Below are 44996 nucleotides of genomic sequence, written 5' to 3' on the forward strand. Positions count from 1 at the left end.
GTAGACCAAGATCCAAAATGAAAAAATCAAATGCAGCCAAATCGCCTGACTTTAGCAGCGCCTCTGCCGCGCCGAAACCCTTTGCCTCAAGGCCACGGGCATTTAGGAACTGACCAAGAAACTCAACGAAATCACCGTCGTCATCAACGATACAGATGTTTTTCGGCGCGTTCTCTATCATGAATTCCCCAATCCGTTTAGGAGAAAGCTTGGAGCGGGCGAAGGGATTCGAACCCTCGACCCCAACCTTGGCAAGGTTGTGCTCTACCCCTGAGCTACGCCCGCTCTGGCGGTCAGGCATCTAATTCCTGACAGGTGAGGCGCGCAGTTAGCATGGGGTATACCCCCCCGCAAGCCCCAATTGCCGCCTTTTTACCAAAAAGGGGGTAAAGCCTGTCTTGTGAAAGTCATCGTTTTACCCACATAGGGTATGAAACGAATCCTAAAGATTGGAGAATGACCTTGGCGACGATGGGCCTGACCACCGACGAACAAAAAGCCGTTGAGCAATTCCGGACCGACGTTGTTGCGCCGTCGATGGAGCAGTTGGTGATTCTCGATTTCTGGGCCGAATGGTGCGGCCCGTGCAAGCAACTGACGCCGATACTGGAAAAGGTTGCGGCCGAATATGCGGATCGCGGCGTCGTGCTGGCCAAGGTCAATGTTGACGAGAACAAGTTTATCGCGTCGCAATTTCAGGTGCGGTCCATTCCAACGGTTTACGCCATATTTCAAGGGCAGCCCGTTGCGGACCTGACGCCGGCGCGCACAGAGCCACAATTGCGGCAGATGCTGGACCAATTGTTGGAGAAGCTGCCGATCACGGCGGGAGACGCCGTTACCGACCCAGCCGTGCAATTGGCACCGCTCGTGGACGAGGCGGAAGCGCTTTTGGCGCAAGATGGCGCGGAGCAAGCTTATGCCCTGTTTGCCGAAGTGCTTTCGGTATTGCCCGAACATCCTGCCGCTTTGTCGGGGCTGATCCGTGCATTGACCGCATTGGGACGTCCGGAGGAGGCGCAGGCTATTTTTGACAGCCTTAGCGAGGAACTGCGCACCGACCCAGCGTTGGAAAAGGCGGGGTCGGTGTTAAGCATTGCAGCCGCGGCCGTTCCGCCGGAAGAATTGGCGCGCTTAAAAGCCGCCGTTGCAGCGTCGCCTAATGACCATGCTCTGCGCTTGGAACTGGCCAATGCCCTGATGGCCGCAGGCGACCGTGACGGGTCAGCCGAAGCGTTGTTACATAGCATCGCGGCGGACCGCGAATGGAATGACGGCGCCGCCAAGGCGCGGCTCCTCGAAATATTTGCTTTAATTGGATTGGAAGACCCATGGGTAGCAGCAACACGCCGAAAATTATCAGCGATCCTGTTCGGATGACCGCGCAGCGCATTTCCATTTTCCCGCTTACCGGCGCGATTATTTTCCCGAGCATGCAATTGCCGCTGCATATTTTTGAGCCGCGCTATCGCGATCTGGTGAGCGATTCGCTGGCCCGTGACCGCAAGATCGGCATGATCCAACCAATGGGGCAAGGCAATCAGCCGCCCTTGTTCAATGTTGGCTGCTTGGCGCGGATCCACGATGTGGAGGCGCTGGACGATGGTCGGTACAATATCATCCTTGAAGGCGTGCAACGCTTTTCTGTGATCAGCGAACTGGATGTGACCACCAGCTTTCGTCAGGTTGAGGCTGAATTATGGGACGAGGATGAAATGGGCGAAGCCCTCTCGCTTGCCGAACGCGCGTCGATTGAAATCGAATCACGCCGCTTTGCCGAAGCGCAAGGGTATAGCGTCGATTGGGCGGCCGTTTCGCAACTGGACGATTATTCTCTGGTCAACGCCATCGCCCAAATTGCCCCGTTTGATTTTGCCGCAAAGCAAGCCTTGTTGGAAGCGCGCGGGCTATCCGACCGTGCCGACACTATCGTGCAATTGATGCAGTTTTTTGGACGGCATGACGGGTCCGACGATCGCGTCACGCTTCAATAATCAGCCCAGAAAGCTCGCCCGCAGGCCGTCGATAACGAATTGCGCGGCCAATGCGGCGAGCAGCACACCCAACAGCCGTGTGATCACGGCTTCGGCATTGGCACCCAGAACGCGCATAATGGGGCCAGCCGCAAGAAGCGCCAGCAGCGTCAGCACAAGCACTGTTCCCAGTGCCGCCAAAATGATGCCGGCGCGGTCAATCCCGCTATTTTGCGACATAAGCAGCATGACCGAGGCGATGGACCCTGGCCCTGCGATCATCGGCATGGCCATGGGGAAGACCGAAACATCCTCAATCTCGGGCGTATCGATGATTTTCTGCGCGCGCTCCTCACGGCGTGACGTGCGCTTTTCAAAAACCATGTCGATAGCGATTAGAAACAGCATGATGCCGCCTGCAATGCGGAAACTGTTCAATTCAATATGCAACGCGCCCAACAATTGTTCGCCGAACAACGCAAAGACGAGCAATATGCCCGACGCGACCATGACGGCACGCAAAGCCATATTGCGGCGTTGGGCGGCATTGGCGCCCTTGGTCAGGCTGGCGTAAATCGGCGCACAGCCCGGCGGGTCAATTACGACGAAAAAGGTGATGAAGGCGGAAAGAAACAGTTCAATCATCATTGCGGCGCAACCTGATCCATGATGGCGGTCTCGGTTGTTGCACCGTTCCAATATGTAACCTCTATACTGCGCGCACCATTGGGTTGGACGATATAGTTGTAACGCAAGGATTGATCACCCGAATAGCCGGTTTTTATTGTTGCGCCTTGAGGCCGGGTGGCGAACGTCGCGGACGCTCGGCCTTTGCAACTGGCGACCTTTGTTTCAATCATCTCTTTCGGCGCACGCGGCACAGTCAGTGTGTCCGCATGGTGGAGCGCCCATTTCCATTCCCCGTCACCGCGCGCATTTTTCTCGACAAACTGCCAGACGGTGGTGAAATAGCCGACCGCACCATCGGCCCTCTCCCACGCGCCCGTCGTCACGCCGGTTTTGCCATCGCAGGACATGACCGCCTTATGCGGTTGCCATTTGAGCAGCACGGCGGGGTCGGCCTTGCCCTTCAGCCATTCGAGCGCAAGCGTGGGTTGCGGCACGAACATTATCGCATCCTTGGCAGCGGTTTCACGAAAGGCGGTCCATTGTCCCTTTTGTTGGGCAAGCTGATTAAAACCGATGTCAGCCGCAATAATCGCGCTTGGGTTCGCGATTTTGGGCTGAAATTCATAATATTCCCGGCTTGGCGACGACGCACAAGCCGAAAGCGCTGCTGCGGCAAGAAGGACAGGAAATGCTTTCATCGCGTCATATTCCTTCTGGTGCGGCCACTCCTGCACGGCGGTGTGCGGCAACCAGTGTATTGCGCAACAGACACGCAATGGTCATCGGGCCGACCCCGCCCGGCACGGGGGTTATGGCACCAGCATGGCGTAAGGCATCGTCAAAGGCAACGTCGCCGACCAAACGGCCTTTGCTTTGGCCCGCCTCGGGTTCCAAGCGGTTAATGCCAACATCAATCACCACGGCGCCGGGTTTCAAATAATCGCCGGTCACCATCTCTGCGCGGCCCACGGCGGCAACGACAATGTCTGCGCGGCGCACAACATCTGGCAAATCCTGCGTGCGGCTATGTGCGATTGTCACCGTGCAATTTTCTGCCAACAACAATTGCGCCATCGGCTTACCGACAATGTTCGACCGCCCGATGACCACGGCGTTTTTACCGGACAGATCGCCCATATGGTCCTTAAGCAGCATTAAGCAGCCAAGCGGCGTGCATGGCACAAACGCCTCTTCACCTACCGCGAGACGCCCCGCATTAACGACATGAAAGCCGTCAACATCTTTGCCCGGATCAATCGCGGCGATCACAGCCTTATCATCAATATGCGACGGCAAGGGCAATTGCACCAATATGCCATCGACGGCGGCATCCGCGTTGAGCGTTTCGACAAGCGCAATGAGGGCGTCTTGTGTAACCGAGGCAGGCAAGCGATGTTCGAAGCTGTTCATGCCCGCCTCGACCGTCGCTTTCTTCTTGGACCCCACATAGACTTGGCTGGCGGGGTCTTCACCCACCAAGACAACGGCAAGGCCGGGCTTATGGGCAGTTAACGCGATAAAGCTTTCAACGGCAACGGCCACGCGCTGACGCAATTGGGCGGCAAATGCCTTGCCATCAATGATAACGGCGTTGCTCACATGCCCGCTGCAGAAATATCATTGGCCACACCCACCAACAGCATCTGCAATATGCGCAGACCGATCAATAACACCATGGGCGAAAAATCGATCATGCCCGTATCAGGCATGATCTTGCGGATAGGCTTGAGAAACGGATCCAAAATGACCGAAAGTGCCTGCCAGATAGAGGCAACGATGTTGTTCGACAGGCTGACGACGTTAAACGAAATCAGCAAGCTCAGGATGAATTGAACGATGACGACGGTGGACAATATCGTCATCAAATATCCGATTATAGAAATAAGCGCGAGAAGCATGAAATTCTCCGGAAAAGATGTGCTGAAGCGATTAGCCGAGGCAGCGCGCTGTTTCAACTGGTTAAGGTCAGGGCGCAGGTTACTTGTGAATCAGTGTTCCTGCGCCTTTTACAGTGAACATTTCGATTAGCATGGCATGGCTGGTGCGACCGTCCAATATGACCGCCGCATCCACGCCCGATTCCACGGCATCGACACATGTCTGAATTTTCGGGATCATACCGCCGCTGATCGTGCCGTCCTTTTGCAGCTCAGCAATCGCGGCAGGATCGAGATCTGTCAGCAGCTCACCCGATTTGCTTAAGACGCCGGCAACATCCGTCAAAAGGAAAAGCCGCGAGGCCCCCAGTGCACTTGCGACCGCGCCAGCCATGGTATCGGCATTGATGTTATAGGTATGCCCATCTGCGCCAACACCGATTGGGGCGATCACAGGAATCATGCCTGCCGCGCTAATCGTGTCAATGATGCTGCGGTCAACATTGGTTGGTTCGCCGACAAAGCCAAGGTCGATATTGCGTTCAATATGGCTGTCGGGGTCCTTTTGCGTGCGCTGAACCTTAGTGGCGGTAACGAACCCGCCATCCTTGCCCGATATGCCAAGCGCCTTACCACCAGCGGCATTGATCCAGCCGACCAGTTCCTTGTTAATCGAACCCGATAGCACCATTTCCGCAATCTTCGCGGTTTCAGCATCGGTGACGCGTAGGCCGTCGACAAATTCGCTCTCGACACCTAATTTTTTGAGCATTGCGCCAATCTGGGGGCCGCCGCCATGCACGACAACGGGATTGATACCGACAGCCTTTAACAACACCACATCGTCGGCAAAGTCGCGCGCCAGGCTAGCATCGCCCATCGCATGCCCGCCATATTTCACGACAAAGGTTTTGCCCGCATAACGCTGCAGATAAGGGAGCGCTTCGGTTAGCGTTTCGGCCTTCGCCAGATTGGCTGGATCAATCGTCATGCGACAGGGTCTGCTTTTGGGTCTGTGCCATCCAGCTTATGCCCGTAGCTCACAAAAAAAGTGATGAGCAACGGCACCATGATGATGCTCAACACCACCTTGGCTAGCATTTGGCCGAACAGCAACTCCGTGATGGGGAACACGCCGTAAAACGCAACGCTTACGAACAATAAAGTGTCGATAATCTGTGACAGCACCGCAGCGATGGCCCCCCGCAATGCGACATATTTACCAACTGTTTTTTTCAGGCGATCAAACAGATAGACGTTCAGCATTTGGGACACGCCATAAGCGATGATGCCAGCAAGCCATATGCGCGGCGTCTGCCCCATCATGGTGTTGAACGCATCCAGATATTTGTCGTCCATTTTCGGGGACGGCGGCAAGGAAAGCACCAGCAACGCGAGCAATATCGAGGCAATAAGCGGAATGAAGCCATATTTAACCAATCGGTCCGCAATAATCTTACCATGCAAGGCTGCTACCGCGCTGGAAAGGATGACCAGCAAAAGAAACGGAAAAATCCCCGCCTCCACAGCCAGCGGCCCTAAAGACACCTGTTTATTTCCAAGCACACCGGCAATGCACACCATGCCGCCATAAATGATTGAGAACATGAAAAGCGATTTCGGGATGCCTCCACCGGTCGCGTGCAATGTGGTCTGATTAGTCATCCAAAACTGACTAGCGTCTTATTTAATTGGCGCAAGACTAACGATGGCGCTAGGTCAGACCGGGAAACATAAAATGCCGTCGCGCGGGTCTTTTCCAGCGTCTTAATTCTTACAGTTGTAGGGGTCAGACCGGGAAACAAAATCTAGGATGACGGTTTTCGGGGAAGCTATACATGCAGTTTTTATTGAGCATCGCGGGGATGATCCTCATTTTGGCGATTGCGGTTGTATTGTCGTCCAACCGCCGCGCGATCAAATTCCGTGTCGTCGGTGCGGCTTTTGCCCTGCAGGCAAGTTTGGCGGCTTTGGTATTGTACACCTCATGGGGCAAGGTTGCGTTGAATGCTGCGTCGACTGGCGTGTCCAATTTGCTTGGCTATTCGGCCAAAGGCACGCAGTTCATCTTTGGTCCGCTGGCCTCTCCGGAAATCGGCGGTAACAGCTTTGCGATTGCGGCCTTACCCGTCATCATCTTTTTCGCGTCGTTAATCTCCATCCTCTATTATTTGGGCATCATGCAATATGTGATCCGCTGGATTGGTGGTGGTTTGCAGAAAATCACTGGCATCTCCAAAGTCGAGAGCCTGTGCGCCGCAGCCAATATTTTCGTTGGCCAATCGGAATCGCCATTGGTCATTCGACCTTATCTCGCTGGGTTGAAGCCTGAACAATTATTCTGCGTCATGACCGTTGGCATGGCGGGCGTTGCTGGCACCATTCTTGCCGCTTATGCATCAATGGGCATTCGCATTGATTATCTGCTCGCCGCGGCTTTCATGTCAGCGCCCGGCGGCATATTGATGGCGAAGATCATGATGCCCGACGTCCCACCCGTATTGGTGGCAGAAGGTGACCCTGCATTGGCCAACCCGCATCCTGATGATGAACCGGAAATGGCACATGAAGATGAGGAAGAGAAACCAGCCAACATCATCATGGCCGCAGCGCAAGGTGCGCAAACCGGCGTGAAGCTGGCGGTTGCCGTCGGTGCGATGGTGCTGGCATTTGTCGCCTTGGTTGCCTTGGCAAATGGTATTTTGGGCGGCATTGGCGGCTGGTTCGGTCTGCCCGGTTTGAGTTTTCAGCAGATTGTCGGCTATGTCTTTGCGCCCATCATGTTCCTGCTCGGCGTGCCTTGGAATGAGGCTATTCAGGCAGGCGGCTTGTTTGGTACAAAGGTCGTCCTCAACGAATTTGTGGCATTCATCGACTTGGGCGCGCTGAAAGACTTGTCCGCGCCAACCGTCGGTATCGTGACGTTCGCTTTGTGCGGCTTCGCCAATTTCAGTTCGATTGCGATCCAGATGGCGGTGACGGGCAGCCTTGCCCCCAATCAGCGGCCAATGATTGCTAAGCTGGGTATCAAAGCCCTTGCCGCGGGGTCGCTGTCGAACCTGATGAGTGCGGCGCTGGCGGGACTGTTTCTGTCGCTGACCTAGGATGGGTACCTAATCAGTTTTCGCCAGCCGCGCGCTTGAGTTCATACAATAAATCAAGCGCGGCGCGGGGGCTGAGTGCGTCAATGTCGAGATCGGTCAATTTGTCACGCAAGGCGTCAACCTTCGCCTCGGCGGCGTCGATAGCGGCGCTGAACAATGGCAAGTCACCAAGCCCTGCCGCAAGGCCGCCGGTTTCTGCGCGGCCTTTTTCCAGCTTGGCAAGCACGGAACTGGCGCGCGCCACAACCTGCGGCGGAAGACCGGCAAGCTTTGCCACCGCTATTCCATAGCTTCTGTCGGCAGGTCCATCAGCAAGCTCATGCAACAGGACCAGATCGCCCTTATATTCTTTCGCGCGCACATGGTGCAGCGACAGCGCGTCAAGGCTATCTGCCAACCGCGTCAGTTCGTGATAATGCGTTGCGAACAGGCAGCGACAACGATTGGTTTCGTGAACGCCCTCCACCACGGCCCAGGCAATGGCAAGGCCGTCATAAGTCGAGGTGCCGCGCCCAACCTCATCCAATATAACAAAGCTGCGCTCGGTCGCTTGGGCAAGAATCGCGGCGGTTTCGACCATTTCGACCATGAAGGTTGACCGCCCACGCGCCAAATTGTCCGACGCGCCAACGCGGCTGAACAATCGGTCGACAAGGCCAAGCCGCGCCGAGGTTGCAGGCACATAGCTGCCCGCCTGCGCCAGCAAAACGATCAACGCATTCTGCCGCAAAAAGGTGGATTTTCCGCCCATGTTGGGACCGCTGACGAGCCATAACCGCTTTTCAGGCGACAGCTTGCAGTCATTGGCGATAAAACGGTCGCCCGACTTTGCCAGTGCGCTTTCGACAACGGGGTGACGCCCAGCTTCGATCTCAAGGCACGGATGCGCCACAAAAGTTGGGCGGCACCAATTGCTCTGCGCAGCGCGCTCGGCGAGTGCGGCGGACACGTCAATGCGCGCCAAGGCATCAGCGCTTATGGCGATGGCATCGCGGCGGGACAGTATCAGCGTGATCAGCTCTTCCAGATGCGCCGCTTCGGCGGCCAAAGCATGGCCGCCGGCTTGCGTGATGCGGACTGCTTCTTCATGCAATTCCGGCGAATTGAATCGCACCGCCCCTGCCATCGTTTGCCGATGGGTGAAGCCTGTTCCAGGAGCCATCAGCGCATCGCCATGCTTGGCAGGCACTTCGACAAAATAGCCAAGAACGGCATTGTGCCGGATTTTGAGCGCAGATATGCCCGTGGCATCACGATAACGCGCTTCCAACTGCGCGATCGCTTGTCGTCCATCGCGCCCCGCCACCCGCAGATTGTCCAAAGCGGCATCATAGCCTTCGGCGATATAGCCGCCTTGCGTCGCGTCGGTGGGCGGTGAAGCCACCAAAGCGCGCGCCAGCAGATCCACCATATGGCCATGGCCATCCAATGCGGGCAGAAGGTGATCCAACAGCTCCGGCCGATCTGCCATTGCGCCCAGACGTTCACGCAAGGCCCGCGCCGCATCCAAGCCGTCCCGAATCTGGCCCAAGTCCCTTGGGCTGCCCCGACCCGCCACAACACGGCCAAGCGCGCGTGCAATATCGGGCAGTTGCCGCAACGCCCCGCGCACGGCATCGCGGGTTAACGGCGCGTCATGGAACCATTGCACCAATGACAGGCGCGCTTCAATCTTCGCTTGGTCCATCAGGGGCGCAGCCAGATCAGCGGCCAGTTGCCGCGCACCTGCGCCCGTGATTGTGCGGTCAACCTCGGCCAACAAAGACCCTGTGCGCCCGCCTTTGCTTGCGCTGTTGATCTCCAGACTATCGCGCGTTGCCTGATCAATCAAAAGATGTTCATGCACCTCGCGGCGGACGGGCAGTTTTAGGAAGGGCATTTTGCCCTGCCCGGCATGCGCGAGATAAGAAATCAGGCCGCCAGCCGCCGCCTGCTCTGCACGCGTAACAGGGCCAATGCTATCGAGCGTGTTCAGCGCAAAATGCTGCCGCAACACATCGCTGCCAACGATGCTGTCAAAATCTGCCCGTGGCCGCATGCTGGCGCCCGGTAGTTCTGCAAAGCCGTCGGGCACAACCAACTCGCTGGCAGATAGCCGAGCCAACTCCGCCTCAAGCGCGCCAGCCGTCACCGTGACCAGTTCAAAATAGCCCGTCGAAATGTCGGCAGCGGCTATCCCAAAAAGCTCTCCGACCGGCGCAACTGCCACGAGCATGTTGGACGCCCAGCTATCCAGCAGACTATCTTCAGTCAGCGTCCCTGCGGTCACAAAGCGCACAATGTCGCGCGTGACCAACGTTTTTCCACCACGCGCTTTGGCTTGGTCAGGGCTTTCCGTCTGCTCTGCAATCGCGACGCGATGCCCCGCCTTAATCAACCGCGCCAGATACCCTTCGGCGGCATGGACTGGCACACCGCACATGGGGATGGGCTTGCCATCATGTTCGCCGCGCGAGGTCAGGGCAATATCCAGCGTCGCGGCCGCCGCGCGGGCATCATCAAAGAATAATTCGAAAAAATCACCCATGCGGTAAAACAGCAAGCAATCGCCCGCCTTGGCCTTTAAACCAAAATATTGCACCATCATGGGTGTCGGTGTGTTGTCCCCCGCCATAAACAACGCGTTAGCGAAGCCTGTCGGGCGGGGCAATGCTTGCCCTTGCGTCAGCAGCGCGTTAGGGCTTATAAATTGATGATAAATGGTCAGGGCCCAAAATGAACGATAGCGACGTCCAAATCACCCCGCAGGAAGCGCTGGATTTTCATGCGCAAGGACGCCCCGGCAAAATCGAGATCGTGGCGACTAAGCCGATGGCGACTCAGCGTGACCTGAGCCTTGCATATTCGCCCGGCGTCGCTGTGCCGGTGCAGGCCATTTATGATGATCCGGCAACAGCTTATGACTACACCGCCAAAGGCAATCTTGTGGCGGTCATCTCCAATGGCACCGCGATTCTCGGCATGGGCAATTTAGGCGCCTTGGCATCAAAGCCAGTCATGGAAGGCAAGGCCGTCTTGTTCAAACGCTTCGCCGATGTCGACTCCATCGACATCGAAGTGAATACCGAAGATGCGCAGCGCTTCATTGACGCGGTTGAATTGTTGGAACCGACCTTTGGCGGCATCAATTTGGAAGATATTGCCGCGCCCGATTGCTTCATCATTGAACAAACATTGAAAGAGCGGATGAATATCCCTGTGTTTCATGATGATCAACATGGTACAGCGATCATAGCCGCTGCTGGATTGATCAACGCGTGCGAGCTCACCGGAAAGTCGTTTCAAGACATTAAGATCGTTTGCAACGGCGCTGGCGCTGCGGCGATTGCCTGCACGGAGCTGATCAAGGGCATGGGTGTGCCGCACAATAATGTCATAATGTGCGACCGGAAAGGCGTCATCTATCAGGGCCGGACCGAAGGCATGGATCAATGGAAATCCGCGCATGCCGCAAAGACCAGCGCACGCACCCTTGCTGAAGCGATTGTTGGCGCGGATGTGTTTCTGGGGCTTTCGGCGGCCAATGCCTTGAGCGCCGATATGGTGAAATCCATGGCGTATCAGCCAATCATTTTTGCCATGGCAAACCCCGATCCCGAAATTTCTCCGCCGGTGGCGCGTGCGGCGCGGCCGGATGCGATTATCGCGACGGGCCGGTCAGATTTCCCCAATCAGGTCAACAATGTGCTGTGCTTCCCGTTTTTGTTCCGCGGTGCATTGGATGTGCGGGCGACGACCATCAACGAGCCGATGAAGATTGCTGCGTCACACGCGCTGGCGCAACTGGCGCGCGAAACCGTGCCCGAAGAAGTGGCCGCAGCTTATGGCGGCCTCAGGCACAAATTTGGCCGAGATTACATCATTCCGTCGCCATTCGACCCGCGTCTGATAGAAATCGTGGCTTCCGCCGTTGCGAAGGCCGCGATGGATTCGGGTGTAGCACAAAAGCCGATTGCAGACATGAACGCCTATCGCGCCAGCCTGCGCGCACGGCAGAACCCGACGACATCGGCGCTCACCCAAGTTTATGAGGCAGCCCGCGCGAAACCCAAGCGCGTGATTTTTGCCGAGGCCGAAGAAGATGTCGTCCTGCGCGCTGCCGTCCAGTTTAAACAGGATGGCTATGGCATTCCGGTCCTGATTGGCCGTGATGCCCGCGTGACGGAGAAGCTGATTGGGCTGGGTGCGAACCCCGATGATTATGAAATCCACAATAGCGCCACAAGCCCACTGGTCGATAAAATGGTCGACCGGCTGTATAGCCGCTTGCAACGCCGCGGTTATCTGCGCCGCGATATTCAGCGGATGGTCAACCGTGACCGCAATATCTTTGGCGCGTTGCTGCTGCAAATGGATCAGGCCGATGCCTTGATCACGGGCGTCACCCGCACCTTTGGCCAGACGCTGCGCGAATTGCGCCGCGTGCTTGACGCAAAAAAAGACGCGGTGCCCTTTGGTATTCACGTCATGGTCGGCAAAACGCACACAGTGTTTATTGCCGATACCACCGTGAACGAACGGCCAAGCGCCGAGGAACTCGCGCACATCGCCGAGAAGACCGCCGCCGTCGCCCGCCGTATGGGTCATGTGCCGCGCGTTGCATTTTTGTCCTTTTCAACATTTGGTAATCCCGCGGGAAATTGGCTTGACAACATCCGCGATGCGGTTGCGATACTGGACGCACGTCGGCCCGATTTCGAATATGAAGGCGACATGCCACCCGATGTTGCGTTGAACCCGGCGCTCATGAAAAACTACCCATTCTGCCGCCTATCTGGCCCGGCGAATGTTCTGGTCATGCCCGGGCTTCAGTCCGCGAACCTTTCGGCCAAGTTGCTGCGCGAATTGGGGGGGGATCAGGTCATTGGCCCCATGTTGCTGGGCTTTGAACGGCAAGTGCAGGTCGCAACGATGGCATCAAGCACCAGCGACCTTGTGACGCTTGCCGTGTTGGCTGCTGCGGGGATTGCGGATTAGCCTAAATGTCGGACCAGTTGGCATAGGGCGCTCGCCACCACTACGAGGCCAAACATTCGTCTTTGTGTCTTCGTGCGAACCAAAAAGCTGTGAAAGTTCGCACAAAGACACAAAGACCTATCTAACACCGTCATGCTGGGGCCGAAGGCGTGCAGAGCACAATTTGGTTCAGCATCCATTTCGCCCAACAAACCAAAGTTTCAACGGATAGATGGACCCTGAAACAAGTTCATGGTGACGAAGATTTTATAAGACGACGTCATTTCGGGACATCAATTGGGTGGCGACGCCCCATAACCGACATTATTTTTAATTGGGACTATTCGGCGTCGCGCCTTGACCGCCACCGGCACCGACCGCACCGATATTACCGAATATTTCTTCAAAGAAGCTTGTGTCGCGACCCAATGTCGGCGTTTTGTCGCCTATCGGGCTGATCTTTGAAATCAATTCCGTGCCCGTTTGGGAGATAGACGCGACATTGCCTGCGGGGTCAAAACGGACCTTTAACACATATTGCTTGTCAGCCTTTGGCTGCGAAAACGCCAGTTGCTTTGCGTCACGCGAATAATAATACCAGTCATTCTGGTCAAACTGGCCGACAAAGGTCGGGCGGCCCAGCGATGCCTGAACCGATTCCTTATTGTCGACGCCCGGCTGAACAGAATTCAGCAAAGTCTGATCACCAATATAACCCTGATGCGAACGCAGGCGGGTGCATCCCGTCGACAGTGTCAAAGCGGCAATCAATGTTGCAAGACCGGCAATTTGCGACGCACGCATAGACTTCTCCGCTAATCCACTAAACTTGGGGCTTTGCCATTGCATCCTTAAGGCGCAATATCAATATGCAATCCCAGATGAATGCTGCATGAGTAAGGAAGAGTACGCCGTGATGACATTATTGAAACGACTGTTCGGCAACGGGCAACCCGACCCCAAAATAAAGCTTGTCCCTTTATATAATCAAATTGTTGCCAAGGCCCGTGAGCCGCATTGGTATATCGAAGGCGCGGTCCCGGACAGCCTTGACGGCAGGTTCGACATGGTGGCGGCGATTCTATCGCTGGTGCTTTTACGGCTGGAAGAAAGCAAGGCCCACGCGCTTGATATGGCGCGGCTGACGGAGGTTTTTGTCGATGACATGGACGGTCAGCTTCGCGAAGTCGGCATTGGCGACATGATCGTCGGAAAGCATATCGGTCAGATCATGGGCGCCGTCGGCGGCAGGTTAGGCGCGTTGCGCAATGCCATGGACGATCACAGCGCCCTTGACGACGCCTTGGTCCGCAACCTCTATCGCAGCGCGGCACCATCGCCAGACGCGCTTGCACATACACGGCAGGGCTTGCTCGACGTCGAACGTGCACTGGGCGCACAATTGCCAGATATGTTAATAGAGGGCGCCGCCAAATGGTGACGGCCAACGAGTTCAGCCATGTGGTCAAGCTTTCCGAAGTGGGAAGCCATAGCCGCAATCTGCAACTGTCCGCAGACGCGGCGGCGCGTGCTGGCCTGATGGCGCGTTTTGATCTGGCTGCATTGGATTCGCTCAAGGCGGAGATTTCGCTGGCACATGATGCCGAAGGCGTGGTGGCAACTGGCCGTTTCTCCGCTGACCTTGCGCAATATTGCATTGCCTCGCACGACCCTGTTCCTGCCAAAATGGACGAAGTGGTGCATATCCGTTTCATCCCCGAACCCGTTATGAGCGGCGAAGTTGAACTTGAGTTGGAAGCCGGCGATTGCGACACGATGTTCCACGATGGCCAGACTATCGATCTGGGCGAAGCAGTGGCCCAATCGCTTGGCCTTGCGCTGAACCCATATCCACGCAGCCCGGAGGCAGAGAAAATGCTCAAGGCGGCTGGTGTAAAGAGCGAGGAAGATGTGGCCCCGACGGGCGCGCTGGCTGGCCTCAAGGACTTGTTGGCGAAAAAATGATTGCCGCACGCCATGTTTGACGTGGCGCTTCGCCGGTTCGTCGACCCTGCACTTAACCGCATAGCGGCTGGGGTCGTCGACGCCCGCATTTCGGCAAATATGTTGACGATCAGCGGCGCAGGGCTTGCGCTGGCTGCTGCGTTTTTCATCACCCAGTCAAATTTTGCAGCAGCCTTAGGCTTGATCCTGCTCAACCGGATCGTTGACGGGTTGGATGGCGCGGTGGCCCGTATCAAAGGGCCAACAGAGTTTGGCGGCTATCTCGACACCATCTGCGATTATATTTTCTATCTCTCCATTCCGGTGGCGTTTGGATTGATGGACCAGTTTAACCAAATACCCGCTTTGCTGCTGGTCGCCAGCTTCACGCTGACCGCTGTAAGCTTTCTGGCCTTTGCCGCCATTGCCGCGCGGCAGGTGTCCGACGACGGCGCGCATGGGCCAAAGGCATTTATCTATTCAACGGGGTTGATGGAGGGCGCGGAGACCATCGCGTTTTTCGCGCTATTTTGCCTGTTTCCTAGCTTTTTCCCGACATTAGCGATCATCTTCGCTGCATTATGCCTACTGACGGTCCTGCAACGTTTCATCCTCGCAGCAAAAAGTTTCGGCTAACCGCGTTGCCAGCGGAACCAGCGTTCGGCCCATTTCAACAGGCCCTCGGGTTTGCGCGCAAGGCCAAATTGCCCCGCAGCATATTTATTCGCCTCGGCCCATGTGGGATAAGGGTGAATGGTCTGAAGGATACTGCGCAGGCCCATATTGTGCTTCATGGCAAAGGTGACCTCAGCGAGAATTTCGCCTGCATTCTGACCAATGATCGTCGCGCCCAATATCCGGTCGCTACCCTTTGCCGTCAGGATTTTCACAAAACCATGCGCCTCGCTTTCGGCAATGGCGCGGTCAAGGTCGTCCAGATCATAACGCGTGATATCAAAGGAAAGACCCTGCGCTTCGGCTTCGGCTTGCGTCAGGCCAACCGTCGCCAACTCCGGTTCGGTATAGGTCACGCGCGGCAGGACGCGATAATCGGTACGGTATTTTTTGAAGGGCCGCGCCAGCGCGTTCACGCTGGCATACCAAGCCTCATGACTGCCGCCATGGGTAAGCTGCTGACGTCCCGCCACATCGCCGGCGCATAAAATATGTGGCAGGTTGGTGCGCAGAAATACGTCGTTTTCCAAACGTCCATCGACGATTAGCCCAAGCTCTTCCAAACCAAAGCCGGCAACGCGGGGCGTGCGCCCGACCGCAATGATGATGTCATCATATGCAATTTCTGCCGCGCCATTCGGTCCAGCCACAATGAGCGTCTTATTTGCCTCAAACCGCAATGCGCGATGGTGGGTAAGGACTGACACGCCTTCCGATTCCAGGCGCGCCGTTACGCATGCTGCAGCGTCGGCATCTTCCTTCAACAGCAAACGTTCCGCCATTTCGATTATGGTGACGTTTGACCCAAGCCGCTGAAAGGCCTGCGCCAGTTCACAGCCGATCGGCCCGCCACCCAAGATGACGAGCCTGTCCGGCGCGGCAGAACGCATGGCCATGGCGTCCCACAAAGTTTCGCTGGTTAGGTATCCGCTATTCTCCACACCGGGTAGCGGCGGAATCAGCGGCGTTGCGCCTGTGGCGATGATAAAGGATTTGGCCGTTAATCGCCGTGCGCCGTCAATCTCGACCGTCCACGGGTCGACGAAACGCGCATAGCCTTGCACGCAGTCGACCCCAAGGCCGGTAAAGCGTTCAACGCTATCATGTGGTTCAATAGCTGTGATGACGTCCCGGACGCGGCGCATCACGGCGGGGAAGTCAATGATAGGCGCACCCACGTCAATACCAAAGCGCGCGGCATCGGCAATCTGGTGCGCGACCTTGGCGCTTTTGATGAGCGCCTTGGATGGCACGCATCCGGTGTTCAGGCAGTCCCCGCCCATCTCATGCGCTTCAATCAACGTCACCTTGGCCTGCACCATTGCCGCGATATAGGCCGAGACCAAGCCCGCAGAACCCGCGCCAATGACGATAAGATTGCGGTCAAACCGTTTGGGTTTTTTCCAGCGTTCAGCCACGGCTGCGTTGTACCAAAGCGACAAGGCCTTTTGCCACCCAAGGGAAAAGCGCGAGCGCGACAAAAGAGGCAATTAGCATTGGCGACAACAGACCAGAGGTGCTTTCGATCAGGCTAATCTGCGTGCCCGCATTCACGAATACGATGGTCGCAGGCAGCATGCCCAATTGGCTGACCCAGAAAAATGTCCCGGTTTTGATGCGCGTAAGACCCATTAAAAGGTTGATGACGAAAAACGGGAAGACAGGAATCAGGCGCAGCGTGAAAAGATAGAAAGCGCCATCCTTTTCTAGGCCTTGGTCAATCGCGCGCAGACGTTCCCCAAATTTGCCTTGGACCCATTCGCGCAACACGAAACGGGCGCTTAAAAACGCCAAGGTCGCCCCCAAGGTGGAGGCAAAAGAAACGATGATTGTGCCAACCACCACGCCGAACAATGCGCCCGCAATCAATGTCATGATCGCGGCACCGGGAATTGAAAGCCCCGTCACCGCGACATATAGGATGAAGAACCCGGCGATATAGAGGACGGGATTGGCATCCTTCGCCGCGACGATATCTGCTTGGCTGGCCTTGAAGTTTTCGAGGCTCAGAATCTGGCCAAGATCGAAAACGACATACGCAACAATTGCGCCAAGCAGAACAAGGACCAAGATTGCTTTTTTCATCACGGCCCCGGCTATGCGCCCCTATCTAGAATCAAAACGGCACGTCGTCGTCAAGGTCATTATCAAAGTCGCCACCGCCAAAGCCGCCTGACGATCCGCCGCTGCTATTACCGCTGCCACCGGATCCACCGCCAGATGATGCGCCGCCACCCCAGCTATCGCCGCCGCCGCCTGATCCGCCTTTGGGACCGTCGAGCATCACCAGCTTGCCATCAAAACCGGCCACCGAAACTTCGGTCGTGTAACGGTCATTGCCTGATGCATCCTGCCATTTACGCGTACGCAATTGACCCTCAATATACACCTTGCTGCCTTTTTTTAAGAATCGCTCGGCCACGCCGACAAGGCCGTCCGAATTGAGCACAACGCTGTGCCATTCGGTGCGTTCCTTTTTTTCGCCCGTGGTGCGGTCTTTCCAATCTTCCGACGTTGCGATGCGCAAATTGCAGATGCGGCCGCCATTCTGGAAGGATTTGACTTCAGGATCCGCGCCCAAATTGCCAACGATGATGACTTTATTGACGCTTCCCGCCATGTTCCCGTCCTTTAAGTAAAATTTTCTGTCGGACTGCTATAAGCCGAAGGACCGCGCTGTCCAATATGTAATCCCAGCAGCCGCATACGCCAGCGCAAAAAGATAGCTGACCATGAAGATGGGCCATTTCCAGCCATTGGTTTCACGCCGTGTCACAGCAATGGTCGAGATGCATTGTGGCGCGAAAACAAACCAAGCGAGGAAAGCCAAGGCCGTCGCCAACGACCAATCCGCCGAAAGCTTTGGCCCAAGGCTGGTCGCCGCGGCATCTTCATCTGCCGCGTCAATGGCATAGACTGTTGCGAGCGCCGATACCGCAACTTCGCGCGCAGCCATTGCCGGGATGAGCGCCAAGGCAATATCATGGTTGAAGCCGATCGGGCGCACAATCGGTTCAAGCCCGTCGGCTATGCGGCCTGCAACCGAATATTCGACTTGCGAAACATTGCTGCCGTCTGGTGCCTTGGGAAAGCTTAACAGCGCCCATAAGATAATCGTAGCGGCGAAGATGATCGTCCCTGCGCGGCGCAAAAACACCCAAGCGCGCTGCCATAGGTTGATCGCAATATCACGCGGGCGCGGCCATTGGTAACGCGGCATTTCGATGAGGAAACTGCTCGTCCGGCTTTGCGTCACAAAGCGCTGAATGACCGCTGCTGCCAGCATGGCGCCCAATATACCTGCGATATACAGGCCGAAAAGGACAAGACCCTGAAGACCGATGCCGGGGCCAACGCTGGAGGCAGGAATAAAGGCGCCAATGATGACGGTATAGACCGGCAGACGCGCCGAACAGGTCATCAGCGGCGCAATCAGGATCGTCGCCAATCGCTCCTTTTGGTCCATGATCGTCCGCGTCGCCATAATGCCCGGAATCGCACAAGCGAAGGAGGACAATAAGGGTATGAAACTGTGCCCCGACAGGCCGACTGCTGCCATCATGCGATCCATCACAAAGGCCGCGCGAGTCATATAGCCCGATGCCTCAAGCACCAAGATGAAGAGGAACAGGATCAAAATTTGCGGCAAGAATACAATCACGGAACCCACGCCAGCGATCACACCATCTGTTAAAAACGAGCGTAGATATCCGTTGGGTAGGACATTTTTGATGCCATCGCTGAGCAACGCAAAGCCGCTTTCAATCCAGCCAATGGGCGCTTCGGACCAACCGTACACCGCCTGAAACATCAGGAACAAAAGGCCCAATAATATCACGACGCCGCCCACCGGATGCAGCAGAACTGCGTCCAACCTGCGTGTCCATTGGCGGCCAGCGGCTTCGCTGATGATTGCCGAGCGGGCAATGTCGCGGGCGCGCTGATTCTGGGCGCCAAAGGATGTCGCGACGGGTTCAATCGACGCGACGGGATTTTTGAGCGCGCCATCAAGCGCCGTCATTAAGGGTTCAAGCCCGCGACGGCGGACCGCAACGGTTTCAATCACCGGCACGCCCAGCGCGCGGGCCAGTGCCTGCGCATCAAGCCGAAGGCCATCGCGTTCGGCAAGATCAACCATGTTCAGCGCGACCACCGTCGGCAGGCCTTGCGCAATCAGTTCAAGCGCAAAGCGCAAATGATTGTCGAGATTGCCCGCATCGAGCACAATCAATAATGCGTCCGGGCGGCGGTGCCCGGAAAGATTGCCCAAAACAACATCGCGCGTGACGGCTTCGTCAAGGCTGTCGGGATCCAAGCTATAAGCGCCGGGCAAGTCGATCATTTCAACCGGACGCCCATCGGCAAAAGAGGCGCGGCCCGATTTGCGTTCAACCGTGACGCCGGGATAATTGGCAATTTTCTGCCGCGCGCCGGTCAATGCATTGAACAGCGCACTTTTGCCGGCATTGGGGTTACCGACCAATGCGACTAGAGGGGGTAGTTGCGTCATGCGGATAACTCGCAATCAATCGCGGCGGCCACCTTCGTGCGCAACGCGACGGTCATGCGGCCAACCCGGACGGCCAATGGATCACGCCACATCAATATGCCCTTATGCAACACCTCTATTGTCACCCCAGTTTCAAAACCCAGCGCGCGCAAACGATGCCCCTCTTGATCGGGCAAGGATTCCCAATCAATGGCCCGAATGAGGGCGATTTGGTTCAACGGAAGATGGTCAAGTTGCACGAATGCTATTTGCAACCGATTCGCAATAACATCAATAGGGATTTGCGTTAACGCGCAGGATAGCGCAGCCGACCGATGAAACGTGACAGACTTGGCGTATAGTCCTTGCGCTGCTTTGCCTGATATTTCACTTTTTCAATCTGCATCACATTGTCGATCCGGCGGTCCAGAAAGGCGCGGGTATCAGCAAAGTTTTCGCTATCATCATTGACGAAAACGCTCAAGGTGCTTCCATAAACCGCCGATAACGTCATGCGCTTGGTATAATGATTAAGGTCTGTGGCGTTATCGCCGGCCAGTCGCCAAATGCGATCCGCCGAACGCCAGCCCATTTTTGCGGCCCGCGCGAGATTCATTGGCATCGCCATGATGGCCAGCGCACGGCGCAAGGATTCCCGGTCCGGTGCCATGATGTCTAGCCGAGTCGCAACCAAGGCCGTAATCCGGTCTCGGATCTTCATCGCGTTCAGCGTTTCCACAGGCAGGCGGCGGGCGAGTTCCAGATCAACGCCTTCGACCCATGCGTCGATTATGTCGATGGCCTTGCCCTTGTACGCGAGCATGGCAACGTCGCGGTCAACGCCCATCTCATCCGCGGCGGCATGGACGGCGGCTTCGGACCATCCGTCAAAGCCGGCATGGCGGCCAATGGCGGGGGCAAGGGCGACGCGAATTTCATCAATCGTCGGGTCAGAGGGAAGAGCGTTTTCGGACATAAAGGCTATGTAGGCGTTCGCCGCGTTCAAGAAAAGGGCTATTGCTTTCGCACAAGAACCAGCGCGATCATAATAAGCGCACTGCCCATAAAATCCATTGGTGTCAGCATCTCACCAAAGGCCAACCAGCCAGCCGTCGCCGACAGAGCGGGTTGCAACAGCAAGGCAAGCCCGATCACCAATGGGCTGAAATGCGGCAAAGCATAAGTGAGGCAGCCTTGACCGAAAAATTGCGAGGTAAAGGCGAGCAGGAGGACAGGCCACCAAACCGCGGGAATGATCTGTTCATCTGCAAACACCGCGCCGGCAAAAAGGACAACAGCCGCAACGGCGCTCGCCATACCCAGCGCACCCCAGCTTTCGGTGTTTTGCCGCATCTTCATCATCAGCACCAAATAGACGGTATAGGTCAGCCCAGCGCCAAGCGACAAAAGGTCGCCGGTAAAGTGGCGCGGGGACAGCTCAAGGCTTTGGCCCATCAATAAGGCTGCGCCGACAAAAGCGAACATCACGGCCATGCTTTCCCATTTCGAAGGCATTTTGCGTGCTACAAGGACGCCATAAATCACCAGCAATAGGCTGGCACAATTGGCGAACAGCGTCGCATTGGCCATTTTTGTCTGAAAAATGCCAATATGCCACAAGATGATATCGACACCGAAAAACAGGCCCGCGATGATTGCGATCCAAAAGGTAGGTTGGCTGACCGCAGAAAAGCGAAACCCGAACCGGTAGCCCACAAACAGCAAAAATGGCACAGCCAGCGCCAGCCGCCAGAACCCAGTCGCGATCGGTCCGCTATCTGCGTAGCGCACAAGCAATGGGCCAAAAGCAATCGCAACATTGCCCGCAAGCAATGCGGCAAAGGCAAGCAAGCTTGGCGATTGTTGATGGAAAATCTTCTGCTGCATAAACCCCCGTTGCAATTTGCAACTTTCATCCGCATCTTGGCTTCAAATTCACGCTTAATGACAGGAAATCGCATGACTGCAACTTTGTTCGACCCGATTACACTTGGGGCCATCTCCGCGCCCAATCGCATATTGATGTCGCCGTTGACCCGCGGACGCAGTGAAGGCGAACATGTACCTTTGTCCGACCTGAAGGCAGAATATTACAGCCAGCGCAGCAGCGCAGGCCTGATCATCGCGGAAGCAACGGGCATTAGCCAAGAAGGCCTTGGTTGGCCATCGGCCCCCGGCATCTGGTCCGACGCACAAATCACCGCATGGAAACCCGTTACCCAAGCCGTCCATGACGCGGGCGGACGGATCATCCTGCAATTGTGGCACATGGGCCGTCTTGTGCACCCGGATTTCTTGGGCGGCGCGCCATGTGTTTCGGCTTCGGCCACCACCGCGCCCGGCTATGCACATACCGCAGAGGGCAAGAAGGATTATACCCAAGCCCGCGCGCTCGATATCTCGGAAATGCCGCGCATTGTGTCGGATTATGTCCATGCCGCGAAAAACGCGATGGCCGCAGGTTTTGACGGGGTGCAGATTCACGCCGCCAATGGCTATTTGATTGACCAGTTCCTGCGCGATAACACCAATTTACGCACCGACGAGTATGGCGGCCCGATTGAAAATCGTATCCGCTTGCTGCGCGAAGTGACCCAAGCCGTGGTTAACGCTGTGGGCGCGGATCGGACGTCGGTTCGCCTGTCCCCGAATGGGGAGACCCAAGGCGCGGACGACAGCAACCCCGTTGCATTGTTCACCGCTGCGGCCGCGGCGCTGCAGGATATCGGCATCGCCTTCCTTGAGCTGCGCGAAATCAAACCTTATGGTAATTTCGGACAAACTGAAGTGCCGCGCGTGTCGCCTGAGATCCGCCAGATATTCAAAGGCCCGCTGGTGCTGAACCAAGAATATACCAAGGAATTGGCGGATGCCGATCTGGCCTCTGGCCTTGCCGACGCGATCAGCTTTGGCCGTCCGTACATCAGCAACCCCGACCTTGTAGAGCGGTTGCGCATTGGGGCGGGCCTGACGCCGGATAATTTCAAAACTTGGTATTCGCCCGATGCGGAAGGCTATACCGATTATCCCTTCCTTGCACAGACGGACGCATAACGCACATGATACAGGCGGGGCTTGGCCATTATGCGATAGCTATCCCCGCCTTGCTGCTTGTGCTGCTCGCAAGCGCCGAAGCGGTCTGGCCGCGCCGCGCATTGGTGTTGGGCCGAAGCCCACGGTGGCGCACGCACGCATTATTCTTCGTCAGCAACGCAGTCATCGGCCGACTGCTGTCGTTTTTGGTCGTGGTCGGCGTGGCTGCAAATTGGGCAGAGGTGCACCAGTTTGGCGCGCTCAATTTGGTCGCCTTACCCTTTTGGCTTGAGGCAGCAATCGCGTTTGTCATCCTTGATTTCGCCGTGTGGTTTCAGCATTTTTGGATGCATCGCAGCCCCTATCTGTGGCGGATGCATGCGGTCCACCATAGCGACCGCGATCTGGACGTGACCACCGCGTTGCGGTTCCACCCGTTTGAACTGATTGTCTCGACATTCTACAAATCAGCGATTGTCGCATTGCTCGGTGTGCCGTTACTTGTCGTATTGGCGTTTGAAACATGGCTCAACGCCAATGCGCTGTTCAATCACAGCAATATCCGCCTACCACGCAAGCTTGACCGAATGTTGCGGCTGTTGTTGGTGACGCCCGACATGCATCTGGTGCACCACAGCACTTTGGTTGAGGAACAGAAACATAATTTCGGTTTTGCGCTGACGCTTTGGGACCGCTGGTTTGGAACCTATTGGACAGAGTCCATTTTAGGCGCCGAAAATCAGGAAATAGGCTTGGCAGAGGTCAACGATGCCCGTCCTTCAGGGTTCATCTGGAGCATGAAGCAACCCATGACGTAACGGAATATAACGCCGTCTTGACCAGCGCGATTTTCCGGCGCATTTTTAATGCAGGGAGAGTTGAAAATGGCCAAAATACGTAAGATAATATTGGGCAGCGTTGCCGTCGTGGCGATTGGCGGTGGCCTTGTCTACGGTTGGCAACAATATCGTGACAAAAGCATCATGGACGATTCACGCGTTGCGCAAGTTTCGTCCGATGCTGAAGTCACGTCCGGCCCTGCCAATATATTATTGTGGGGCGATACCCATCTTCATACCGCCAATTCCATCGATGCCTTTGGCTTTGGCGTAAAGCTTGGACCAGAAGAAGCACTGCGTTTCGCGCGCGGAGAAGAGGTTGTGTCGACGGGTGGAATGAAAGCCAAGTTGGAACGACCGCTTGATTTTCTTGTGATCGCGGATCACTCCGGCGGGCTTGGCGCAACCAAGGCGCTTTACGATGCCCCCGGATTTCTCGTCCGCGACCCCACGCTGAAGCGTTGGCACACCGAAATGCATAAGGGGCCAGAGGGCATGCAGCGCGTGACCGGCGAACTCATCGACCGTGCGGGCCGCAACACGCTTCCCGCTGCGCTGACCGATCCCGAAAGACAGCGCAAGACGGGGACCCGCATCTGGACGGGTCATAGCACGCTTGTCGAACGCTATAATGAGCCCGGCAAGTTCACCGCCTTCATGGGCTTTGAATATACGTTGATGCCCGGCGGCAATAATTTGCACCGCGTCGTTATGTTCCGCGATGGTAAAAGCCGCACCGACAAGGTTCTGCCCTACGACCCTGGCCAAGGCGACACGCCGGTCAGCCAATTGTGGGACTATATGGACAATTATGAGAAGGTCACTGGCGGTAAGGTGCTGGCGATTCCGCATAATAGCAACCTGTCCAATGGTCTGATGTTCGAATTGGTTGGTCCTGATGGTGGGCCCATGACGGCAGCTTATGCACGGCGGCGCGCGGCGCGCGAGCCAGTGACCGAAATCACGCAAATCAAGGGCGATAGTGAATCGCATCCATTTTTGTCGCCCAACGACGAATTCTCCGGTTTCGGCACCGCAGGCTGGGACCGTGGCAATTTGACTATGCAGGCCAAGAAGAAGCCGCAGGATTATGCGGGCGAATATATTCGTGAGGCGTTAAAGCGTGGCTTGGCGATTGAAGCGCGCACTGGCGTAAATCCCTATAAATTCGGGGTCATCGGATCAACCGACAGCCATACGGCGCTGGCCACAGGCGACGAAGATAATTTTTTTGGCAAGCATTCCGGCGGTGAGCCAAATGCCGACCGTGCTTCGCAGGCCCAGAATCTTGGGACAAGGGAAGGACGTATTGGTTGGCACTATCTGGCGGGTGGCTATGCCGCCGTATGGGCCACAGCGAACACACGGGCCGCGATATTTGACGCCATGATGCGGCGCGAGGTGTACGCCACAACTGGTCCACGCATGACAGTGCGTTTCTTTGGCGGTTGGGGCTTTAATGACACGGATTTCGCAGGCGACTGGGTAAAGACCGGATATGCCAAGGGCGTGCCGATGGGCGCAGACCTGAAGCCCGGCAACGGCGCGCCAAAGTTCATGATTTCTGCGTTGAAAGACCCGATGGGCGCAAATCTTGATCGCGTTCAGGTCGTCAAAGGCTGGGTGGATTCTTCCGGCAAATTGCAGGAAAAGATTTTCGACGTTGTCTGGGGCGATGCAGACAAAAGGCGCAAGGGTGCCAATGGCAAAGTCCCGAAGGTAGGCGACACTGTAAACATCGCAAAGGCGAGCTATACCAACAGCATTGGCGATCCGGAATTGCGGACGGTGTGGACCGATCCGGAATTTAACGGCAGTGTCCGCGCATTTTATTATGTGCGGGTCATCGAGATACCGACGCCGCGCTGGGTGTTGTTTGATGCCTTGCGTTATGGTGCAAAATTGCTGCCGGGAACGGAGTTAAAGGCGCAGGAGCGGGCCTATTCGTCACCCATTTGGTATAACCCCAAAAAAGCCAGCTAGCGCCTAATCAAAGTCCAACCCTGATAGCGCGGATTCAGGGTCTGATATGCCCATCAAGCGGCGCATGGCTAACCGCGCGAGCCGCTGTGTTTCGGTTTTGCGTCGTGCAGGGGCAAGCGGCACCAAGGCCGCTGGCCGCGCGATTTCGGCATCATAAGCGTCGGCGATGATCAATCCGGCGCGTTCGGGTATGAACGCATCATTTTGCAGCGGGCTAACATCGAAACCGGCGGGCACTGCCCAGAAAAAGCGATCACAATATTCAAGATATTCTGGCCATTTCTGATCACCCAAAAGATCGGCGCGCGCACATTTGATTTCGACGATGATAATCTCGCCATTATTGCTGAGACCCATGAGATCAGCGCGGCGATTGTTGCGCAGGCTAACCTCGGGTTGCACGACAATCTGGTTGCGCAAGAATAGCCGCGAAACGCCACGCGCTACCGCAGGTGCACCGGAAATCGATGCAACATTAAGGGCCTGATCCATAATCTACCCTAGAACGAAAAGTGAACAAAATAAAGGCCCCTTATGGGGCCCTTATCGTTCATTGCGGTCGCGAAGATCAGCGGTAGAAGATATGATTGTCCACGCTGCCGATCCGCGTCAAACGCCATCCTGGCGAAACATGACGGGCGTGGAAGAATAATGCGCCTTCAACGGAGCTTTTCCATTTATTATCAAGCGCAATGTTGGTGATCGCGACGGCGTTGCGCCAATGCACGCTGTCCGTTTGGATCGACGGCAATCTTGAGCCGCGAACAAAGGAAAACTGACCCTTTTGGAAGACAACGCCGCATAATGTCGTGGGAAAGCGACCCGAATTGGCGCGGGCCAGTACCACACGGGCCACAGCCAATTGACCAGCAAGCGTCTCGCCCCTGGCTTCGAAATAGACCGCGCTGGCAAGGCACCGCTCTTCTTTGCTTAAGCTGTCATCCATATCCTGCGTGCGCACCAGATGGGTGAGTGAGGATGCAGTTGTTGCATCGACATCATTGGGGCTTAGGGTCGATTTCGGCATGAGGCCGTTGCTTGGCGTATACACAATGTCGCCATTGTCGGCGCGCGTGACGGTCACCTTATTCCTGTTCGCCAGATCCAACTGCGCCTGTTCGGCGGCGGTCTGCGTAGGGTCAATGATGCTGGTGTCGGCACGGAACTGTGTGCCTTCGTCATTACCAAAAGCAAATCCTGCTTCAGCAGTAATGACTGCGGAAATCAGGGTACAAGATATGGCTACCAAAGAGGCAGCCCGAAAAAATTTCAACATGTAACATACATTAATGCGGCGGCACCAACTGACGAAACTCTATTAGTTTGTTATACTTCGTCTTTTGTTGCATCCGACTTGCGTGTTTGTCTGGGCACTCCATTTGTGCCCGATATGACAACCTTCGCTACTCAATGAATGCGGATTGATGGCGCAGCGCAGCAAAGTCAAACAAACATGGTCAGAAGTCCGTTCAACCGTGCATCGGACGCGACATCCAGTTCAAATACCCACAAATCCGGGTCACGCGCACAACGTTTTTGCCAATAATCCTGCACCGCAATTCCAGTATATTCTTTTAAATCCGTCATTTGCCAAGCGGTCTGGCCGTGTAATGACGGATAGCGTTCGTATAATTTGGGGTCCGTGCCGCGAACCTGCCCGACAAGCAATATCGCACCAGAGACCGCATCGCCCTTTTTCAGAACAGTGGCGAAGTCACCTTCGGCTTCCACCATGCGCTTGATGGCGGAGATAAGAACGCCGCTGGCAAGCCGCGGCTCAATCAAGCGGCGTCACGCTCTTCAGACAAAGTCAGGACCGCAAACATCGCCGACGAATCTGCGGCGCCACGCAATTGCGCGCGAAATTTCTCATCCCGAAACAGGCGTGAAACCTCCGCCAATGCACGCAAATGCGATGCACCGTCCTGCGCCGGTGAAACAAGTGCGCAGACCAGATCAACTGGCTCATCGTCGACCGCATCATAAGGCACTGGTTTTAACAGCCGAACAAATACGGCAACGGGCATGTCGATACCTGAGACTTTGCAATGGGGAATCGCTGTTCCGCCGCCAAAACCTGTCGGGCCAAGGCGCTCGCGCTCAATCATGCCGTCCAGAACGGCATGGGCGTCGACAAAATAATTTTCAGCCGCGATGACCGATAGCTGCGCCAACAGGTCGGATTTACCCGAACATAGCATGTCAGCAGCAACGGCCCCCTCAACGAGCCTAGTAGAAAGTCGAATCATATTTTGTTCAAAAGCGCCCAGTGCGACCGCAGCGCAATCCCTAAATACCTGAAATGGTGTAGAAAATGAATTCTCGTCAGCCGAGGTCTAAGGTGCAGATTTTGGTTCAACCCACCCGATCGTGCCGTCTTCGCGGCGGTAAACCATATTATGCCGCCCAGTTCCAGTGTTTTTGAATAGGAGGGCAGGGGTATTGCGTAAATCCATGAGCATAACCGCATCGGAAACCGTTGATTCAGGAATATCCACGCTCATTTCCGCCACAATCACGGGGGCATCGGATAAGGGCACTTCTTCCTCACCATCACCTGCATCAAACACGGTATACGCGGCTTCCTCTTGCGCCATCGCATAAGCAGTTTGTTCATGGCGATCCTGCAGTCGGCGCATATAACGGCGCAATTGTTTCTCAATACGTTCGGCGGCACGGTCAAAGGCAACATGCGCATCCTGTGCTTCGCCGCGCCCTTTCAGGACGAGGCCCTGCATCACATGCATCACAATATCGCTGGTAAAGCCGTCATGCGGCGCACGGCCAAAGGTTGCATGTGATGATAATGATTTGGCGAAGTATTTTTCGGCAATGGAACCAAGTCGTGTTTCCACATGGGTTTGGAGCGCTGCACCGGTGTCGACCTGATGTCCTGAAACCCTAATGTCCAATGCCCGTCTCCTTTTTGTTAAAGCGCTGATCCCGGCTGGAGCCAAAGCGCGTCCTTAATCTTTGCAACAAATTCGGCATGGCGCACCAATTCCTCCGTTGAGGCAGAATGTGCGCGCGCTGGTCGAAATGTTTTCAATGTCTGAACTTTATTAACGTCCATTTGGCCGCTTATTTTATGCGCGTTATCATCGTCGGCAAGGCCAAGGCCAATTTGCCGACCACCCGTCAGTTCAATATATAATTGCGCAAGCAATTCGGCATCCAACAACGCGCCATGCTTTACGCGGTGGCTACGGTCGATGCCATAACGGGTGCACAAGGCATCTAAAGACAGCTTCGCGCCGGGATTTTTAACCCGTGCCAACGCCACTGTGTCAACCATACGGTCCATCGACACAGGCGGACGACCGCAATGCTGCAATTCGTGATTGAGAAAGCCAAAATCAAAGCTGGCATTATGCGCAACGAGCGGACTGTCGCCTAAAAACGCCAGCAGCTCATCCGCCTTTTCACCAAAAGCAGGTTTGTCAGACAGAAAACGGTCCGAAAGGCCGTGCACATTCTCGGCGGCGGCGGGCATCGGGCGCTGTGGGTTGAAATATGCGTGGTAATGCTTGCCTGTCATCACCCGGCTGACCATTTCGATGCAGCCAATCTCGACCATGCGATCCCCGCTTGCAGGGTCAAAGCCAGTCGTTTCCGTATCGAATATAATTTCACGCATTCTGATAGTAGATGTGAGCCTGTTTGCAGGCTTATGCAAGACCCAAGCGCAGCTTTTTGACAAGAGCGCGCACATCGGCCCGCGTTTCGATGATATCCTTGCCTGTATCAATGACATGGTCCGCACGCGCGCGCTTGTCGGCATCATCCATTTGTAACGCCAGAATATGTTCAAACTTGTCTGGGGTCATATTTGGCCGTGCAAGGACGCGTTCACGTTGAACGGCGGCAGGTGCACTTACAACGACGACCGTATCGACCCCAGCCTGCCCACCCTTTTCAAACAATAAGGGGATGTCGAACAATATCATGTCCGCGCCCTCATGCGATTCCAGAAACGCTTTCCGGCGTTCGCCCACGGCGGGATGAATAATCGATTCCAACAGTGCCAACCGGTCGCGGTCGCCAAAAACAGCCGCACCAAGCGCTTGACGGTCGACGCCCTGCGGCCCCGTCGTGCCGGGAAAAGCAGATTCAATTGCGGGCACCAGCGCACCATTAGCCTTTTGCAAGTCATGCACCGCGGCATCAGCGTCAAAAACCGGCACGCCTTCATCGGCAAACATCAACGCGACCGCCGATTTGCCCATGCCGATTGAGCCGGTCAGGCCAATGATCATCGGCTTTTTCATTTCAGCAACAATGCCCGCAATGCATCCTCACCATCTTCAGGCGGCGCAACGCCGAAAAACAATTCAAACGCGATTGCTGCCTGCCCCACTAGCATTTCAAGGCCATCGACCGTTTCCAATGCGCGCAGACGCGCCGCTTTTAACAATGGCGTTTCTATCGGCGCGTAGACAAGGTCATAGACAATGGCATGTTCCGGCAAGGGAGAAAGGTCTATCTCAAGCGCTTCCTGCCCAACCATGCCCAAAGGGCTTGCGTTCACAAGCAAGGCTGCATCCGGCAAGCGCGCGTCAAAGCCAATCACTTTGCCTTTCAACCCAAAATGCGCGAGCAAAGCTGCTGCCTTCAAACCGTTGCGGGCAATCAAAACGACGTCCCCTACATCAGCCTGCGCCAAGGCGTAGAGCACGGCGCGCGCCGCGCCGCCTGCACCAATGACGACAGCCGTCGCACCTGATAACGGGATATCAGCAATTGGGCCATAAAAACCGCCCACATCCGTATTGGTCGCGACAAGCGCGCCGGCGTCATTGCGAAATACCGTGTTAATCGCGCCGATAGAGTTGCGCACATCGCCCGGGTCAGCCACAAAATCAAGCGCCGCAATTTTGTGCGGTATCGTGATATTGCACCCGCGCCATGCGGCATCGGCCGCGCGCTCGGCAAAATAACGTTCCAAATCATCGGGCAGCACCGCATGCGCTCGATAATCACGGACCAACCCCAATAGTTGAAGCCAAAAATTGTGAATCAGCGGTGATTTGGAATGTGATATCGGGTGCCCGATCACTTCGGCATAATAAGTCATGTCGGTAAAAGGCCTCTCAATCGCAGATAATCAAGCAGCGGAAGCAAAGGCATTCCGATGATCGTAAACTGGCTGCCGCTAACACTGGCGAACAATTGCGCGCCTTCGGCTTCAATCCGGTAGCAGCCGACACAGTGGCGGATTTCATTCCAATAGGTTTCGACATAATGATCAATATATTCGGGGCTTAAGCGGCGCATCGTCATTTGCGCGGTGTCGATAATGCGCCAGACTGGTTCGCCATGCTCACAGATAACGGCCGCGCTGATGAGCCGATGCACCTTGCCCGAAAGCTGCGCCAGATGGGCGCGGGCATCGTCAGCTGTTTCGGGTTTGTCAAAAATATATCCGTCGGCGCCAACGCAAATCTGGTCGCACCCCAGCACCATCTTTGTTGGAAATTTGCGGGACAGCTTGCGCGCCTTTGCCTCTGCCAAGGCATCGGCAATATCGCGGGGCTTAGCGCCAGCTTGGGCGAGCGATGCCTTGATACTTTGCTCATCGACCAAGGCTGGAACCGCCTCTACCGATACCCCTGCCGCGTTCAACATCGCGATCCGTCCGGCGCTTTGGGACGCAAGGATAAGGGTCACGATTCCTCCGCCTGCGCCATTTCGCGCGCGTTGAACAAATTGATAATCGCTGCGGCACTTTCCTCGATTGACCGCCGCGTTACGTCCAACACTGGCCAGCCATTGTCCGCAAATATACGCCGTGCATGGGCGACTTCGGCACGCACTTTTTCCTCATCCACATAATCTGTATCTGGCGACTGGTTCAGCGACAGCAGGCGGTTGCGACGGACTTGAATCAAACGCTCTGCACCTGTGACAAGGCCAATGACTATGGGGTGCTTCAGTTGAAACAATATCGGTGGTGGCGGCGATTCCAGCACGATCGGGATATTCGCCGTCTTATATCCCCGGTTGGCGAGATAAATGCTCGTCGGCGTTTTTGAGGTCCGCGACACCCCCGTCAACACAATGTCCGCCTCTTCCCAATTTTGTGCATTAATGCCGTCGTCATGGGCAATGGTGAACTGAACGGCATCGACGCGCGCAAAATAAGCAGCATCCATGACATGTTGTCGACCTGGGCGTGCTTTGGCCTCTTGGCCCAACATGTTCGACATGGCATCGCTGACCACATCAAGCGCAGCAACCGCGGGCAAGCCCAAAACCCTGCATCTCGTTTCCAATTTGCGCCGGATATCCCGGTTCACCAAAGTGAACAGCACAAGTCCGGGATTTGCGGCTATATCGATTAATATCCGGTCCAATTGGCTTTCCGAACGCACCATTGGCCAGAAATGCTTTACCACATCCTCTGCACCGTCAAACTGCACCAAGGCGGCCTTGGCGATATTTTCCAAGGTTTCGCCGGTGGAGTCCGATAACAAGTGTAAATGAAAACGCTGGCTCATGGCTGACAGCCTTGTTGGCAGCTTGGGGATAAATCAAGGGACAAGTTTTGCATGGTGAATTCTTGTCCGTTACCCGGAATGTACCGTTCGATTCGGACACAGGCTGTCCACAACCAAAAACCATTATGCACAGCTTGTGGATAATGGGGAATAAATTTGCGACTCTGGCCCTATCCTTCTGTCTGCACGCGTCAAGCTGTTGGCAATATCCGCAAAAGCTTTTAAGGGCCCGACTATCAACAGCGCATCATCTCTCATCATCCTTTATATAAATATATATTTTGATTGGATCTCGTCCCTTTATGTCTGCGCCAAGCCCGAAAAAACTGCTTAACGTCCTGCGGGGCAATCAGGAGACTATTCCGCCCATATGGCTCATGCGCCAAGCGGGTCGTTATTTGCCCGAATACCGTGCGTTGCGGGCCGAAAAGGGTGGGTTTTTGGCGCTGGCGTATGACAGCGACGCCGCCTGCGAAATCACTTTGCAACCGATCCGACGTTTTGGGTTTGACGGTGCGATACTGTTTTCCGACATTCTGGTGATCCCGCATGCCATGGGTCAGGATCTCTGGTTCGAAACTGGCGAAGGTCCACGTCTTGCGCCGCGGCTTGTAGAATCGCGTTTGGAGGATTTCGTCCCCGCGCCGGAAAGGCTTGCCCCAGTCCTCGACACGGTACGCAAGGTATCGGCAGCGCTTCCGGCTGAAACAACCTTCTTAGGCTTCGCGGGAAGCCCGTGGACGGTCGCTACCTACATGGTGCATGGTCAGGGTAGCAAAGACCAAGCCGAGGCCCGTAGGATGGCGCATGCAGAGCCTGAGCGCTTTGGCGCATTAATCGATGCAATCATTGCCGCAACCGTTGATTATCTGGGTGATCAGATGGATGCTGGCGTTGACGCGGTGCAATTGTTCGACAGTTGGGCAGGGTCGTTATCACCAGCACAGTTCGAAAAATGGGTCATTGCGCCCAACGCCGAAATCGTGCGCCGTTTGAAGGCGCGTAATCCCAATGCTGTCATCATCGGTTTTCCCAAAGGTGCAGGCGGCAAGCTTGCGGCTTATGCCGAAGGGACAGGCGTAGATGCCTTGGGATTGGATGAAACCGTTGATCCGCATTGGGCCAACCGGGAATTGCCTAAAGGGCTTCCCGTGCAAGGCAATCTTGACCCGCTGGCGTTGATTGCGGGCGGCGATGTGTTAAAGGGTGCAGTGAAAAATATCCTCAGCGGCTTTGATGACCGTCCGCATATCTTCAATCTGGGGCATGGCATCCTGCCAGATACTCCAATTGAAAATGTTGAACTGCTTCTGAATCTGGTCCGCAAGGGTTAACCAATAAAGGCCGTTTTTATGACGGAAACTCTATCTGTGCTGTATATCTGGCTAAAATCCGCTCACATCATTTTCGTCATTTTCTGGATGGCGGGATTATTCATGATCCCGCGTTTCTTCGTCTATCATCAAGAAAGCGCTGAAGGATCCGAGGAAGCTGCCAAATGGGTGGACCGCGAATCCAAGCTGATCAAAATCATCCTCAATCCTTCCCTCATCGTGGTTTGGGTTTTGGGTCTCGTTTTGGCGTGGAATATTGGCGCCATGGCGCAAGGTTGGTTCCATGCTAAATTGCTATTTGTGTTGGGGCTGTCAGCTTATCATGGGTGGACAGTTGGTTACGCCAAGAAATTGGCCCGCGGCGAACGGCAGTTAACGGGTAAGCAATTGCGTTTACTTAACGAAGTTCCAGGCATTGCGTCGGCAATTATCGTGATATTGGTTGTCGCCAAGCCGTTTTAACGCCTCTTTTTACGCATTTTTTGAGAAGAGTTGACGTTGCGGCTGCGTCGGAGTATTTAAGGGCTTAAGCCCGTCCTGGGCATGCGGCGCGACTGTAAACAATAACCGCGCCATCAACCTTTCAACATTCAACCGGTTGGCTTTTTAAAACTGGTCATATCATCGGGCGGTCAGCCCATCCATCATGCGGGCTTTTGGTCCATCCAACGGAATTATCTATGCATTTGAAAGAGCTGAAAAGCAAAAATCCCGCCGACCTTGTATCCATGGCTGAAGAGCTGGGTGTTGAGGGCGCGTCGACCTTGCGCAAGCAGGATTTGATGTTCGCGATCCTGAAAGAGCTTGCTGAGGATGGCGAGCAGATCATGGGTCTTGGTACGATTGAGGTTTTGCCGGACAGTTTCGGTTTCTTGCGTTCGCCCGAGGCCAATTATCTGGCGGGTCCGGACGATATTTACGTGTCGCCGAACATGGTGCGCCAATTTGGTTTGCGCACAGGTGATACCGTCGAAGGCGAAATTCGCGCACCAAGGGATGGTGAGCGTTATTTTGCCCTGACCAAGGTATTGAAGATTAACTTTGATGATCCCGATGCTGTCCGTCACCGCGTCAACTTTGATAACCTGACACCTTTATATCCCGATTCAAAGCTAACGCTGGATTCGCTTGACCCGACCGTCAAGGACAAGTCCGCCCGCGTCATCGACATTGTCAGCCCGCAGGGCAAAGGGCAACGCGCCTTGATCGTTGCGCCGCCACGCACGGGTAAAACCGTGTTGCTGCAAAATATCGCGCGCGCCATTACGGAAAACCATCCAGAGGTATTTTTGATCGTTCTACTGATCGATGAACGGCCTGAGGAAGTGACCGACATGCAGCGGTCGGTAAAGGGGGAGGTTGTATCCTCCACCTTTGATGAACCCGCAACGCGTCACGTTCAAGTTGCTGAAATGGTTATAGAAAAAGCAAAACGTTTGGTTGAGCATAAGCATGATGTTGTGATCTTGCTTGACTCCATAACGCGCCTTGGCCGCGCCTATAACACCGTCGTCCCATCATCGGGCAAGGTGCTAACAGGCGGTGTGGACGCCAACGCCTTGCAACGTCCAAAGCGCTTCTTCGGTGCGGCGCGGAACATCGAAGAAGGTGGTTCCTTGTCCATCATCGCAACAGCTTTGATCGACACCGGCAGCCGCATGGACGAAGTTATTTTTGAAGAGTTTAAGGGCACGGGCAACTCCGAAATCGTGCTGGATCGCAAGGTCGCTGACAAGCGCATCTTCCCCGCATTGGATGTCGGCAAATCCGGTACGCGCAAGGAAGAATTGCTGGTCGAGGAAAGCAAGCTCAAGAAAATGTGGGTGCTTCGCCGTATCCTCATGCAAATGGGCACTATCGATGCGATGGAGTTCCTGCTCGATAAAATGAAGGATTCGAAAACCAACGAAGACTTTTTTGACTCAATGAACCAGTAAGCCAGATATTTCGGAGATCCGTTGTGATTGATTTTCTTGTGGTCGCGTCGACCGTTAATAATCTGGGTGGGCCCGCTGATATTTGGGCAGCTATCGTCAAAGATTTTTCCAATATTACCCAACCTGCGGCCTTTGCGGCGTTCATGCAGGTCTTGTTGATTGATCTCGTGCTGGCTGGCGACAATGCCATTGTTGTCGGCGCTTTGGCGGCTGGATTGCCGCCGGAACAGCGTAAGAAGGTCATTCTCATCGGCGTCCTCGCGGCGTTGGTGCTGCGTATCATCTTTGCGTTGATGGTGACATGGCTTCTGGGCATTGTTGGTCTGGTGCTCGCAGGTGGCTTGTTGCTGCTGTGGGTGGCCTGGCGCATGTATCGCGATATTAAGGGCCATTCTGGTGAATCTGCTGGTTCCCCTGAAATCGTGGGTGACGAACACTCCGGCGTAAAGTCGACCAAAACCTTTGCGGGTGCGGCTTGGGGCGTTGCAGTTGCGGACGTATCGATGAGCCTCGACAATGTTCTGGCGGTCGCAGGCGCGGCGCGCGAACATCCCGGAATCCTGATTGTCGGCCTGATTTTCGCGGTCGCCCTGATGGGCATCGCGGCCAATATCATCGCCCAATATATTGAGCGGTATCGCTGGATCGCGTGGGTCGGCTTGGTCGTGATTGTCTATGTTGCGGGCAAGATGATATTCGAAGGCTGGAACGAGGTTCAGCCTTACGCCATGAGCTTTGCTGGCATGTAAGGAAGGGCTCCCTTTTTGGGAGCCCTTATTGCTTCAACCTAGATGCTCGGCGAAAAACGCCGCTGTCCGCGCATCCGCCAATTCAGCGCCTTGCGCGTCTCGACGATTGCCCATTTGTGCAGCAAAGCCATGGTCAAGACCGTCATAGTCATGCAGCGTCACCTTTGGGTTGTTGCCAAGGCCGGCATGAATCGCGGCCTGCGCTTCGGGTCCGACAAAATGGTCGGCGGTGGGAATATGCAGCATCAACGGATGGGCGATAGCATGGCTTTCGTCCAACATCTGATCGATCATCACCCCATAATAGCCAACCGACGCGCTGATGTCGGTGCGCGCGGCTGCCATATAAGCGAGCCGTCCGCCTAAGCAGTAGCCGACAGCACCCACTTTTTCGATGGGTGCTTGGTTTGATAAACCTCCACGGACGGCGTGAATCACCGCTTCGATATCGCGCACACCATCATCGGCATCATATTGACCGAAATAGCCAAATGCCTCTTGAAGATCGGCCTCAACATCGGGATTGAGCTCAACCCCCGGTGCAAAGCGCCAGAAGATGTCGGGGGCAACCGCGAGATAACCAGCATTCGCCAACAGGTCGCATTTCTGCCGAATTCCCGCATTCACCCCAAATATCTCGGGTATGACGATTATCGCGGCATGCGCCTTGCCCGCCGGGGTGGCGACATAGGCCGGAAAAACTGCGTCCTCGCCCAACGCATCAATCTTTACATATTCACCCATTTTATGCTCCTCGGCGGAAATTCTCCGCAATTGCGTGATTCGACTTAGCCTTTATAGTGATGTTATCGGTAAATAGGAGGGCGCGGCCCATGAAGATGAACATTGAAATCGACTGTTCCCCTGAAGAGGCTCGGGCGCTGCTTGGACTTCCTGATGTCACAAAAGCAAATGAGGCTTATGTGGAGAAAGTAACTAACCTTGTGAACGGCGCGGGCGGCATTGACCAATTGCAGGAGTTGGGAAAGCAAATCGCACCCATGGGGCAAATGGGGCTGCAATTGTTTCAGCAACTGATTGAAACAGGTGCAAAGGCCGCAATGTCTGGCCTGAACAAGACCGACAAAAAATAACCTTGGGATGACATCTGCTGACACGATTTTTGCGCTATCGAGCGGCGCGCCGCCAGCGGCCATTGCCATAATGCGTATCAGTGGGCCTGCGGCTTTCGACATATTGCGCGGCCTATGCGGACGAATCCCCGCACCGCGTAGGGCGTCCTTATGCAGCCTGCGTTCGCCGGAGACTCAGGAGATATTAGATCAGGCTCTTGTGCTGGTCTTTCCAGGGCCAGACACGGCCACAGGGGAGGATCTGGTTGAGCTGCATCTCCATGGCGGCCGGGCGGTGGTCCGCGCCGTTGAAAATGCAATTGCCGCCTTTCCTGAAGCGCGGCGTGCGGAGGCAGGAGAATTTACCCGACGTGCCTTTGCCAATGGTCGAATGGATTTGAACGAAGCCGAAGGATTGGCGGATCTATTGTCGGCGGAGACCGAATGGCAACGCCGCGCTGCGGCCAAGATGTTTGGCGGGGCCTTTAGTGCGGCGATTGAAGAATATCGGCAAGACGTGCTCCAACTGTCTGCGCTGACCGAAGCGGAGCTAGATTTCTCCGATGAAGGCGATGTCGATGTCCAGAATGATGCGGCCATCACAAATGGCTGTGCAGACCTGCAGCAAAAAATAGCGATATTGCTGGCCAGTCCCCCCGCCGAAAAGTTAAAGGACGGGCTGCGCGTCGTCTTGGCCGGCCCACCCAATAGCGGCAAATCCACCTTATTAAACGCACTGGTCGGGCGCGAGGCAGCCATTGTTTCTGATATTGCCGGCACCACGCGGGACATGATTGAAGTGCCGGTGGCGGTCGAAGGGGTGGCGTTGTTGTTCACGGACACAGCGGGGCTGCGTGACGATAGTGCTGATGTCATCGAACGTATTGGCATCGACCGAAGTCATGCCGCGATGCAGCAGGCAGACATATTGCTATGGCTTGGTCCGGAAGGCGAGGGCCCCCCACACGCGAATCTTATTGAGATAGCGGCGAAATGTGACGTCAAGGACAATGTGGTGAAATCTGCGGACGCGATGTCTGTGTCTGCTCAGACGGGTGCTGGCATAAGCGCGCTGCTCCACATCGTCGCAGCACGGGCGAAGACGCTACTACCGCCTGCGGATCAGTTTGCCGTCAACGCGCGGCAAAGAGCCTTTTTGGGCGATGCCGCAGTTGCGCTTGCGGCCTGCAGTGAATCTGCAGACTGGTTGATCATTGCCGAACATTTGCGGCAGGCAAGGCGTGCACTCGACGCCCTAACAGGACGAGCGCATACGGAGGAACTGCTCGACACTATCTTTGGAAAATTCTGCGTGGGGAAATAGTCTGTTTCACGTGAAACAGAATAGCACTCTTTTTTGACCCGCGGATAATGTTCGTATATGCGCGAGCAATGACAACCGATTTCGATATCATTGTTGTAGGTGGCGGCCACGCCGGCACAGAGGCGGCGGCGGTTGGCGCGCGCATGGGCTTGCGAGTCGCGCTGGTGAGCTTTGACAAGGACATGATCGGGGCGATGTCGTGCAACCCAGCCATTGGCGGCTTGGGCAAAGGCCATTTGGTGCGTGAGGTTGATGCCTTTGATGGCTTGATCGGCCGCGCCGCCGACGATTCTGCTGTGCATTATCGCATGCTCAATGCATCAAAAGGGGCAGCAGTGCAGGGCCCGCGTATTCAAGCCGATCGCAGATTATTCAAAGCGTCGATCCAGACGCAGCTCGCGGCCTTGGCGAATCTCCGCATCATACAGGCCGAAGCGGCCGCCCTGCATTTCCTACCCAACGCCCGGACGCGCGTTGCGGGATTGGTTTTGGGCGACGATATTATCATCACGTCAGCCGCCGTGGTCTTGGCGACGGGGACGTTTTTAGGGGGAAAGTTGTTCCGTGGCGAAGAGCGGCTCGACGGGGGACGGGTGGGCGAAGCGTCGGCTATGCTGTTGGCGCAGCAATTGCGTGGCGCAGACCTGCCCATCGCACGTCTGAAAACGGGTACGCCACCCCGTCTGGATGGACGCACAATCGATTGGGCGCGTTTGGAAATGCAGCCGTCCGATGATGATGATTGGACAATGTCATCGATGCGCCACCGCCGGTCTGTGCCGCAACTTTTTTGTGCCATGTCACGCACCAATGCCGAAACGCATGATATCATCCGGTCGGGGCTCCATCGCTCGCCACTTTTTGGAGGTGACATTGAGGGCAGGGGGCCGCGTTATTGTCCGTCTATCGAAGACAAGATTTTCCGTTTTGGCGACCGTGAGGGGCATCAGGTATTTCTGGAACCCGAAGGCATCGACAGCCATTTGATATATCCCAATGGCATTTCAACGTCGCTGCCAACAGACATTCAGGCGGCCATGGTTCGATCCATGATTGGTCTGGAACAATGCGAGATTGTCGTTCCGGGCTATGCGGTGGAATATGACTATATCGACCCACGCTGCCTGGATTCCAGCCTCGCCGTGCGGGGATTTGAGGGACTATATTGCGCGGGGCAAATTAACGGCACCACTGGGTATGAGGAAGCGGCTGCGCAAGGCCTGGTAGCTGGTATGGGCGCAGCGTCGAAGATTTTGGCACAGCCCATGCCGCTTATTGACCGGACCAATAGCTATATTGCGGTGATGATCGATGACCTGACCCTGCAGGGGGTGACAGAGCCTTATCGTATGTTAACCGCGCGCGCGGAGTATCGCTTGCGCTTGCGCTCTGACAATGCGGCGTCACGGCTGACGCCGCTCGCGATTGCCGTGGGTGCAGTGGCCAAGGAACGCGCCGCTGCTTTTCAGGAAAGGCTTGTGCAGCAGAGCGAACTTCAAAACAGACTTCAGAAAATGGTGAGTGCCGATGCCCTGCTCAAACAGGGTATCCAAGTGAAGCAAGACGCCGGTAAAATGACCTTGTTCGATTGGTTGCGCTTTCCCCAGCTATCAATTGCTCAATTGTTGGAATTGGATGGCGCGGCTTGGCCGCAGGACCTCATCATGGAGTTGGAACAAGACGGCCGATATGCGCCTTATTTGGCGCGGCAAGAGGCAGAGGTAAACGACATGGCGGCCAATGAGCAAATTCAACTGTCGGCGCTTGTGGACTATCGGGCCATATCTGGATTGTCGCATGAAATGGTTGAACGGCTTGAGGCGTCGATGCCTGAAAATCTCGCCGCCGCGTCACGGATAAGGGGGATTACACCCGCAGCGCTTGCAGCTATTCTCGTGCACGCCAAGCGCGCCAAAATTGCTGTTGCGGAGGCAGCATGACCGAGATCGAAGCCGTCGATTGGCTTAAGGCCCATCTCCATGTTTCACGTGAAACATGGGATGCTCTGGAATCATTCGTGGTATTTCTAAAGCGGGAAGCCGAAAGCCAGAATTTGATATCGGCCTCAACTTTAGACCATATTTGGGCGCGCCATATCGTCGATAGTGCCCAGCTGTTGTTGTTTACCGATGCATCTGCGCCGCAGATTAATTGGCTCGATCTTGGATCTGGCGCCGGGTTCCCGGGATTGGTCATTGCATTGCTGACTGATTATCAGGTGACATTAGTCGAATCGCGCGCCCGTCGCATTGAATATCTGCAAAGAGCAATTGAGATGCTGGACATGACCCACCGCGTGCGCGTGGCGGGCGTGCCATTGGAGCGCTTGGAAACTACTCAATATGGCGTCATTAGCGCCCGCGCCTTTGCACCCTTGCCGAAATTGTTTGATCTTGCCGCGCGCTTCGCAACAAATAACACTTTGTGGCTGCTGCCAAAGGGGCGTAATGCTAAGGCAGAATGGCAAAGCGCGCAGCCACAATGGGACGGAAATTTTCGCATCATGAACAGTGTAACAGACCAAGAGGCGGGTATTCTGGTCGGTACATTGTCGGGGAAACACAAAGCGCGCGCCATCTTTGTAACACAGGGGCAAGAGGAATGATCCGAATAGCTATCGCCAACCAAAAAGGCGGCGTTGGGAAAACAACCACCGCCATCAACCTTGCTACGGCATTCGCCGCAAGTGGCTGGCGCTGTTTATTGGTTGATCTCGACCCGCAAGGAAATGCTTCGACTGGCCTTGGCCTGAAGCAAGCGCAGCGGGTCCACAGCAGCTATGATTTATTGCTAGGCGATGCATCCTTAGAGGATGCAGCCATTCCCACAATTATCCCCAATCTTGATATAGTGCCAGCAACCGTCGATCTGTCCGGCGCTGAAATCGAGCTTGTCGATCATGAAGATCGCACAGGGCGATTAAAGGCCGCGTTTGACAAATCCGACGCGCGTTGGGACGTTTGCCTCATTGATTGCCCCCCATCGCTTGGCCTGATTACCGTCAACGCGTTGGTCGCCGTCGACTCGCTTCTTGTCCCGCAACAGTGCGAATTTTTCGCGCTTGAAGGGTTAAGCCAATTATTACAGACGGTGGAGCGTATCCAAGGTCGATTTAATCCGGCGCTATCGATCTTGGGCGTAGCGCTCACCATGTATGACAAACGCAACCGGTTGACCGAGCAAGTGGCGGATGATGTCCGCAGTTGCTTGGGCGATCTTGTGTTTGAAACGGTGATCCCACGCAATGTCCGATTGTCAGAGGCCCCCAGCCACGGGCTGCCTGCATTGGTTTATGACCATCGCTGTTCGGGTTCCGAAGCCTATATGAAACTTGCACGAGAATTGATTGGCCGCTTGCCGGTCCGGGAGTTAGCAGCGTGAGCATTGATAATCCGACTGAAAAGTCGCCCCTGAAGAAGAAAATGGGCCTTGGCCGAGGCTTGGATGCCTTGTTAGGCGAGGCCCTGCGGGGAGACGGTAAACCCCCGAATTCTTCCGCAGATCAAGACGCGCGGAGCCAAGGCGTGACAAGCTTGTCGGTCATCGACATTCGCCCCAACCCCAATCAGCCGCGACGGTATTTTTCTGAGGAAAAGCTGGATGAATTGGCGGCAAGCATTGCCCAGCACGGGATTATTCAGCCCATCGTCGTCCGGCCCTTTCAGGGTGGATACCAAATTGTAGCAGGTGAGCGCCGTTGGCGCGCGGCCCAGCGCGCCCAATTGCACGAAGTACCCGCGATCGTTCGAGATTTTGACGACACGGAAACGGTTGAGATCGCGCTGCTTGAAAATATTCAGCGGCAGGACCTGAACCCTATTGAAGAGGCAGAGGCTTATAAAAAGCTGACTGAGCTTTTTGGGCACAGCGCGGCTGAATTGGCTGCTCTGGTGCACAAGTCGCGTAGCCATGTCGCAAATATGATGCGCTTGCTGGATTTGCCATCGACGCTGCGGGAGCTAGTGACGGAAGAAAAGCTGAGCATGGGGCATGCGCGTGCGTTGCTGGGCAGTGACAATGCTGTCCAGCTTGCGATGCTGGTCATTAAAAACGGTCTTTCCGTGCGGGCGACCGAAGCACTTGTCCAGAAAGAGCGCCGGCCAAAGGCGAAAAATGGTCGGACCCCGGTGGCAAATGTCGCCGAAAACCCTGACATCCGTGCTGTTGAATCGCATCTTGGTGATCTTTTGGGCTTGAAGGTGCGGATCGCACAAAAGGATGATTCCGGCGCAGGCGCGGTGACGTTTGAATATGGCAGCTTGGACCAATTGGACATGCTGTGTCAGCGGCTCACGGGCGAGAAGTTTTAGCTACGGGCGCACAGGCTTTGAGGTCGCTCGCTTGGTACGGTTACGAGGCCTTAAAACGCCAACGGTATATGTGCAGCGAAATCATGTTGTCGATGTTGCTGAACAGGGCAGGGTTGCATAGGCTCCTTCCCGGGATCAAACGATGGATGCAACCCAGTATATGACGCAGGATGTGGCAAAGCGACACCGTCTATCGACGCGCATCTGGCATTGGCTGAATGCGCTGGTCGCGACGATCATGCTCATGAGTGGGCTCATGATCTTCAACGCCCATCCTCAGCTATATTGGGGCGATTTTGGTTCACGAGAAGATTATGCATGGCTGCAAATTGACGATACGCGCACCACTGGTTTTGTCAGGATCGGCGACGTCTCCTTTGAAACAACAGGGGTGCTGGGACTGTCTTTGGATGCGAAAGACAATGTTCGCCGTGTGGCCTTTCCCGGCTGGGCGACCATACCGACGGCTTATGATCTGGCCGCCGCGCGGCGTTGGCATTTCGCCTTTGCTTGGGTCTTCGCCTTGGGCTTGACCGCCTTCATGCTGGTCTCCTTGTTCAACGGGCACATCCGTAAGGATTTACATGTCCGCCGTGCGGAATGGCGTTGGGCGGCCTTGTGGAGTGACATTAAAGATCATGCGCGGCTGCGTTTTGGCAATAAAATGAACGAAAGTCATTATAATATAATACAAAAATTCAGCTATATCGGCGTGATATTCCTTTTGCTGCCGCTGTTGATCCTGACCGGCATCACCATGTCCCCCGCCATGAATGCGGCGTGGCCGTGGTTGCTGGATCTATTTGGCGGGCGGCAGTCGGCACGCTCGCTGCATTTTATCGGGGCAGTCTTGATGATATTGTTTGTGGTGGCGCATCTCATCATGGTTCTGCTCTCTGGCCCGATTACGGGCATCCGATCGATGATTACAGGGAGGGCGATGCCCAAGTCGAAACCGGATCAGGGCGGGAGGCGACCATGACAGACGACCGCGGATGCTTTCGCCGCCGCGACCTGTTGCGCGGCGTGACTCTGGGGGGCAGCGGGCTGCTTCTCGGTGGCTGCGACGTTATGAATGAGAATGCAACTTTTCGCTCAGCATTGCGCGGGGCGGAAAAGCTCAATCAAATGACGCACCGCACTTTGGCCGACCGTGCAGCCTTGGCCCCCGAATATGCGATGTCGGACATTTCGCCTGTGTTCAAAACCAATGGTTCGTTGACCGGGACGTCGACGGATTATCTGGCGCATCTGCAAAACGACTTCGCAGACTGGCGGTTGCGCATAGACGGCCTAGTCGCCAATCCAATGGACATTGGGTTGGCCGCATTAAGGGCGATGCCTTCGCGCACGCAAATCACGCGACATGATTGTGTGGAGGGGTGGAGCGCCATTGCGCAATGGCAAGGCACACCGCTGCGCCTTTTGCTGCAGCAGGCGCAATTGTCGCCACGTGCCAAATATATCGTCTTTCACTGCGCGGACAATTATGGCGCACGCCCTTATTATGAATCGATTGACGTAATAGATGCCTTTCACCCGCAGACCATATTGGCATGGGGCATGAATGGCGAAACCTTGCCCATAAAATATGGCGCACCCGTCCGGTTGCGGGTGGAGCGACAGTTGGGATATAAGCATGCCAAATATGTCATGCGCGTCGAGGCAACCGATGATTTGTCCAAATTTCATGGGGGAAAGGGCGGATATTGGGAGGATGTCGGCGACTATGAATATTATGCCGGAATCTAGGCTTGCGCGGCCGCGCTGTTAATGGAAAAGCGTTTCGCAGATAATAAGGAGAGCCGAACGCCATGAAGACCCGCGCAGCTGTTGCATTTGAGGCCAAGAAGCCTTTGGAAATCGTTGAGTTGGACTTGGAAGGTCCCAAGGCGGGCGAGGTCTTGGTGGAGATTATGGCGACAGGGATTTGCCATACCGATGCCTATACGCTCGACGGTTTTGATAGCGAGGGTATTTTTCCCAGCGTTTTGGGCCATGAAGGCGCAGGCATTGTGCGTGAGGTTGGCGCCGGCGTGACCAGCGTCAAGGCGGGCGACCATGTTATACCATTGTACACGCCGGAATGCCGCCAGTGTAAGTCCTGCCTGTCGGGCAAGACCAACCTGTGCACCGCAATCCGCGCGACGCAGGGCAAGGGGCTGATGCCCGATGGCACGTCGCGTTTCAGTTATAAGGGCCAGACCATTTTCCATTATATGGGCTGCTCAACCTTTTCGAACTTTACGGTTTTGCCAGAGATTGCGGT

50 protein-coding genes and 1 tRNA gene (1 of these 51 running past the window's edge) are annotated in these 44996 nt (G+C 55.5%); 23 read left to right on the forward strand and 28 right to left on the reverse strand.

The window, feature by feature from the left end:
• Together Q0O07_RS00915 and Q0O07_RS00920 are read right to left on the reverse strand one after the other, a co-directional pair.
• Positions 1–181: the start of a response regulator transcription factor gene (locus Q0O07_RS00915; protein WP_295489236.1), read on the reverse strand. The gene continues 530 nt to the left of window position 1, outside the view; the window shows 181 of its 711 coding nt (coding positions 1–181); it begins with the start codon at positions 179–181; its stop codon lies off the left edge, out of view.
• A gap of 29 nt (positions 182–210) precedes the next feature.
• Positions 211–285, reverse strand: a tRNA-Gly gene (locus Q0O07_RS00920).
• Between the two features lie 171 nt (positions 286–456).
• On the opposite strand from Q0O07_RS00920, the gene Q0O07_RS00925 reads away from it, so the two are divergent.
• Positions 457–1380: a tetratricopeptide repeat protein gene (locus Q0O07_RS00925; protein WP_295489237.1), complete on the forward strand. Its 924-nt coding sequence runs from the start codon at positions 457–459 to the stop codon at positions 1378–1380.
• The gene (locus tag Q0O07_RS00930) at positions 1377–1994 is read left to right on the forward strand and encodes an LON peptidase substrate-binding domain-containing protein (RefSeq protein ID WP_295489305.1); all 618 of its coding nucleotides are present in this window, start codon (positions 1377–1379) and stop codon (positions 1992–1994) included. Before Q0O07_RS00925 ends, Q0O07_RS00930 begins: the two co-directional genes overlap by 4 nt.
• Here Q0O07_RS00930 and Q0O07_RS00935 read toward each other — a convergent pair whose 3' ends face one another.
• From Q0O07_RS00935 to Q0O07_RS00960, 6 genes are all read right to left on the reverse strand, one after another.
• Complete coding sequence (locus Q0O07_RS00935) at positions 1995–2618, reverse strand: MarC family protein (protein WP_295489307.1); 624 nt, start codon at positions 2616–2618, stop codon at positions 1995–1997. It lies immediately after the preceding gene.
• Positions 2618–3301, reverse strand: a complete 684-nt coding sequence (locus Q0O07_RS00940; RefSeq protein ID WP_295489238.1) for a hypothetical protein — start codon at positions 3299–3301, stop codon at positions 2618–2620. Before Q0O07_RS00940 ends, Q0O07_RS00935 begins: the two co-directional genes overlap by 1 nt.
• Positions 3302–3305: 4 nt before the next feature.
• Positions 3306–4202, reverse strand: a complete 897-nt coding sequence (gene folD / locus Q0O07_RS00945; RefSeq protein ID WP_295489239.1) for a bifunctional methylenetetrahydrofolate dehydrogenase/methenyltetrahydrofolate cyclohydrolase FolD — start codon at positions 4200–4202, stop codon at positions 3306–3308.
• Positions 4199–4465: a YggT family protein gene (locus tag Q0O07_RS00950; protein WP_295489240.1), complete on the reverse strand. Its 267-nt coding sequence runs from the start codon at positions 4463–4465 to the stop codon at positions 4199–4201. The genes folD and Q0O07_RS00950 overlap by 4 nt, the downstream gene beginning before the upstream one ends.
• A gap of 115 nt (positions 4466–4580) precedes the next feature.
• A complete protein-coding gene (gene argB / locus Q0O07_RS00955) occupies positions 4581–5471 on the reverse strand; it encodes an acetylglutamate kinase (protein ID WP_295489242.1) in 891 nt (296 codons plus the stop codon).
• Positions 5468–6145, reverse strand: coding sequence for a queuosine precursor transporter (locus tag Q0O07_RS00960; protein WP_295489243.1), 678 nt, complete (start codon positions 6143–6145; stop codon positions 5468–5470). The genes argB and Q0O07_RS00960 overlap by 4 nt, the downstream gene beginning before the upstream one ends.
• A gap of 173 nt (positions 6146–6318) precedes the next feature.
• Here Q0O07_RS00960 and Q0O07_RS00965 point away from each other — a divergent pair, with 173 nt between their 5' ends.
• Positions 6319–7584, forward strand: coding sequence for a NupC/NupG family nucleoside CNT transporter (locus tag Q0O07_RS00965; protein ID WP_295489244.1), 1266 nt, complete (start codon positions 6319–6321; stop codon positions 7582–7584).
• 13 nt (positions 7585–7597) lie between these two features.
• On the opposite strand, the gene mutS is transcribed toward Q0O07_RS00965, so the two are convergent.
• Positions 7598–10198 carry a DNA mismatch repair protein MutS gene (gene mutS, locus Q0O07_RS00970; RefSeq protein WP_295489245.1) on the reverse strand — a complete coding sequence of 867 codons (2601 nt, stop codon included), beginning with the start codon at positions 10196–10198 and terminating at the stop codon, positions 7598–7600.
• A gap of 101 nt (positions 10199–10299) precedes the next feature.
• Here mutS and Q0O07_RS00975 point away from each other — a divergent pair, with 101 nt between their 5' ends.
• Positions 10300–12561: an NADP-dependent malic enzyme gene (locus Q0O07_RS00975; protein ID WP_295489246.1), complete on the forward strand. Its 2262-nt coding sequence runs from the start codon at positions 10300–10302 to the stop codon at positions 12559–12561.
• Positions 12562–12870: 309 nt separating this feature from the next.
• Here Q0O07_RS00975 and Q0O07_RS00980 read toward each other — a convergent pair whose 3' ends face one another.
• On the reverse strand, positions 12871–13344 hold the full coding sequence (locus tag Q0O07_RS00980) for an outer membrane protein assembly factor BamE (RefSeq protein WP_295489247.1): 474 nt from the start codon (positions 13342–13344) through the stop codon (positions 12871–12873).
• Positions 13345–13432: 88 nt separating this feature from the next.
• On the opposite strand from Q0O07_RS00980, the gene Q0O07_RS00985 reads away from it, so the two are divergent.
• The 3 genes from Q0O07_RS00985 to Q0O07_RS00995 are packed head-to-tail and all read left to right on the forward strand — an operon-like array spanning position 13433 to position 15120.
• Positions 13433–13981: a ubiquinol-cytochrome C chaperone family protein gene (locus tag Q0O07_RS00985; protein ID WP_295489249.1), complete on the forward strand. Its 549-nt coding sequence runs from the start codon at positions 13433–13435 to the stop codon at positions 13979–13981.
• Complete coding sequence (locus Q0O07_RS00990) at positions 13975–14505, forward strand: YceD family protein (RefSeq protein WP_295489251.1); 531 nt, start codon at positions 13975–13977, stop codon at positions 14503–14505. Before Q0O07_RS00985 ends, Q0O07_RS00990 begins: the two co-directional genes overlap by 7 nt.
• Positions 14506–14517: 12 nt before the next feature.
• Complete coding sequence (locus Q0O07_RS00995) at positions 14518–15120, forward strand: CDP-alcohol phosphatidyltransferase family protein (protein ID WP_295489252.1); 603 nt, start codon at positions 14518–14520, stop codon at positions 15118–15120.
• On the opposite strand, the gene Q0O07_RS01000 is transcribed toward Q0O07_RS00995, so the two are convergent.
• From Q0O07_RS01000 to Q0O07_RS01030, 7 genes are read right to left on the reverse strand one after another with little or no spacing between them, the layout of a single operon-like run.
• The gene (locus Q0O07_RS01000) at positions 15117–16601 is read right to left on the reverse strand and encodes an FAD-dependent oxidoreductase (RefSeq protein WP_295489253.1); all 1485 of its coding nucleotides are present in this window, start codon (positions 16599–16601) and stop codon (positions 15117–15119) included. The two genes, Q0O07_RS00995 and Q0O07_RS01000, sit on opposite strands and share 4 nt — an antisense overlap.
• Positions 16570–17244 carry a TVP38/TMEM64 family protein gene (locus Q0O07_RS01005; protein WP_295489254.1) on the reverse strand — a complete coding sequence of 225 codons (675 nt, stop codon included), beginning with the start codon at positions 17242–17244 and terminating at the stop codon, positions 16570–16572. Before Q0O07_RS01005 ends, Q0O07_RS01000 begins: the two co-directional genes overlap by 32 nt.
• Positions 17245–17275: 31 nt before the next feature.
• Positions 17276–17779, reverse strand: a complete 504-nt coding sequence (ssb, locus tag Q0O07_RS01010) for a single-stranded DNA-binding protein (protein ID WP_295489256.1) — start codon at positions 17777–17779, stop codon at positions 17276–17278.
• A gap of 36 nt (positions 17780–17815) precedes the next feature.
• Positions 17816–19669, reverse strand: a complete 1854-nt coding sequence (locus tag Q0O07_RS01015) for a ferrous iron transporter B (RefSeq protein WP_295489258.1) — start codon at positions 19667–19669, stop codon at positions 17816–17818.
• Entirely contained in the window at positions 19666–19908 is a 243-nt protein-coding gene (locus Q0O07_RS01020; protein WP_295489310.1) for a FeoA family protein, read from the reverse strand. Before Q0O07_RS01020 ends, Q0O07_RS01015 begins: the two co-directional genes overlap by 4 nt.
• Before the next feature lie 47 nt (positions 19909–19955).
• On the reverse strand, positions 19956–20624 hold the full coding sequence (locus tag Q0O07_RS01025) for a COQ9 family protein (RefSeq protein WP_295489260.1): 669 nt from the start codon (positions 20622–20624) through the stop codon (positions 19956–19958).
• A 38-nt stretch (positions 20625–20662) separates the two neighbouring features.
• Positions 20663–21535, reverse strand: a complete 873-nt coding sequence (locus Q0O07_RS01030) for a DMT family transporter (RefSeq protein WP_295489261.1) — start codon at positions 21533–21535, stop codon at positions 20663–20665.
• 72 nt (positions 21536–21607) lie between these two features.
• On the opposite strand from Q0O07_RS01030, the gene Q0O07_RS01035 reads away from it, so the two are divergent.
• The 3 genes from Q0O07_RS01035 to Q0O07_RS01045 all read left to right on the forward strand — a co-directional run bounded on the left by Q0O07_RS01035 (position 21608) and on the right by Q0O07_RS01045 (position 25503).
• On the forward strand, positions 21608–22702 hold the full coding sequence (locus tag Q0O07_RS01035) for an alkene reductase (protein WP_295489263.1): 1095 nt from the start codon (positions 21608–21610) through the stop codon (positions 22700–22702).
• 5 nt (positions 22703–22707) lie between these two features.
• Positions 22708–23499, forward strand: coding sequence for a sterol desaturase family protein (locus tag Q0O07_RS01040; RefSeq protein ID WP_295489264.1), 792 nt, complete (start codon positions 22708–22710; stop codon positions 23497–23499).
• Between the two features lie 66 nt (positions 23500–23565).
• Positions 23566–25503 (forward strand): DUF3604 domain-containing protein, encoded by a 1938-nt coding sequence (locus tag Q0O07_RS01045; RefSeq protein ID WP_295489265.1) that lies wholly within the window; start codon positions 23566–23568, stop codon positions 25501–25503.
• Between the two features lie 3 nt (positions 25504–25506).
• Here Q0O07_RS01045 and Q0O07_RS01050 read toward each other — a convergent pair whose 3' ends face one another.
• From Q0O07_RS01050 to Q0O07_RS01095, 10 genes are all read right to left on the reverse strand, one after another.
• The gene (locus Q0O07_RS01050) at positions 25507–25995 is read right to left on the reverse strand and encodes an MmcB family DNA repair protein (protein ID WP_295489267.1); all 489 of its coding nucleotides are present in this window, start codon (positions 25993–25995) and stop codon (positions 25507–25509) included.
• A 76-nt stretch (positions 25996–26071) separates the two neighbouring features.
• Positions 26072–26779, reverse strand: coding sequence for a cell wall hydrolase (locus tag Q0O07_RS01055; protein WP_295489269.1), 708 nt, complete (start codon positions 26777–26779; stop codon positions 26072–26074).
• 167 nt (positions 26780–26946) lie between these two features.
• Positions 26947–27288, reverse strand: a complete 342-nt coding sequence (locus tag Q0O07_RS01060; RefSeq protein WP_295489270.1) for a DUF1491 family protein — start codon at positions 27286–27288, stop codon at positions 26947–26949.
• Positions 27285–27752, reverse strand: a complete 468-nt coding sequence (locus Q0O07_RS01065) for a PTS sugar transporter subunit IIA (RefSeq protein WP_295489272.1) — start codon at positions 27750–27752, stop codon at positions 27285–27287. Before Q0O07_RS01065 ends, Q0O07_RS01060 begins: the two co-directional genes overlap by 4 nt.
• A gap of 87 nt (positions 27753–27839) precedes the next feature.
• The gene (raiA, locus tag Q0O07_RS01070) at positions 27840–28415 is read right to left on the reverse strand and encodes a ribosome-associated translation inhibitor RaiA (protein WP_295489273.1); all 576 of its coding nucleotides are present in this window, start codon (positions 28413–28415) and stop codon (positions 27840–27842) included.
• A 17-nt stretch (positions 28416–28432) separates the two neighbouring features.
• Entirely contained in the window at positions 28433–29140 is a 708-nt protein-coding gene (gene dnaQ / locus Q0O07_RS01075) for a DNA polymerase III subunit epsilon (RefSeq protein WP_295489274.1), read from the reverse strand.
• A 31-nt stretch (positions 29141–29171) separates the two neighbouring features.
• A complete protein-coding gene (coaE, locus tag Q0O07_RS01080) occupies positions 29172–29771 on the reverse strand; it encodes a dephospho-CoA kinase (RefSeq protein ID WP_295489275.1) in 600 nt (199 codons plus the stop codon).
• Positions 29768–30577: a shikimate dehydrogenase gene (locus Q0O07_RS01085; protein WP_295489276.1), complete on the reverse strand. Its 810-nt coding sequence runs from the start codon at positions 30575–30577 to the stop codon at positions 29768–29770. Before Q0O07_RS01085 ends, coaE begins: the two co-directional genes overlap by 4 nt.
• Positions 30574–31128: a Maf family protein gene (locus Q0O07_RS01090; protein WP_295489313.1), complete on the reverse strand. Its 555-nt coding sequence runs from the start codon at positions 31126–31128 to the stop codon at positions 30574–30576. Before Q0O07_RS01090 ends, Q0O07_RS01085 begins: the two co-directional genes overlap by 4 nt.
• Before the next feature lie 38 nt (positions 31129–31166).
• Positions 31167–32000, reverse strand: a complete 834-nt coding sequence (locus Q0O07_RS01095) for a pyruvate, water dikinase regulatory protein (protein WP_295489278.1) — start codon at positions 31998–32000, stop codon at positions 31167–31169.
• A 302-nt stretch (positions 32001–32302) separates the two neighbouring features.
• Between Q0O07_RS01095 and hemE the strand changes: the two genes are divergently transcribed.
• From hemE to Q0O07_RS01115, 4 genes are all read left to right on the forward strand, one after another.
• Positions 32303–33334 (forward strand): uroporphyrinogen decarboxylase, encoded by a 1032-nt coding sequence (gene hemE, locus Q0O07_RS01100; protein ID WP_295489279.1) that lies wholly within the window; start codon positions 32303–32305, stop codon positions 33332–33334.
• Positions 33335–33352: 18 nt separating this feature from the next.
• Entirely contained in the window at positions 33353–33796 is a 444-nt protein-coding gene (locus tag Q0O07_RS01105) for a CopD family protein (RefSeq protein ID WP_295489281.1), read from the forward strand.
• Between the two features lie 218 nt (positions 33797–34014).
• A complete protein-coding gene (gene rho / locus Q0O07_RS01110; RefSeq protein WP_295489283.1) occupies positions 34015–35271 on the forward strand; it encodes a transcription termination factor Rho in 1257 nt (418 codons plus the stop codon).
• Between the two features lie 26 nt (positions 35272–35297).
• Positions 35298–36020, forward strand: a complete 723-nt coding sequence (locus tag Q0O07_RS01115; RefSeq protein ID WP_295489316.1) for a YjbE family putative metal transport protein — start codon at positions 35298–35300, stop codon at positions 36018–36020.
• 33 nt (positions 36021–36053) lie between these two features.
• Here the strand turns inward: Q0O07_RS01115 and Q0O07_RS01120 are convergent, their stop codons facing one another.
• Complete coding sequence (locus tag Q0O07_RS01120) at positions 36054–36764, reverse strand: dienelactone hydrolase family protein (protein ID WP_295489284.1); 711 nt, start codon at positions 36762–36764, stop codon at positions 36054–36056.
• A gap of 89 nt (positions 36765–36853) precedes the next feature.
• Here Q0O07_RS01120 and Q0O07_RS01125 point away from each other — a divergent pair, with 89 nt between their 5' ends.
• From Q0O07_RS01125 to Q0O07_RS01165, 9 genes are all read left to right on the forward strand, one after another.
• Complete coding sequence (locus Q0O07_RS01125) at positions 36854–37114, forward strand: DUF6489 family protein (protein WP_295489285.1); 261 nt, start codon at positions 36854–36856, stop codon at positions 37112–37114.
• 7 nt (positions 37115–37121) lie between these two features.
• Positions 37122–38417, forward strand: coding sequence for a tRNA uridine-5-carboxymethylaminomethyl(34) synthesis GTPase MnmE (mnmE, locus tag Q0O07_RS01130; protein WP_295489286.1), 1296 nt, complete (start codon positions 37122–37124; stop codon positions 38415–38417).
• Between the two features lie 68 nt (positions 38418–38485).
• On the forward strand, positions 38486–40357 hold the full coding sequence (gene mnmG, locus Q0O07_RS01135; protein WP_295489287.1) for a tRNA uridine-5-carboxymethylaminomethyl(34) synthesis enzyme MnmG: 1872 nt from the start codon (positions 38486–38488) through the stop codon (positions 40355–40357).
• Complete coding sequence (gene rsmG, locus Q0O07_RS01140) at positions 40354–41022, forward strand: 16S rRNA (guanine(527)-N(7))-methyltransferase RsmG (protein WP_295489288.1); 669 nt, start codon at positions 40354–40356, stop codon at positions 41020–41022. The genes mnmG and rsmG overlap by 4 nt, the downstream gene beginning before the upstream one ends.
• Positions 41019–41798 (forward strand): ParA family protein, encoded by a 780-nt coding sequence (locus tag Q0O07_RS01145; RefSeq protein ID WP_295489289.1) that lies wholly within the window; start codon positions 41019–41021, stop codon positions 41796–41798. The genes rsmG and Q0O07_RS01145 overlap by 4 nt, the downstream gene beginning before the upstream one ends.
• Positions 41799–41839: 41 nt before the next feature.
• Positions 41840–42727 carry a ParB/RepB/Spo0J family partition protein gene (locus tag Q0O07_RS01150; protein WP_295489319.1) on the forward strand — a complete coding sequence of 296 codons (888 nt, stop codon included), beginning with the start codon at positions 41840–41842 and terminating at the stop codon, positions 42725–42727.
• 142 nt (positions 42728–42869) lie between these two features.
• On the forward strand, positions 42870–43709 hold the full coding sequence (locus Q0O07_RS01155) for a cytochrome b/b6 domain-containing protein (RefSeq protein ID WP_295489290.1): 840 nt from the start codon (positions 42870–42872) through the stop codon (positions 43707–43709).
• Complete coding sequence (locus Q0O07_RS01160) at positions 43706–44479, forward strand: molybdopterin-dependent oxidoreductase (RefSeq protein ID WP_295489292.1); 774 nt, start codon at positions 43706–43708, stop codon at positions 44477–44479. Before Q0O07_RS01155 ends, Q0O07_RS01160 begins: the two co-directional genes overlap by 4 nt.
• Before the next feature lie 62 nt (positions 44480–44541).
• Positions 44542–44996, forward strand: a 455-nt coding sequence (locus Q0O07_RS01165; RefSeq protein WP_295489293.1) for an alcohol dehydrogenase catalytic domain-containing protein, incomplete at its 3' end; no start/stop codon positions are given.

Origin of the sequence: Sphingorhabdus sp. EL138, assembly GCF_945890115.1 — a bacterium.
Taxonomy (GTDB): domain Bacteria; phylum Pseudomonadota; class Alphaproteobacteria; order Sphingomonadales; family Sphingomonadaceae; genus Sphingorhabdus_B.

Bases quoted from the DNA above. Each gene is read 5' to 3' on its own strand.
- Q0O07_RS00925 (WP_295489237.1), top strand. From the start codon at position 457: ATGACCTTGGCGACGATGGGCCTGACCACCGACGAACAAAAAGCCGTT.
- Q0O07_RS00930 (WP_295489305.1), top strand. From the start codon at position 1,377: ATGACCGCGCAGCGCATTTCCATTTTCCCGCTTACCGGCGCGATTATT.
- Q0O07_RS00935 (WP_295489307.1), bottom strand. From the start codon at position 2,618: ATGATTGAACTGTTTCTTTCCGCCTTCATCACCTTTTTCGTCGTAATT.
- Q0O07_RS00940 (WP_295489238.1), bottom strand. From the start codon at position 3,301: ATGAAAGCATTTCCTGTCCTTCTTGCCGCAGCAGCGCTTTCGGCTTGT.
- Q0O07_RS00950 (WP_295489240.1), bottom strand. From the start codon at position 4,465: ATGACGATATTGTCCACCGTCGTCATCGTTCAATTCATCCTGAGCTTG.
- argB (WP_295489242.1), bottom strand. From the start codon at position 5,471: ATGACGATTGATCCAGCCAATCTGGCGAAGGCCGAAACGCTAACCGAA.
- Q0O07_RS00960 (WP_295489243.1), bottom strand. From the start codon at position 6,145: ATGACTAATCAGACCACATTGCACGCGACCGGTGGAGGCATCCCGAAA.
- Q0O07_RS00965 (WP_295489244.1), top strand. From the start codon at position 6,319: ATGCAGTTTTTATTGAGCATCGCGGGGATGATCCTCATTTTGGCGATT.
- mutS (WP_295489245.1), bottom strand. From the start codon at position 10,198: ATGGCGGGGGACAACACACCGACACCCATGATGGTGCAATATTTTGGT.
- Q0O07_RS00975 (WP_295489246.1), top strand. From the start codon at position 10,300: ATGAACGATAGCGACGTCCAAATCACCCCGCAGGAAGCGCTGGATTTT.
- Q0O07_RS00980 (WP_295489247.1), bottom strand. From the start codon at position 13,344: ATGCGTGCGTCGCAAATTGCCGGTCTTGCAACATTGATTGCCGCTTTG.
- Q0O07_RS00985 (WP_295489249.1), top strand. From the start codon at position 13,433: ATGAGTAAGGAAGAGTACGCCGTGATGACATTATTGAAACGACTGTTC.
- Q0O07_RS00990 (WP_295489251.1), top strand. From the start codon at position 13,975: ATGGTGACGGCCAACGAGTTCAGCCATGTGGTCAAGCTTTCCGAAGTG.
- Q0O07_RS00995 (WP_295489252.1), top strand. From the start codon at position 14,518: ATGTTTGACGTGGCGCTTCGCCGGTTCGTCGACCCTGCACTTAACCGC.
- Q0O07_RS01005 (WP_295489254.1), bottom strand. From the start codon at position 17,244: ATGAAAAAAGCAATCTTGGTCCTTGTTCTGCTTGGCGCAATTGTTGCG.
- ssb (WP_295489256.1), bottom strand. From the start codon at position 17,779: ATGGCGGGAAGCGTCAATAAAGTCATCATCGTTGGCAATTTGGGCGCG.
- Q0O07_RS01015 (WP_295489258.1), bottom strand. From the start codon at position 19,669: ATGACGCAACTACCCCCTCTAGTCGCATTGGTCGGTAACCCCAATGCC.
- Q0O07_RS01025 (WP_295489260.1), bottom strand. From the start codon at position 20,624: ATGTCCGAAAACGCTCTTCCCTCTGACCCGACGATTGATGAAATTCGC.
- Q0O07_RS01030 (WP_295489261.1), bottom strand. From the start codon at position 21,535: ATGCAGCAGAAGATTTTCCATCAACAATCGCCAAGCTTGCTTGCCTTT.
- Q0O07_RS01035 (WP_295489263.1), top strand. From the start codon at position 21,608: ATGACTGCAACTTTGTTCGACCCGATTACACTTGGGGCCATCTCCGCG.
- Q0O07_RS01040 (WP_295489264.1), top strand. From the start codon at position 22,708: ATGATACAGGCGGGGCTTGGCCATTATGCGATAGCTATCCCCGCCTTG.
- Q0O07_RS01045 (WP_295489265.1), top strand. From the start codon at position 23,566: ATGGCCAAAATACGTAAGATAATATTGGGCAGCGTTGCCGTCGTGGCG.
- Q0O07_RS01050 (WP_295489267.1), bottom strand. From the start codon at position 25,995: ATGGATCAGGCCCTTAATGTTGCATCGATTTCCGGTGCACCTGCGGTA.
- Q0O07_RS01055 (WP_295489269.1), bottom strand. From the start codon at position 26,779: ATGTTGAAATTTTTTCGGGCTGCCTCTTTGGTAGCCATATCTTGTACC.
- Q0O07_RS01065 (WP_295489272.1), bottom strand. From the start codon at position 27,752: ATGATTCGACTTTCTACTAGGCTCGTTGAGGGGGCCGTTGCTGCTGAC.
- dnaQ (WP_295489274.1), bottom strand. From the start codon at position 29,140: ATGCGTGAAATTATATTCGATACGGAAACGACTGGCTTTGACCCTGCA.
- coaE (WP_295489275.1), bottom strand. From the start codon at position 29,771: ATGAAAAAGCCGATGATCATTGGCCTGACCGGCTCAATCGGCATGGGC.
- Q0O07_RS01085 (WP_295489276.1), bottom strand. From the start codon at position 30,577: ATGACTTATTATGCCGAAGTGATCGGGCACCCGATATCACATTCCAAA.
- Q0O07_RS01090 (WP_295489313.1), bottom strand. From the start codon at position 31,128: ATGTTGAACGCGGCAGGGGTATCGGTAGAGGCGGTTCCAGCCTTGGTC.
- Q0O07_RS01095 (WP_295489278.1), bottom strand. From the start codon at position 32,000: ATGAGCCAGCGTTTTCATTTACACTTGTTATCGGACTCCACCGGCGAA.
- hemE (WP_295489279.1), top strand. From the start codon at position 32,303: ATGTCTGCGCCAAGCCCGAAAAAACTGCTTAACGTCCTGCGGGGCAAT.
- Q0O07_RS01105 (WP_295489281.1), top strand. From the start codon at position 33,353: ATGACGGAAACTCTATCTGTGCTGTATATCTGGCTAAAATCCGCTCAC.
- rho (WP_295489283.1), top strand. From the start codon at position 34,015: ATGCATTTGAAAGAGCTGAAAAGCAAAAATCCCGCCGACCTTGTATCC.
- Q0O07_RS01120 (WP_295489284.1), bottom strand. From the start codon at position 36,764: ATGGGTGAATATGTAAAGATTGATGCGTTGGGCGAGGACGCAGTTTTT.
- Q0O07_RS01125 (WP_295489285.1), top strand. From the start codon at position 36,854: ATGAAGATGAACATTGAAATCGACTGTTCCCCTGAAGAGGCTCGGGCG.
- mnmE (WP_295489286.1), top strand. From the start codon at position 37,122: ATGACATCTGCTGACACGATTTTTGCGCTATCGAGCGGCGCGCCGCCA.
- mnmG (WP_295489287.1), top strand. From the start codon at position 38,486: ATGACAACCGATTTCGATATCATTGTTGTAGGTGGCGGCCACGCCGGC.
- rsmG (WP_295489288.1), top strand. From the start codon at position 40,354: ATGACCGAGATCGAAGCCGTCGATTGGCTTAAGGCCCATCTCCATGTT.
- Q0O07_RS01145 (WP_295489289.1), top strand. From the start codon at position 41,019: ATGATCCGAATAGCTATCGCCAACCAAAAAGGCGGCGTTGGGAAAACA.
- Q0O07_RS01150 (WP_295489319.1), top strand. From the start codon at position 41,840: ATGGGCCTTGGCCGAGGCTTGGATGCCTTGTTAGGCGAGGCCCTGCGG.
- Q0O07_RS01155 (WP_295489290.1), top strand. From the start codon at position 42,870: ATGGATGCAACCCAGTATATGACGCAGGATGTGGCAAAGCGACACCGT.
- Q0O07_RS01160 (WP_295489292.1), top strand. From the start codon at position 43,706: ATGACAGACGACCGCGGATGCTTTCGCCGCCGCGACCTGTTGCGCGGC.